This window comes from Streptomyces sp. NPDC059201, from assembly GCF_042754585.1.
Taxonomy (GTDB): Bacteria; Actinomycetota; Actinomycetes; order Streptomycetales; family Streptomycetaceae; genus Streptomyces.
Genome location: NZ_JBHZBB010000003.1, coordinates 53,883 through 109,416, shown reverse-complemented (window position 1 = coordinate 109,416; position 55,534 = coordinate 53,883). Strand labels below are relative to the sequence as shown.

The 55,534-nt window shown below is 70.5% G+C and carries 52 protein-coding genes and 5 pseudogenes (2 of these 57 only partly in view); 37 read left to right on the top strand and 20 right to left on the bottom strand.

What is annotated here, in order from left to right; all coding sequences use genetic code 11:
* Positions 1–1,013: the 5' portion of a hypothetical protein gene (locus tag ACFXMG_RS10880; RefSeq protein ID WP_383814797.1), read on the bottom strand. It extends 565 nt beyond the left edge of the window; the window shows 1,013 of its 1,578 coding nt (coding positions 1–1,013); it begins with the start codon at positions 1,011–1,013; its stop codon lies off the left edge, out of view.
* A 114-nt stretch (positions 1,014–1,127) separates the two neighbouring features.
* Here ACFXMG_RS10880 and ACFXMG_RS10875 point away from each other — a divergent pair, with 114 nt between their 5' ends.
* Both ACFXMG_RS10875 and ACFXMG_RS10870 read left to right on the top strand, forming a co-directional pair.
* Positions 1,128–2,324, top strand: coding sequence for a sensor histidine kinase (locus tag ACFXMG_RS10875; protein WP_383814799.1), 1,197 nt, complete (start codon positions 1,128–1,130; stop codon positions 2,322–2,324).
* Positions 2,321–2,995, top strand: a complete 675-nt coding sequence (locus ACFXMG_RS10870) for a response regulator transcription factor (RefSeq protein WP_383814801.1) — start codon at positions 2,321–2,323, stop codon at positions 2,993–2,995. The genes ACFXMG_RS10875 and ACFXMG_RS10870 overlap by 4 nt, the downstream gene beginning before the upstream one ends.
* A 6-nt stretch (positions 2,996–3,001) precedes the next feature.
* Here the strand turns inward: ACFXMG_RS10870 and ACFXMG_RS10865 are convergent, their stop codons facing one another.
* The gene (locus tag ACFXMG_RS10865) at positions 3,002–3,550 is read right to left on the bottom strand and encodes a DUF4262 domain-containing protein (protein ID WP_383814803.1); all 549 of its coding nucleotides are present in this window, start codon (positions 3,548–3,550) and stop codon (positions 3,002–3,004) included.
* Between the two features lie 114 nt (positions 3,551–3,664).
* Positions 3,665–4,246, bottom strand: a complete 582-nt coding sequence (locus ACFXMG_RS10860) for a hypothetical protein (RefSeq protein ID WP_383814805.1) — start codon at positions 4,244–4,246, stop codon at positions 3,665–3,667.
* 56 nt (positions 4,247–4,302) lie between these two features.
* Here ACFXMG_RS10860 and ACFXMG_RS10855 point away from each other — a divergent pair, with 56 nt between their 5' ends.
* Positions 4,303–4,806, top strand: a complete 504-nt coding sequence (locus ACFXMG_RS10855) for a hypothetical protein (RefSeq protein WP_383814807.1) — start codon at positions 4,303–4,305, stop codon at positions 4,804–4,806.
* A 143-nt stretch (positions 4,807–4,949) separates the two neighbouring features.
* Positions 4,950–5,822: a tetratricopeptide repeat protein gene (locus tag ACFXMG_RS10850; RefSeq protein ID WP_383814809.1), complete on the top strand. Its 873-nt coding sequence runs from the start codon at positions 4,950–4,952 to the stop codon at positions 5,820–5,822.
* Between the two features lie 108 nt (positions 5,823–5,930).
* Here ACFXMG_RS10850 and ACFXMG_RS10845 read toward each other — a convergent pair whose 3' ends face one another.
* Complete coding sequence (locus ACFXMG_RS10845; RefSeq protein WP_383814811.1) at positions 5,931–6,266, bottom strand: antibiotic biosynthesis monooxygenase family protein; 336 nt, start codon at positions 6,264–6,266, stop codon at positions 5,931–5,933.
* Positions 6,267–6,568: 302 nt separating this feature from the next.
* Here ACFXMG_RS10845 and ACFXMG_RS10840 point away from each other — a divergent pair, with 302 nt between their 5' ends.
* Both ACFXMG_RS10840 and ACFXMG_RS10835 read left to right on the top strand, forming a co-directional pair.
* A complete protein-coding gene (locus ACFXMG_RS10840) occupies positions 6,569–6,871 on the top strand; it encodes a hypothetical protein (protein ID WP_383814813.1) in 303 nt (100 codons plus the stop codon).
* Between the two features lie 226 nt (positions 6,872–7,097).
* On the top strand, positions 7,098–8,258 hold the full coding sequence (locus ACFXMG_RS10835) for a magnesium and cobalt transport protein CorA (RefSeq protein ID WP_383814815.1): 1,161 nt from the start codon (positions 7,098–7,100) through the stop codon (positions 8,256–8,258).
* A 34-nt stretch (positions 8,259–8,292) separates the two neighbouring features.
* Here ACFXMG_RS10835 and eno read toward each other — a convergent pair whose 3' ends face one another.
* Positions 8,293–9,609, bottom strand: a complete 1,317-nt coding sequence (gene eno / locus ACFXMG_RS10830) for a phosphopyruvate hydratase (RefSeq protein ID WP_383814817.1) — start codon at positions 9,607–9,609, stop codon at positions 8,293–8,295.
* Between the two features lie 218 nt (positions 9,610–9,827).
* On the opposite strand from eno, the gene ACFXMG_RS10825 reads away from it, so the two are divergent.
* Positions 9,828–10,250, top strand: a complete 423-nt coding sequence (locus ACFXMG_RS10825) for a MarR family winged helix-turn-helix transcriptional regulator (protein WP_383814819.1) — start codon at positions 9,828–9,830, stop codon at positions 10,248–10,250.
* A gap of 60 nt (positions 10,251–10,310) precedes the next feature.
* On the opposite strand, the gene ACFXMG_RS10820 is transcribed toward ACFXMG_RS10825, so the two are convergent.
* Positions 10,311–11,072: an AraC family transcriptional regulator gene (locus ACFXMG_RS10820; protein ID WP_383814821.1), complete on the bottom strand. Its 762-nt coding sequence runs from the start codon at positions 11,070–11,072 to the stop codon at positions 10,311–10,313.
* Positions 11,073–11,155: 83 nt separating this feature from the next.
* On the opposite strand from ACFXMG_RS10820, the gene ACFXMG_RS10815 reads away from it, so the two are divergent.
* Entirely contained in the window at positions 11,156–11,980 is an 825-nt protein-coding gene (locus ACFXMG_RS10815; protein ID WP_383814823.1) for a TSUP family transporter, read from the top strand.
* Between the two features lie 44 nt (positions 11,981–12,024).
* Here ACFXMG_RS10815 and ACFXMG_RS10810 read toward each other — a convergent pair whose 3' ends face one another.
* On the bottom strand, positions 12,025–13,560 hold the full coding sequence (locus ACFXMG_RS10810; RefSeq protein WP_383814825.1) for a PucR family transcriptional regulator: 1,536 nt from the start codon (positions 13,558–13,560) through the stop codon (positions 12,025–12,027).
* Between the two features lie 226 nt (positions 13,561–13,786).
* Between ACFXMG_RS10810 and ACFXMG_RS10805 the strand changes: the two genes are divergently transcribed.
* The 5 genes from ACFXMG_RS10805 (at position 13,787) to ACFXMG_RS10785 (ending at position 19,757) form a co-directional block, all read left to right on the top strand.
* The gene (locus ACFXMG_RS10805; RefSeq protein WP_383814827.1) at positions 13,787–14,659 is read left to right on the top strand and encodes an FAD binding domain-containing protein; all 873 of its coding nucleotides are present in this window, start codon (positions 13,787–13,789) and stop codon (positions 14,657–14,659) included.
* Positions 14,656–17,439 carry a molybdopterin-dependent oxidoreductase gene (locus ACFXMG_RS10800; protein ID WP_383814829.1) on the top strand — a complete coding sequence of 928 codons (2,784 nt, stop codon included), beginning with the start codon at positions 14,656–14,658 and terminating at the stop codon, positions 17,437–17,439. The genes ACFXMG_RS10805 and ACFXMG_RS10800 overlap by 4 nt, the downstream gene beginning before the upstream one ends.
* Before the next feature lie 156 nt (positions 17,440–17,595).
* Entirely contained in the window at positions 17,596–17,985 is a 390-nt protein-coding gene (locus tag ACFXMG_RS10795; RefSeq protein ID WP_383814831.1) for a molybdopterin-binding protein, read from the top strand.
* A 141-nt stretch (positions 17,986–18,126) separates the two neighbouring features.
* Entirely contained in the window at positions 18,127–18,957 is an 831-nt protein-coding gene (gene modA, locus ACFXMG_RS10790; protein WP_383814832.1) for a molybdate ABC transporter substrate-binding protein, read from the top strand.
* 131 nt (positions 18,958–19,088) lie between these two features.
* Positions 19,089–19,757, top strand: a complete 669-nt coding sequence (locus ACFXMG_RS10785; protein ID WP_383814834.1) for a pyridoxal 5'-phosphate synthase — start codon at positions 19,089–19,091, stop codon at positions 19,755–19,757.
* A 17-nt stretch (positions 19,758–19,774) separates the two neighbouring features.
* Here ACFXMG_RS10785 and ACFXMG_RS10780 read toward each other — a convergent pair whose 3' ends face one another.
* From ACFXMG_RS10780 to ACFXMG_RS10765, 4 genes and pseudogenes are all read right to left on the bottom strand, one after another.
* Positions 19,775–20,806: a molybdopterin molybdotransferase MoeA gene (locus ACFXMG_RS10780; RefSeq protein ID WP_383814993.1), complete on the bottom strand. Its 1,032-nt coding sequence runs from the start codon at positions 20,804–20,806 to the stop codon at positions 19,775–19,777.
* 212 nt (positions 20,807–21,018) lie between these two features.
* Complete coding sequence (locus tag ACFXMG_RS10775; RefSeq protein WP_383814836.1) at positions 21,019–21,438, bottom strand: molybdopterin-binding protein; 420 nt, start codon at positions 21,436–21,438, stop codon at positions 21,019–21,021.
* Positions 21,439–21,668: 230 nt separating this feature from the next.
* Positions 21,669–21,968, bottom strand: a pseudogene (locus ACFXMG_RS10770) (Dyp-type peroxidase domain-containing protein); the annotation flags it as partial.
* A gap of 351 nt (positions 21,969–22,319) precedes the next feature.
* Positions 22,320–22,592, bottom strand: coding sequence for a hypothetical protein (locus ACFXMG_RS10765; RefSeq protein WP_383814838.1), 273 nt, complete (start codon positions 22,590–22,592; stop codon positions 22,320–22,322).
* 480 nt (positions 22,593–23,072) lie between these two features.
* Here ACFXMG_RS10765 and ACFXMG_RS10760 point away from each other — a divergent pair, with 480 nt between their 5' ends.
* Entirely contained in the window at positions 23,073–23,828 is a 756-nt protein-coding gene (locus ACFXMG_RS10760; RefSeq protein ID WP_383814840.1) for a class I SAM-dependent methyltransferase, read from the top strand.
* An 87-nt stretch (positions 23,829–23,915) separates the two neighbouring features.
* The gene (merB, locus tag ACFXMG_RS10755) at positions 23,916–24,902 is read left to right on the top strand and encodes an organomercurial lyase (protein ID WP_383814842.1); all 987 of its coding nucleotides are present in this window, start codon (positions 23,916–23,918) and stop codon (positions 24,900–24,902) included.
* A 75-nt stretch (positions 24,903–24,977) separates the two neighbouring features.
* On the opposite strand, the gene ACFXMG_RS10750 is transcribed toward merB, so the two are convergent.
* Positions 24,978–28,862, bottom strand: coding sequence for a protein kinase (locus ACFXMG_RS10750; RefSeq protein ID WP_383814844.1), 3,885 nt, complete (start codon positions 28,860–28,862; stop codon positions 24,978–24,980).
* A gap of 703 nt (positions 28,863–29,565) precedes the next feature.
* The gene (locus ACFXMG_RS10745) at positions 29,566–30,621 is read right to left on the bottom strand and encodes a LuxR C-terminal-related transcriptional regulator (RefSeq protein ID WP_383814845.1); all 1,056 of its coding nucleotides are present in this window, start codon (positions 30,619–30,621) and stop codon (positions 29,566–29,568) included.
* 121 nt (positions 30,622–30,742) lie between these two features.
* Here ACFXMG_RS10745 and ACFXMG_RS10740 point away from each other — a divergent pair, with 121 nt between their 5' ends.
* From ACFXMG_RS10740 to ACFXMG_RS10715, 6 genes are all read left to right on the top strand, one after another.
* Positions 30,743–31,030 (top strand): hypothetical protein, encoded by a 288-nt coding sequence (locus ACFXMG_RS10740; RefSeq protein ID WP_383814847.1) that lies wholly within the window; start codon positions 30,743–30,745, stop codon positions 31,028–31,030.
* Positions 31,031–31,157: 127 nt separating this feature from the next.
* Positions 31,158–31,904, top strand: coding sequence for a class I SAM-dependent methyltransferase (locus tag ACFXMG_RS10735; RefSeq protein ID WP_383814849.1), 747 nt, complete (start codon positions 31,158–31,160; stop codon positions 31,902–31,904).
* 2 nt (positions 31,905–31,906) lie between these two features.
* Positions 31,907–32,419: a hypothetical protein gene (locus ACFXMG_RS10730; protein WP_383814995.1), complete on the top strand. Its 513-nt coding sequence runs from the start codon at positions 31,907–31,909 to the stop codon at positions 32,417–32,419.
* A gap of 108 nt (positions 32,420–32,527) precedes the next feature.
* Complete coding sequence (locus ACFXMG_RS10725; protein ID WP_383814851.1) at positions 32,528–33,439, top strand: hypothetical protein; 912 nt, start codon at positions 32,528–32,530, stop codon at positions 33,437–33,439.
* Positions 33,440–33,538: 99 nt separating this feature from the next.
* Entirely contained in the window at positions 33,539–34,129 is a 591-nt protein-coding gene (locus tag ACFXMG_RS10720) for a hypothetical protein (protein ID WP_383814853.1), read from the top strand.
* Positions 34,126–34,614: a hypothetical protein gene (locus ACFXMG_RS10715; protein ID WP_383814855.1), complete on the top strand. Its 489-nt coding sequence runs from the start codon at positions 34,126–34,128 to the stop codon at positions 34,612–34,614. Before ACFXMG_RS10720 ends, ACFXMG_RS10715 begins: the two co-directional genes overlap by 4 nt.
* A gap of 126 nt (positions 34,615–34,740) precedes the next feature.
* Here ACFXMG_RS10715 and ACFXMG_RS10710 read toward each other — a convergent pair whose 3' ends face one another.
* From ACFXMG_RS10710 to ACFXMG_RS10700, 3 genes and pseudogenes are all read right to left on the bottom strand, one after another.
* Positions 34,741–35,487: a hypothetical protein gene (locus ACFXMG_RS10710; RefSeq protein ID WP_383814857.1), complete on the bottom strand. Its 747-nt coding sequence runs from the start codon at positions 35,485–35,487 to the stop codon at positions 34,741–34,743.
* A gap of 120 nt (positions 35,488–35,607) precedes the next feature.
* Positions 35,608–36,428 (bottom strand): annotated as a pseudogene (locus ACFXMG_RS10705) (IS5 family transposase).
* 97 nt (positions 36,429–36,525) lie between these two features.
* Complete coding sequence (locus ACFXMG_RS10700) at positions 36,526–37,014, bottom strand: hypothetical protein (protein ID WP_383814859.1); 489 nt, start codon at positions 37,012–37,014, stop codon at positions 36,526–36,528.
* Positions 37,015–37,247: 233 nt separating this feature from the next.
* On the opposite strand from ACFXMG_RS10700, the gene ACFXMG_RS10695 reads away from it, so the two are divergent.
* On the top strand, positions 37,248–37,676 hold the full coding sequence (locus tag ACFXMG_RS10695) for a hypothetical protein (protein ID WP_383814861.1): 429 nt from the start codon (positions 37,248–37,250) through the stop codon (positions 37,674–37,676).
* 247 nt (positions 37,677–37,923) lie between these two features.
* Here ACFXMG_RS10695 and ACFXMG_RS10690 read toward each other — a convergent pair whose 3' ends face one another.
* Complete coding sequence (locus ACFXMG_RS10690) at positions 37,924–38,775, bottom strand: GntR family transcriptional regulator (RefSeq protein WP_383814863.1); 852 nt, start codon at positions 38,773–38,775, stop codon at positions 37,924–37,926.
* 343 nt (positions 38,776–39,118) lie between these two features.
* On the opposite strand from ACFXMG_RS10690, the gene ACFXMG_RS10685 reads away from it, so the two are divergent.
* From ACFXMG_RS10685 to ACFXMG_RS10645, 9 genes are all read left to right on the top strand, one after another.
* On the top strand, positions 39,119–40,351 hold the full coding sequence (locus ACFXMG_RS10685; RefSeq protein ID WP_383814865.1) for an extracellular solute-binding protein: 1,233 nt from the start codon (positions 39,119–39,121) through the stop codon (positions 40,349–40,351).
* 3 nt (positions 40,352–40,354) lie between these two features.
* Complete coding sequence (locus tag ACFXMG_RS10680; RefSeq protein WP_383814867.1) at positions 40,355–41,317, top strand: carbohydrate ABC transporter permease; 963 nt, start codon at positions 40,355–40,357, stop codon at positions 41,315–41,317.
* Positions 41,318–41,391: 74 nt separating this feature from the next.
* Entirely contained in the window at positions 41,392–42,219 is an 828-nt protein-coding gene (locus tag ACFXMG_RS10675) for a carbohydrate ABC transporter permease (RefSeq protein WP_383814997.1), read from the top strand.
* Between the two features lie 161 nt (positions 42,220–42,380).
* Positions 42,381–43,913, top strand: a complete 1,533-nt coding sequence (locus ACFXMG_RS10670; RefSeq protein WP_383814999.1) for a beta-N-acetylhexosaminidase — start codon at positions 42,381–42,383, stop codon at positions 43,911–43,913.
* 76 nt (positions 43,914–43,989) lie between these two features.
* Positions 43,990–45,435: a cellulose binding domain-containing protein gene (locus ACFXMG_RS10665; protein ID WP_383814869.1), complete on the top strand. Its 1,446-nt coding sequence runs from the start codon at positions 43,990–43,992 to the stop codon at positions 45,433–45,435.
* A gap of 53 nt (positions 45,436–45,488) precedes the next feature.
* The gene (locus ACFXMG_RS10660; protein WP_384900721.1) at positions 45,489–45,758 is read left to right on the top strand and encodes a hypothetical protein; all 270 of its coding nucleotides are present in this window, start codon (positions 45,489–45,491) and stop codon (positions 45,756–45,758) included.
* Between the two features lie 145 nt (positions 45,759–45,903).
* Entirely contained in the window at positions 45,904–47,319 is a 1,416-nt protein-coding gene (locus ACFXMG_RS10655; RefSeq protein WP_384900719.1) for a sugar efflux transporter, read from the top strand.
* A gap of 189 nt (positions 47,320–47,508) precedes the next feature.
* Positions 47,509–47,892 (top strand): hypothetical protein, encoded by a 384-nt coding sequence (locus ACFXMG_RS10650; protein WP_383814873.1) that lies wholly within the window; start codon positions 47,509–47,511, stop codon positions 47,890–47,892.
* A gap of 211 nt (positions 47,893–48,103) precedes the next feature.
* Positions 48,104–48,499 carry a hypothetical protein gene (locus ACFXMG_RS10645; RefSeq protein ID WP_383814875.1) on the top strand — a complete coding sequence of 132 codons (396 nt, stop codon included), beginning with the start codon at positions 48,104–48,106 and terminating at the stop codon, positions 48,497–48,499.
* A 10-nt stretch (positions 48,500–48,509) separates the two neighbouring features.
* On the opposite strand, the pseudogene ACFXMG_RS10640 reads toward ACFXMG_RS10645, so the two are convergent.
* Positions 48,510–48,869, bottom strand: a pseudogene (locus ACFXMG_RS10640) (transposase); the annotation flags it as partial.
* A gap of 120 nt (positions 48,870–48,989) precedes the next feature.
* On the bottom strand, positions 48,990–49,676 hold the full coding sequence (locus ACFXMG_RS10635) for a class I SAM-dependent methyltransferase (protein ID WP_383814877.1): 687 nt from the start codon (positions 49,674–49,676) through the stop codon (positions 48,990–48,992).
* Between the two features lie 402 nt (positions 49,677–50,078).
* Here ACFXMG_RS10635 and ACFXMG_RS10630 point away from each other — a divergent pair, with 402 nt between their 5' ends.
* The 6 genes and pseudogenes from ACFXMG_RS10630 to ACFXMG_RS10605 all read left to right on the top strand — a co-directional run bounded on the left by ACFXMG_RS10630 (position 50,079) and on the right by ACFXMG_RS10605 (position 54,779).
* Positions 50,079–50,573, top strand: a complete 495-nt coding sequence (locus ACFXMG_RS10630; RefSeq protein WP_383814879.1) for an NUDIX domain-containing protein — start codon at positions 50,079–50,081, stop codon at positions 50,571–50,573.
* A 223-nt stretch (positions 50,574–50,796) separates the two neighbouring features.
* A complete protein-coding gene (locus ACFXMG_RS10625; RefSeq protein WP_383814881.1) occupies positions 50,797–51,210 on the top strand; it encodes a hypothetical protein in 414 nt (137 codons plus the stop codon).
* A gap of 237 nt (positions 51,211–51,447) precedes the next feature.
* Positions 51,448–52,258 (top strand): annotated as a pseudogene (locus ACFXMG_RS10620) (IS5 family transposase).
* Positions 52,259–52,345: 87 nt separating this feature from the next.
* Positions 52,346–52,942, top strand: a complete 597-nt coding sequence (locus ACFXMG_RS10615; protein ID WP_383814883.1) for a hypothetical protein — start codon at positions 52,346–52,348, stop codon at positions 52,940–52,942.
* A gap of 1,114 nt (positions 52,943–54,056) precedes the next feature.
* Entirely contained in the window at positions 54,057–54,242 is a 186-nt protein-coding gene (locus ACFXMG_RS10610; protein ID WP_383814885.1) for a hypothetical protein, read from the top strand.
* 75 nt (positions 54,243–54,317) lie between these two features.
* Positions 54,318–54,779, top strand: a complete 462-nt coding sequence (locus ACFXMG_RS10605) for a hypothetical protein (protein ID WP_383814887.1) — start codon at positions 54,318–54,320, stop codon at positions 54,777–54,779.
* 88 nt (positions 54,780–54,867) lie between these two features.
* Here the strand turns inward: ACFXMG_RS10605 and ACFXMG_RS10600 are convergent.
* A pseudogene (locus ACFXMG_RS10600) lies at positions 54,868–55,534 on the bottom strand (IS5 family transposase); it runs 221 nt beyond the window's last position.

Here is a 55,534-nt window from a genome sequence, read left to right as displayed (position 1 = left end):
CTCCCGGACCGGCGCGCGGAGGTGGCGAAACGTACCGCGACCACGAGGACGACGAGCAGCGCGAGGCCCAGGCCGCCCAGGGTGCGTTCCACCGGGCGGGCGCCGTCCTCGGCACCCGCCGGGCCGATGTCGCCGTTGCCGGTGACGGTGATCGTGCCGTTTTTCTCCACCGCCCCGGACGCCAGGTGGTACTTCTCCCAGTCCGAACGGTTCCGCTCACCGACGCCGTCGTCGGTCCAGCCCCCGGAGGCCGTACCCCGCAGGGTGACGTGGTCGAAGGTGCCGCCGGCCTGCGTCCAGCGCACCTGCTCCGTGGCGCCGCCCAGGCCCGTCCTCCGTAGCGTCAGGTCCCCGGGGGAGGCGGCGAACAGGCCGACCTGCGCGGTCTCGGGAAGCCCGGGCAGCCGCACGGTCCCGACCTTCGTCCAGGTCGTGCCGTCGGCGGACTCATGGCCGGTGACCGTGTCGCCCGACCGCGTCAGCCGCAGCCAGCGCGGCGCGCCACCACCCTTGCCTCCCCTGCCACTTACTTCGCCGCCACTGCCTCCGCTGCCACCGACTCGCGTGTCACTGCCGGCGATGTCATGGCGGTAGTCGTACTGCATCCGCACGCCGTGGCTGCCCGTGACCATCAGTGCGGCGTAGGAGGATCCAGGGCGGAGACCGTCCTTGATGATGATCCCGGCCTTCGCCCACGGCACCAGGCCCGGGACGATCCGATCGTGGTCCGGTGGCGGGTAGGTGATCGTCCCCGTCATGGACGTCATCCGGACCGTGATGCTGCCGTCGGCGCCCATGTCACGGTGCAGGAAGGAGAATTGGTCGTTGACGAGGGAGCCGTCGGGCCCGATCGGCTTGGCAGGGCAAGGGCCGTCGCACGAGGCGTGGTTGCCGAACGCGTAGAGCAGACCGAGGGCGACGACGGACAGGGCCGCGACCACCATCGCGATCACCCGCCCCAGACGCCGGAACTCGGTCCACTCCCGCCGGAGTTGTTCGCTGGTCGGAAACATGGCTCTGGTCTACGGACCCGGCCATAACGTGGTCCGAACGGTTGCTGTCACCTCGCTGTTAGGTGCGGTCGGGCATGCTGGGCCCCGCCGGGAAGCGAAAGAGGTGAGGGGCCCATGGGCAAGCCGAAGGGCGGGGGCGGGACCGTACGCAGACGATTCACGATCCTGTACGCCGGGGGATTCCTGGTGTCCGGAATGGTGCTGCTCGCCCTCACTTACCTGATGTCCGGAGCCAGGGTCGCCCATCGCGCCCCCGAACAGACTCCGGGCGAGGTCCCGCCGGGCCGGTCCGACCTCGCCCTCGCCCTCGCTGAGCAGCGGATACATGACCTGAGCAGCCGGCTCTCCGACGTGCACGCCCAGCAGAACCACCAGTTGCTGGTCGGCTCGCTGATCGCGCTGGCGGTGATGGTGGGCCTCTCGCTCCTCCTCGGCCGGATCCTCGCCGGTCGAGTCCTGCGCCCGCTGCGCCTGATCACCGCGGCGACACGCCGCATCTCCGCGGAGAACCTGCACCAGCGGCTCGCCGTGGCCGGTCCCGCCGATGAGGTCAAGGAGCTCGCCGACACGGTCGACGGCCTTCTGGAACGCCTCGAAGCCTCGTTCGTCGCACAGCGCCGTTTCGTCGGCAACGCCTCGCACGAACTGCGTACACCGCTGGCGACGATGAGGGCGTCACTGGACGTCGCCATCGCCAAACCGGAGCCGGCGGCACAGACCCTCGCCCTCGCCGGCCGGATCCGTACCGAGCTCGACCGCGTCGACCACCTGCTGGACGGCTTCCTCGTCCTCGCACGGGCGCAGCACGGCCCCCCTGCGGACCGGACCCCCGTACCGCTCGGCGACCTGGCACGAACGGCACTGACGGCCCGGACCGCCGACATCGCCGCGAAAGCGCTGACCGTCGAGGACGACGTCCGGGCGCGTGCCTGGACGGAGGGCAGCGAGGCGCTGCTGTCCCGGATGGTGGAGAACGTGATCGACAACGCGATCGTGCACAACGAGGCGAACGGCTGGATCCGGATCTCCACCGAACGCACCGCTACGGAAGCGTGCCTGGTCGTCGAGACCGGCGGGCGCGTCCTCGACCAGGAGCAGGTGGACCGGCTGGTGCAGCCGTTCGAGCGGCTCGGCGCCGACCGGACGGGGCCGGAGGGGAGTACGGGCCTGGGGCTGTCGATCGTCGCGGCGATCGTCGCCGCGCACGGCGGCCGCCTTGCCCTGCTGGCGAGGCCGGAGGGCGGCCTGCGCGTCGCGGTGGCGCTGCCGTCGGCAGCCGGAGCGGAAAGCGGAGAGGTGACGGCGCGATGAGGATCCTGGTCGTGGAGGACGCGCGGTCGCTCGCCGAGGTCGTCGCCGAGGGGCTGCGGGACCAGGGGATGGCCGTGGACGTCGCGCACGACGGCCTGGAGGCCGCCGCGAAGCTCGATGTGAACACGTACGACGTGGTGGTCCTCGACCGCGACCTACCGGGCATCCACGGCGACACGCTCTGCCAGATGATCACCGAGCGGGACGACCGCGCGATGGTGCTGATGCTGACCGCGGCCGGAACCCCCGGCGACCGGGTCAGCGGCCTCACCCTCGGCGCCGACGACTACCTCGGCAAGCCCTTCCACTTCCCCGAGCTGATCCTGCGCATCCGCTCCCTGGCCCGCCGCAGACCGACCGCCCGAGCCCGCACTCTGCGCGCCGCCGGCCTGGAGCTGGACCCGGCACGCCACACCGCCCTCCGCGACGGCCGCCCGCTCGACCTGTCGGCCAAGGAGTTCGCCCTCCTGGAAGCCCTGCTGCGCGCCAGCCCCGGCTTCCTGAGCGCCGAGGACCTCCTGGAACAGGTCTGGGACGAGAACGCCGACCCCTTCACCAACACAGTCACCGTCACCATCGGCCGCCTCCGCCGCAAACTCGGCACCCCACCAGCCATCACGACAACCCCCGGGGTGGGCTACCGCATCACCGACACAGCCCCGCCGCCCTGAAGGGAGTCAGAGTTCGGCCGTCCACACTCCGACAGGGTGCTCACTCGGCGGCAGCCACAACTGAGGCTGCGACTCACGATGCCCCACCCCGGCCTCCTCATCCCAGTGGAACCGGCCCTCCACATCAGGCCACGCGACCTGAAGCACGGGAAGCGGAGGCCGCCGGTAGAACCCGATGGCCCGCCCGAAGAAGGTCCGGCACCAGCGAGGATCGACGCGCCTGAGGGCGACTCGATGACCGTCGACGACATCGGGATGGGTCTGGCCATCCGCCAGCGCCTCGCCTGCGGCGGCCAACTCTCCGAGAGTGTTGAGTATGCGGTGCATGACGTGGACATCGAGCCCGAACATGGCGAGTTCAGGTCCACCGTGGGTGTGCGCGAGGCCGATCGTGTAGGCGAATCCAGGACCGATCTCGTCTTCGGGAACCATCACGACGTGCCATCCGTGCTGCTGCACATGCTCGATGACCGTCCGTTCCACGCGGTCCGCTTCGTCCCGGTCGCCATAGTCGTGGCAGAGGACGCAGCGGCACGGAAACAGAGCATCGGTCATGAGCGGAGAGTACGAGGCAAGCGTGCAAGCCGGGCGACCGGGGTTCGCCCCCCTCGATCGCAGGCTCCATCAGCAGGAGTGCCGCGCCGGCTCCCCGTCCTGCGCGGCCTTCGGTCAGCGGTTCAGGCGCTGCTGGCCGGAGCCCGCGCAGTACGAGCAGTCCATGCCGAGACCGCATTCGAGACACTGCCGGCCGTCCACGAAGCCCAGCCCCTCGCATTCGATGCAGGTGCCCCAGCCGTCACACATGCGGCACAACCCGTAGCCGGGCATCAAGGTCTCTGGCGTTGCCGCGCGCGGTGGACGTATCCAGTGGCTGTGGAACCAGACAGTCGGGGCCTGGCCCCACACGCTGACACCGCCGAACGGCCGGAGGAAGACGCCGGCTTGGAACCCGCCCTGCTGCCCCTTCAGTCGAGTCCCTGATGCGTCCTCGCTGGTCTCGACGGACCAGCCGGCCGCGGTCATCACAGCGGAGGCGGCCGCGGCCGCATCGGGAGCGGCGTCGGGCAGAGTCATACGCATCATGAACTGGCGACCCATGGCGCCGCGGGTGGTGCGCCGTTCCTGGTTCCACTCCTCGACCTCCGGCTCCGCCCCGTGCGTGAGGGCAGCCGCGATTCCCCTCAGCTCGCCGCGCAGCCAGTTCGCCGCGCGCTCGAACTCGGCCGCCGCATCGGCGACTTCATCACTCAAAACAGACCCCCACCCTCTCTCGACCCCTCCCAGACCCCGCTGGATACGATGCTCACATGGCCCACACCATGTGCGCTCTCGTCGTAGCCGGGCAGTTGGACACCCAACGTGCCCTGTCGGTCGGGCTGCGCGCCAGGCTCACGCACGAGGGCATCAGTGTCTTCCCGATCGATCACTACTTCTCGGCCTATTGGGCTGCGGTACGAGGCAACTCCGCGCAGCTCGATCTGCCGGACGGGATCGCCTCGGAGTGCGTGACGTTCCCGAGCGAGGCGGTCCTGCACGACCTGGCCCGCGAGGTGACCGACGAGGAGAGACCCAGGTTCGCGATCATCCAGACCGACTACTTCGCCGGCGCGGGCGGACAGTGGGCGGCTGCGTTCCACGGCCAGGAACGAGTGACACCTGATCAAGCATCAATCAACCATGCGTTGGCGGTACTTGGGGTACGGTCGACCACCACCGCGGACGAGTTCGACACGATCGGCCTGGGCGAGTTCCGCAGCAACCCCGACTACCTTCACGCGTACGTCGACCTGTGCGAAGAACGCGGGGCGTAGGACAGAGGCAGACCGAAGCGCAAGTGACCTGAAAGGGGACCTCCGTGCGGTGGGGTTCGAGGAACGAGCGACGCGGCGACGAGATCGGCCGCCTTCGAGAGTCCGCAGAGGCCGGCGATGCCACGGCGGCGTTCCGGTACGGCTTGCATCTCAGTACGCACGACGACCGCGCAGGCGGCGAACGGTGGCTGCGCCGCGCGGCCGAGCTGGGCCACCCCGACGCCACCGTCACCCTCGGCGTACTCCTCCACGAGTGGGGACGGCACGAGGAGGCCGAGCCGCTCCTCCGTGAGGCCGCCGGGGCGGGGCATGTGCGCGCGATGGAGATCGTCGGGTACCTCCTCCGGCAGCGCGGGGAGCATGCCGAGGCGGTCCGCTGGTATCGGCGTTCGGCCGAGGGCGGCAACCCGCAAGCCATGGCCGTCCTCGGGTCCCTGTGTCGCGAACAAGGCGACACCGAAGAGGCCGAGGGCTGGTTCCGCCGTGCCGCCGAGGCGGGCCTCGCCGACGCCGCGTACACCCTCGGGCAACTGCTCCACCGACGCGGTGAGGCCGCCGAGGCCGAACAGTGGGCCCGCCGCGCGGCGGCCGGAGGCTCCACCGCCGCGATGAACGCCCTCGGGGACCTCGCCCTGGAGCAGGGAGACCAGGAGACCGCGAAGTCCTGGTACCGCACATCGGCCGCCGCCGGAGACGACGCGGCCGGGCGCCGCCTCGCCTCCCTCCTCAGCGGCCCCGAAATGCTCGCCGAACTCGAGAACTGGCTGACCGAACGCGCCCGGAAGGGTGACGTCAAGGCATACCTGGCCCTGGGCCGGTCCAAAGAGCTCCGCGGTGACCTGTACGCGGCACAAGGCTGGTACGAGAAGGCCGCCAAGGCCGGTCACGTAGGAGCGATGACCCAACTGGCGGAAATCTCCCAACGACAGGGCCTCACCCGCCAGGCAAGAGCCTGGCGCCGCAAGGCAGCGGAAGCGACACGGCGACCGGAGGGGGAGGAGGGAAACGGCCGGTAGGCGACACCCCGGCCGGGGCCCTCAGCATGGCGGCGGCGAGTGACACGCGGTACGACGTGTGCTGCCAGTCGAGGTGCGCGGGGAACGGTGGTGGCGGCCGGATGGCCGCTATGCCCGGGGGTGGTGGGAGGCGACGGTGAAGAGGCCCGGCTGGACGTCGGTGGCGATGGTGGCGGCCTGGTCCATGTGGACCTGGGCCTCGGGGTTGGCGCGCATGGCCCAGTAGTGGTCCTCGCTCTCCCACTGGGCGTAGTTGACGACGCGCTGCCCGTCCTGGCTGGCGTGGAAGTTGGCGCAGATGAAGCCTGGTTGGTGTTTCATGGTCGTCTCGGTGGCGTGGGCCAGGAGGGCGAGCAGTTCCCGCTGGCGCGCGGGCGGGACGGTGAAGACGTTGATCAGGGTGGCTACGGGGCGGCTGCTGTCGATGCTGGCGTATGCGGTCATGTGCAGATCGTTGCCCTTGGCCCGTCGCCGCCGCGCATGCGGACGGTCGGCTTCGCTCGATCCGGTGCCGTCCACCTGGCGGCTGTGTCCAGACGGGCGGGACCCTGCCTTCCGCTCAGGGACCTCCACCCGGAGCTCGGGGTGAACCGGAAGAACTGTAGGCCCGAGCCCTCGTCCTGGAGCTGCACCAAGTCGTCGCCCGTCGCACCGGCGCCGCCCTCGAAGCGGACCGCCGCATGCAGCGTGCGCCGCAGCTGCCGTAGAAGAAGGTGCCGGGCTTCGGCCGGATGTGGCTGACCCCCTTGGCGCGCTCCCAGGCCCCGGTCACCGCAGACCTCACCTCGGCGGGGACCGCCAGGTTCTCGCACGCGCCGCGGTGTGCCTCGACCGAGGGGCTGGCAGTCGTACTCGGGCTGGTCGGGCCGCTCGGGGCGACGGTCGCCGTGACCTCTGGCCAGTCCGTCGGTGCGGGCGATGCCGAGGGCGTCGCCGATCCCGCCGTGATCCGGATAGCCGTCGGGGCGGCGTCCGCGCTCCCGGAATTCCGCCGCAGACTACAGCTGGCGCCGGCCGCGCCCACGGTGCGCCCCTGGCTCACCGCCTAAGGCGAGAAGGACGCACCGCACGTACCTCACCCACGACCTGAACCGACCCGAGCCGACCGGTACCGCCCCACATCCCCATCCACCACCACGACACTCAAGGCCCGCCCCCCGACAGCTCTCGCCTTGCCGGGGGCCGCTCGCTGGCTGACGATCGTCTCGGTGAACCGGGAGCGTGCCTCGCGCGGTCGCCGAGGTACGCCCTGACGCCCAGCTGGGAGGTTTCGTCATGTCGGACTGGCGCGCGCGAGCATCCCGTGCGGACAAGTGGCCCCTGCGTCCCGGCCACGCGAACGCGAACGCGACCGAGCCGGCACCCGAGCACTCGATGGACCCCCGGGCCGAGCCCGGCCCGCCTCCCGTGCCCCTGGAGCGCAGCGTGGTGGACGCGGCGCTCTACCAGGACGGACGGCGGATCGACACGCCCTCGTCGCTGGCGGAGATCTACCGGCAGCTTCCCCGGCCCGGCACGATGGCCTGGATCGGTCTGTACCGGCCGTCGCCCGCGCAGCTGTGGGAGGCCGCCGAGCAGTTCGGGCTGCACGAGCTGGCCGTGGAGGACGCGATCGTCGCGCACCAGCGGCCCAAGCTGGAGCGGTACGGCGACACCCTCTTCGTGGTCCTGCGCTCGGCCCGGTATATCGACGAGGCGGAGGAGGTCGACTTCGGCGAGATCCACGTCTTCATCGGCCCCGACTTCGTCCTCACGGTCCGGCACAGCCAGGCCCCCGACCTCGCCGTCGTCCGCAAGCGCGTCGAAGACGACCCGGATCTGGTCGCCCGGGGGCCCGAAGCGGTGCTGTACGCGATCCTCGACGCGGTCGTCGACGGATACGCGCCGGTCGTCGCCGGGCTCCAGCACGACATCGACGAGATCGAGACCGAGGTCTTCGGCGGCGACCCCAACGTCTCCCGGCGCATCTACGAGCTGTCCAGGGAGGTCGTGGACTTCCAGCGGGCCACCCGCCCCCTCCTGACCATCATGCGCGGCCTCCAGGGCGGGTTCCAGAAGTACCGCACCGACGAGGAGCTCCAGCGCTACCTCCGCGACGTCGCCGACCACGCCACCACCGTGGCCGAGCGGGTGGACAGCTTCCGGCAGGCGCTCGGCGACATCCTCACCGTGAACGCCACCCTCGTCACCCAGGCGCAGAACGAGGAGATGAAGATGCTCGCCGAGGCGGGCCACGCGCAGAACAACGAGATCAAGAAGATCTCCAGCTGGGCCGCCATCCTCTTCGCGCCCACCCTCATCGGCACGGTCTACGGGATGAACTTCGACCACATGCCCGAGCTCCACTGGACCCTCGGCTACCCCTTCGCCATCGCCCTCATGGGCATCGTCTGCGGCGGCCTCTACCTGGTCTTCAAGCGCCGCGACTGGCTGTAGAGGCGGACGCTGCCCCCACCCAGGCCCGCGTCGTTCACGCCCTGCGGAGGGCCGAGCGGCCGGCGTAGCGGGCGGCCGCGCCCAGCTCCTCCTCGATGCGGATGAGCTGGTTGTACTTCGCCGTGCGGTCGGAGCGGGAGAGTGAGCCGGTCTTGATCTGGCCGCAGCCGGTCGCCACCGCGAGGTCCGCGATGGTGGTGTCCTCCGTCTCGCCCGAGCGGTGCGACATCACGGCCGTCCAGCCCGCCCGGTGGGCCGTGGCCACCGTGGCCAGCGCCTCGGTCAGGGTGCCGATCTGGTTGACCTTGACCAGGATCGAGTTACCGACGCCGGTGCTGATGCCCTCCCGCAGCAGGCTCTCGTTGGTGCAGAACACGTCGTCGCCCGTGAGCTGGCAGCGGTCGCCGACGCGGGCGGTCAGCTCGCGCCAGCCGTCCAGGTCGTCCTCCGCCATCGGGTCCTCGATGGAGACGATCGGGTAGGAGTCGATGAGCTTGGCCAGGTAGTCGACGTTCTCGGAGGGCGTACGGCGGACGCCCTCGCCGGCGTAGTCGTACACCCCGTCACGGAAGAACTCCGACGACGCCGGGTCCATGATCAGGCCGATGTCGGTGCCGGGGCGGTAGCCGGTGCGCTCGACGGCGGCCATGACGAAGTCGAGCGCCTCCTCGGCGGTGCGCAGGGCGGGTGCGAAGCCGCCCTCGTCGCCGACGCCGGTGGAGTGGCCGGCGGCCAGCAGGTCGCGGCGCAGGGTGTGGAAGACCTCGCTGCCCATGCGTACCGCTTCGGCGAAGGTGTCCGCGCCGAGCGGTGCGATCATGAACTCCTGGAAGTCGAGTGGATTGTCGGCGTGGGCGCCGCCGTTGACGATGTTCATCATCGGCAGGGGCAGGAGGTGGGCCTCGGGGCCGCCGAGGTAGCGGTAGAGAGGCAGGCGGTGGGCCGCCGCGGCAGCCTTGGCGGTGGCGAGGGAGACACCGAGGATCGCGTTGGCGCCGAGCCGGGACTTCGTGGCGGTGCCGTCGAGGGCGACCAGTACGGCGTCGAGCCCCTCCTGGTCCGCCGCGTCGCGACCGCGTACGGACGCCGCGATCTCACCGTTCACGTGGGCCACCGCGCGGTCGACGCCCTTGCCGTGCCAGCGCGCCGCGTCCCCGTCCCGCAGTTCGACGGCCTCCCGGGCGCCGGTGGAGGCGCCGGAGGGCACGGCCGCGCGTCCCAGGGAGCCGTCCGCCAGGACGACGTCGACCTCGACCGTGGGGTTGCCCCGGCTGTCGATGATCCGGCGGGCGGTGACGGTCTCGATGGTGGTGGCTGCGGAGTCCAGGGGTGTGACTGCCTGTGCGGACATGGGGAGGTCCTTCCCGTTGTCGTGTGCCGTGGCCCCGGCTGCGACAGCGTTGGCGCTGGGCCCGACGAAGCGAAACACTACAGCAATGCTGAACACTTTTGCTGTGTAGTTTGGCTGCGTAGTTTGGCTGCGCAGTTTTGCCGTGCAGCGGAAGGGGATGGCATTTCCGTGCAGGTCGGGGCGCTCGGCCGCACCGGGGCGGCGCGGTAAAGTGCGCTATGCCCTCCACGGAAGCCGCCGCCATCGCCACCGACCTGCGCACCGCCATGGGCAAGCTCACCCGGCGCGTCAAGCACGAGGACCGCATCCCGCTCGGCCAGGCCGCCGTGCTCGGCGCCCTCGACCGCAACGGGCCCATGACCACCAGTGACCTCGCCGCCGATCAGCGCGTACGCCCCCAGTCGATGGCGCGGGCGGTCGGGCTGCTGATGGAACAGGACCTGATCACGCGCCGGCCGCACCCCACGGACGGCCGCAAGTCGCTCGTCGAGCTGACGGACGCGGGCCGCACCGCGCTCGAAGCCGAGCGCGGCCGCAGGGCCGGATGGCTCGCGCAGGCCATCGAGGCCGAACTGACGGACGAGGAGCGGATCCTGTTGGCGCGCACCACGGCACTGCTGGATCGGCTCGCCACCCGCTGAGGCCCCGCCCACGACCCGCCCACGACCCGCCCACGCCCCGCTCACCGCCCCAGCCGCGCGTCAGCGCTGCCTCAGGGAGGACGGCGGGATGCCGAGGGTGCGGGTGAAGGCGTACGAGAAGGAGGCCGGGGAGGCGTACCCGAGCAGGGTCGCGACCTCGGTGACGCTCTTGTGGCGCAGGAGCGGGATCGAGCCGAGCAGTCCGGCCCGGGACCGCCAGGCCGCGGGGCTCATCCCCGTCAGGTCCCGGAAGCGGCGGGTCAGCATGCGCTCGCTCATGGCCGCGGCGCGCGCCCAGTCGGCGTTGGTCACCGTCACGTCGGGGCGGGCGAGGTAGCCGCGACACAGCGCGGCGAACGGCGGCTCGTGGGGGAGGGGGACGTGCAGGGGGACCTCGGAGAGGGCGGCGACCTCCAGCAGGATCAACGAGATCACCGCGCTGTCGCGGCGGTCGGCGGCGTACTCCGGTCCCAACTCGGCAGCGGAGAGCAGCAGTTCCCGCAGCAGCGGCGGCACCTCCACGGCCCGGCAGACGGCGGGCCACCACGGGACGGCGGCCGGCTCGATGTAGAGGCTTGAGGTCTGGGTGTCCAGCATGCGCACCTGATGGCGGACGCGCGGCGGAATGAGCACCGCCCGTTCGCCCGGCACGGTCCACGCCCCGTCGTCGGTCTCCACGAGCATCGTGCCGGTCGCGGCGTACAGGAACTGCGCCCGGCGGTGCTCGTGCCAGGCGAGCAGGGTGTCCGGCGGGTAGTCGGTCGCGATCGGCAGCACCTCGACGGGGAGGCGGTCGACGCGCGCGAGGGGCACGTTGCGCACGCCGGAAGCTTAGGGCCGAAACTCGAAAGGACCGGACCGTCTGTCGATCGTCGGCGCGCGCCGTCTCGGATGGACTGGGGCGCATGAGTGCTGTCGTTCTCGTGGTCATCGGCGTCCTGACCGGACTGACCACCGTGCTGTTCGGGTTCGGAGGGGGCTTCGTCACCGTCCCCGTCATCCTCTGGGTGGACGCCGCCGCGGGACCGGCGGCGGCGACCGTCGCGGTGGCGACCTCGTCGCTGGTCATGGTCGTGAGCGCGGTCGTGGCGACCGCCGCCACGCCTCGGTCCGTCCTTGGCCGGCTACGGGGCTCCGCCTCGCTCCTCGTCCTCCTCGGCGCCGGGGGACTCGGCGGCGCGTTCGCCGCGAGCTTCGCGCCGGGCTGGCTGATCCACTGGGGTTTCGTGGCCTATTTGGCCCTCACCGTCCTCGACGTGCTCGTCCGCCCGGGGTTCCTGCACCTGGACGACCCCGGCGGCGCAGGGCGGCGCGAAGCGGCGATCCCCGTCTGGCTCGGGATGCCCATCGGCGGAATCGCCGCGTTCCTCGGCGTCGGAGGCAGCGTCATGACCGTTCCCCTGCTGCGGCGTTCGGGACTCCCGATGCGCAGCGCGGCGACGCTGGCCAACCCCCTCACCGCCTGCATCGGCGCCCCCGCGTGCGCGGTCTTCCTCGCCCTCACCCACGGGACCGGCACCGGCAGCGGAACCGGGACGGACACCGGAGCGCTGGGCCTGACCGTCGGGTTCGTGGACCTCGGCGCCGCCGCCCTGCTTCTCCTCGGATCCCTCCCGATCGTCGTCCTCCTGCGCCGCAGACCCCCGCGGATCGCGGACCGCCTCCACGCCCGCGCGTACGTCGCCCTGCTGTGCCTGGTGCTGATCGTCATGCTGGCCCGTACCCCCTGAGGCCGTACCCCTGAGGCCGTTCCATCTGACGCCGGAGGTCCGCCTCAGCGGCTCAGCAGAGCGGCGCGCAAGTCCACCCGGTCGTCGAGGCGGGACAGGTCGCGCCCCGTGAGGGCCTCGATGCGTTCGACGCGGTAGTGGACCGTGTTGACGTGGACGTGGAGGGCCTCGGCGGTGCGCGTCCAGGAGCAGTCGTGCGCGAGGAAGACCTCCAGGGTCTCCAGGAGCATGGCGCTCGACCCGCGGCCGACCTTCGACAGGGGGCCCAGGACGGTCTCGCGGTAGATGTCACGCACCGAGGCGGGGACACCGGCCAGGAGCATGGCCAGCCCGTCGAGATCGCGGAGTTGGGCCACCCGTGGCGCTGCCGATGAGGTGGCGCGCGCACCGGCGAGGGCGTAACGGGCCTGCGTCAGAGCGGTGTTCAGGCCGGACGCGTCGACAGGGTCGCTCAGTCCGACGTGCCAGGTCCCCTCCGGCCGGCAGGACTGGATCAACTCCGCGACCTCGCGCAGACGCCCGACCACCGTGGTCCTCGCCTCGCCCTCGCCCTCGTGCGCGAGCACGGCCGCCGCCCCGTCGCCGTCGCCCAGGGCGACGGCGAACGTCGCCGACGGCAGGTGCCTGAGCGCCTCGGTGAGCGCGGCGACGCCGTCGGCACCGGTGTCCCCGCTCGGCACCAGCGCCGCGGCGACGACCGTGTAGGAGAGCCGGTCGGCCAACCCGCAGGAGGCCAGGGCGCGTTCCAGTCGCCCGGGGTCGACGCGCAGGGTGCTGATCGCCTCCAACAGCCGGGCGGCGGCGGGGTCGCGCTCGGCCCGGGCCCGGTCCTCGCGGCGCCGGTGGCGGCCCAGGAGCTCGGCTATCTCCTGAAGGACCCTCGGCGGCACCTGTCCCTCCTCGGGCAGGTGCAGGTACCAGGTGTCGAAATCGGTGCCCTCGGCCTCGATCCGCAGCGTCGTTCCCTCCGCCCCGGCCAGGGCCTCCATGGCCTTCCGCGCGGGAAGCTCCACGGAATCGCCGGTACGGGCCACGGTCCGGCCCGCGGCGCTGAGGAGGTGGCACGCGGGCGCGCCGAGGTGGGCGAAGGCCCGGTCGAGGAGTTCGCCGGCCGTCGCGCCGCGCTCCAGCGCCCGGTCGAGGTCCAGGCGGACGTTCTCCGGCAGGGCGTGGTGACCGGCGGGATGGCGGTTGAGCTCGCCCCACTGGCGCAGGTAGACGGCCTCGGTGATGGCCCGGAAGCTGGTGTGCGGAGGCACGGAGACGAGCGCGACGCGGTGTCTGCGGCACGCGTCGACGAGTTCCCTCGGCACGTGCCCGTGGGTCTCCTCGCCGGCCAGCAGCGCCACGGCCCCCGCCTGCCGCAGGGCGGAGACGAAGCGGTCGGTCTTGGCCGCGGCGCCGTCGCGGCTCCACCAGACGAGGCCGCTCAGGACGACCTCGCCGGGCTGGAGGAAGCGCGCCGGGTCCTCCAGGTCCGTCGCGGTGACTCCGGCGATCTCCTGGCCGAGCAGCGCCTCGTCGCCCCAGACGAGCGAGAGGTCCAGACGGTCGAGTCGGAGGAGGTGGTCGACGTGCATGCGGTGCTCCTTGCGCGGTCGCGGGTCGGCCCCGCGCTCACATTCACGAGGCGAATGCGAGTCGATGCATCGTAGATGCCCATCCGCAGAGGGAAAACAGCTCTTGGTTGATCATCCAGGGAGCAGCGCCGCCCGATGGAGGATTTCCGGCGTCCCATCCAGTCGTGCCGGGGGTCCGTGACGGGCTTCACTGGCCTGAAGGCACCGGTCGGGAGGCAGGGGTGGGATGGATCTGAACACGATCACGGACGTGAGGGACGCGCGGCGCCGCGAGCCCTGGCGCCCCGGGGACGCGTGGCTGGGCGGCGGGACGTACCTGTTCTCCGAACCCCAGCCGCACCTGCGGCGGCTGGTCGATCTGAGCCGGATGGACTGGGAGCCGCTCACGCGCTACCCGGACGGCTCGCTGGAGATCGCCGCGACGTGCACGATCGCCCAACTCTCGCGCTACGGACGGCGGTTCCTCGAAGCGACCGCGGCACCCCTCTTCGAGCAGTGCTGCCGGGCGTTCCTCGCCTCGTTCAAGATCTGGAACATGGCGACGGTCGGCGGGAACCTCTGCAACGGCCTCCCCGCCGGCCCGATGATCTCGCTGACCGCCGCCCTCGACGGCAGCTGCCTCCTCCAGGCGCAGGACGGCTCCACACGCGAGGTGAAGGTGGCCGATTTCATCCGGGGCGCGGGCGTCAAGGACCTCGCGGAGGGCGAGCTGCTGCGCTCGGTCACCCTGCCCGGGCGCGCGCTGGAATTCCGTACGGCCTTCCGGCAGGCATCGCTGTACGGGCTCGGCCGGTCCGGCGCCCTCGTGATCGGGGCGCTCGACCCCGTGGACGGCTCGCTGACGGTCACCGTGACGGCGGCCACCACCCGCCCGTTCCGGTTCTGGTTCCCGCTGCCGCCGACCGCCGGACGCCTCCGGGCGGCGATCGACTCCACGGTGACCGCGGAGGAGTGGTTCGACGACATCCACGGACTCCCCGAGTGGCGGCGGCACATGGCACTGCGCCTCGCCGAAGAGGTCCGCCGCGAACTGACCACCGGACTGGCCACGGGACTGAAGGCCGAAGCGACCACCGCCCCCGGGAAGGACGACCGATGAGTTACGAAGTGCACGTCAACGGAAGGGCGTTCGACGCCGAGCCGCGCGGCGGCCAGTGTCTGCGGACCTATCTGCGCGAGCGGGGCTGGTTCGGCGTGAAGAAGGGGTGCGACGCCGGCGACTGCGGGGCCTGCACGGTCCACGTCGACGGGGAGCCCGTACACAGCTGCATCTACCCGGCCGTACGGGCCGAGGGCCGGTCCGTCACCACGGTCGAGGGGCTGTCCTCCCCGGACGGTGAACTCCACCCCGTACAGCAGAAGTTCCTGGACGCGCAGGGCTATCAGTGCGGCATGTGCACCGCCGGCTTCCTGATGACGACGGCCGCCCTGGAGGCCGAGCGCGGCACCCCGCACGACGACGGCAAGCTCGACGACCTCCCGCGCGCCTTCAAGGGCAACATCTGCCGCTGCACGGGCTATCGGGCGATCGAGGACGCCGTCCGAGGTGTCAAGCACGTCGAACGGCCCTGCGCGGGGCAGGCGGTGGGCCGGAACGTCGCGGCACCCGCCGGCCCGCAGGTCGTCACCGGCACCGCCCGCTACACCTTCGACGTCGAGGTCCCGGGCCTGCTGCACATGAAGCTGCTGCGCTCGCCGCACCCGCACGCGCGGATCGTGGCGATCGACACCTCCGACGCGCTGCGCGTGCCCGGCGTGGTCGCGGTCCTCACCCACGAGGACGCACCCGAGACCCTGTACTCCTCCGCCCGGCACGAGCACCCGACCGAGGACCCCGACGACACCCGGGTCCTGGACAACGTGGTCCGCTACGTGGGGCAGCGGGTCGCGGCCGTCGTCGCCGACAGCGAGGGCGCGGCCGAGGAGGGCTGCCGCCGGATCGAGGTGACGTACGAGCAACTCCCTTACGTCACCGACCCGGAGGAGGCCATGCGCCCGGGCGCGCCCGTCATCCACGCGGGCAAGGGGCCGGAGGTGCGTATCGCCCGGGTCGAGAACAACGTGGCGGGCGAGGTGCACGGCGAGATCGGCTCCGTCGAGGACGGCTTCGCCGAGGCGGACGTCGTGTACGAGGAGACCTTCCGCACCCAGCGGGTGCAGCACGCGAGCCTGGAGACCCACGGCTGCGTCGCGTACTTCGAGCCGAAGGAGGACGGCACCGGCGAGCGCCTGACCGTCCGCTCCTCCACCCAGACGCCGTTCCTCACCCGACGGGCCCTGTGCGCGCTGTACGGCCTGCCGGAGGACGAGGTGCGCGTGGTCGCGGGCCGGGTGGGCGGCGGCTTCGGCGGCAAGCAGGAGATGCTCACCGAGGACATCGTCACCCTCGCCGCGCTGAAGCTGCGGCGGCCCGTGAAGCTGGAGTACACCCGCGCCGAGCAGTTCTACGGAGCGACCACCCGGCACCCGTTCACCATCGGCATCAAAGTGGGCGCGCGGAGGAACGGGACGCTGACCGCCGTGCAGATGCGGGTGGTGTCCAACACCGGCGCGTACGGCAACCACGGCCCGGCGGTGATGTTCCACAGCGTCGGCGAGTCCTTCGCCGTCTACCGCGCGCCGCACAAGAAGGTCGACGCCTACTCCGTCTACACCAACGTCGTCCCGGCGGGCGCCTTCCGGGGCTACGGGCTCGGGCAGGTCACCTTCGCCGTCGAGTCGGTCATGGACGAGCTGGCCCGGCAGCTGGGGATGGACCCGCTGGTCTTCCGCGAGAAGAACATCATCGGGCCCGGTGAGGGCATGCACAGCCCCATCGGCGAGGAGGAGGACCTGTTCATCGCCTCGTACGGCCTCGACCAGTGCCTCTCCGTCGTGCGGAACGCCCTCGCCGAGGACCGCAGCGCCGAGGACGCCCCCGAGGGCTGGCTGGTCGGGCAGGGCACCGGCATGGCGATGATCGCCACGGGCCCGCCCGGCGGCCACTACGCGGACGCCCGCGTGTCGCTGCTGGAGGACGGCACGTACGACATCGCGGTCGGCACCGCCGAGTTCGGCAACGGCACCACCACCGTCCACAAGCAGATCACCGCCGGCGCCCTGAACACCACCGAGGACCGCCTCACCGTCCGCCAGTCCGACACCGACGTCGTCCGCCACGACACCGGCGCCTTCGGCTCCGCAGGCACCGTCGTCGCCGGCAAGGCCGTCCTCCTCGCCGCCACCTCCCTCGCCGAACGCCTCCGCACGCTCGCCGCCCGCCACACCGGCGTGGCGCGGCACCTGTGCGTCCTCGGCGCCGAGGCCGTCGACTGCGCCGGGCGGACGGTCACCCTCAAGGAGCTGTACGAGGCCGGGCACGCGCTCGGCGCGGCGGAGGAGCTGGCGGCGGACGGGCACTGGGGCGGGTCGCCGCGCTCGGTCGCCTTCAACGCGCAGTGGTTCCGGCTCGCCGTCGACCCCGGCTCCGGAGAGATCCGCATCCTGCGGAGCGTCCACGCGGCCGACGCCGGAAAGGTCATGAACCCCATGCAGTGCCGGGGCCAGGTCGAGGGCGGCGTCGCCCAGGCACTCGGCGCGACCCTCTTCGAGACCGTACGGATCGACGAGCGCGGCGAGGTCACCACGGCCGCCTTCCGCCGCTACCGGCTCCCGCAGTACGCGGACGTGCCCCGCACCGAGGTCCACTTCACGGAGACGTCCGACGCGATCGGCCCGCTCGGCGCCAAGTCGATGAGCGAGAGCCCCTTCAACCCCGTCGCCCCCGCCTTCGCCAACGCGCTGCGCGACGCCACCGGCATCCGCTTCACCGAGCTGCCGGTGACCCGCGACCGCGTCTGGCTCGCCCTCGACCGGCACGCCAGGAGCGCCGGGCGATAGCCCGGCCGGCCACCGCCTCGTCCACGGCCTCGTCCACGGCCTCGTCCACCGCCAAGGCCACCGCCTTGTCGATTCCTCTAAGTGCCCTCTCATTCGCGATGGAGGGTCCCACCACATTGTTGCAAGTGAGATCGAAAGCGGCCTACGGTGTCGCATATGCAGTCCTACAGCATCGGGCAGGCCGCACGTCTGCTCGGCGTCAGCCCCGACACGGCGCGGCGCTGGGCGGACGCGGGCCGGGTCGAGACCCACCGCGACGAGAGCGGGCGGAGGGTCATCGACGGCACGTCGCTCGCGGCGTTCTCCGTCGAGATCGCGCAGAGCGAGGACGACGACGCGTCGTGCACCTCGGCGCGCAACGCGTTCCCGGGCATCGTCACCGCGATCAAGCTCGGCGACATCGCGGCCCAGGTCACCATCCAGGCCGGGCCGCACCGCCTGGTCTCCCTCCTCACCCGGGAGGCCGTGGAGGAGCTGGGACTGGAAGTCGGCATGCAGGCCACCGCCCGCGTGAAGTCGACCAGCGTGCACATCGACCGCACCTGACCACCTCTCACGCAGGAGCGCGTCACCGCACCACCGCAACACAGCGTCACCGCATCACCGATTCACCGCATCGCCTTCGGCCGTCGGCGCGGCCGGCCTGTTCTCTCATCTTCCGTTCGCTTTCAAGGAGTTCCGACCCTCATGGCCCTCACCGTCACCCCCGCCAGACGCCGTACCGCCGCCGCCGTGCTCACCGCCGCCCTGCTCGTGCCGCTGGCGGCCTGTTCGAGCGACGACACCAAGAAGGACACCGCCGGCTCCACCGCCTCCGGCTCCCCGGCCTCGGGCTCCGCGAGCGGCGCGCCCGCGGCGAACCTGACCGTCCTCGCCGCCGCCTCCCTCACCGACGTCTTCAGGACGGCCGGTGCCGCGTACGAGAAGGCGCACCCGGGCACGAAGGTCACCTTCTCCTTCGCTGGCTCGCAGGAGCTGGTCGCGCAGGTGTCCCAGGGCTCGCCCGCCGATGTGCTGGTCACTGCCGACACCAAGAGCATGGACAAGGTGAAGGCCGACACGAGCACGCCCGCGATCATCGCGAAGAACCGGCTGGTCATCGCCACCGGCGAGGGTAACCCGCACAAGATCGACGACCTGAAGGACCTGGCCGACACCAAGCTGAAGGTGGTCCTGGCGGCGCCCGAGGTCCCGGCGGGCAAGTACAGCCAGAAGATCCTCGACGCGCAGAAGATCACCGTGAAGGCGGTCTCCCAGGAGCCCAACGTCCGCGCGGTGCTCAGCAAGGTCGAGCTGGGTGAGGCCGACGCCGGGCTCGTCTACAAGACGGACGCCGCGAGCGCCGCCGACAAGGTCGACGCGGTCGAGATCCCGGACGCCCAGAACGCCGTCGCGCAGTACCCGGCCGCCACCCTGAAGGACTCCAAGAACGCCGAGGCCGCCACCGCGTTCGTCACCTGGCTCTCCTCGCCCGAGGGCCAGAAGATCCTCCAGGACGCGGGCTTCCAGAAGCCGTAACCGTCCGGGATCACCCGGGCAAGACGTTGCGGGGGCTGTCCGCATCGGGGGACCGGACAGCTCCCGTAACGTTCGGCCCGGCAGCAGAACGACAGCCGTCCCGCTCCGACCTCCTGGGAGAGAACCTCGCCATGCCGGAGAAAGCCCCCTCGGACGTGCGCGGCTGGCTGCGCGGCATCGAGGTCTTCGCCCGCCCGCTGCCCGTGTTCGACGCGGAGCGGGCGCCGGCCGAGCCGACGGCCCTGTTCCTGGAGTGGCTGACGGATGCGGTGGAGGCTGGTGTCCCCGACCCGCACGCCATGACGCTGTCCACCGTGGACGAGGCCGGGGACCCGGACGCGCGCGTGCTGATCCTCAAGAACGCGGACGCGGCGGGCTTCCAGTTCGCGACGCACGCCGCCAGCCCCAAGGGCGTGCAGCTCGCGGGTACGCCGAGGGCCGCGCTCACCTTCTACTGGGCCGAGTTCGGCCGTCAGGTCCGGGTCCGGGGCGCGGTGACGCCCGACAGCCCGGAGCGTTCGGCCGCCGACTTCCTCGCCCGTGGGGCGACCGCGCGGGCGGAGGCCCTCCTCGGCCGCCAGAGCCGCTACCTCACCGACCCGGAGGCGCGTGATCGCGCCCTCCGGGAGAGTCTGGCCCGGGTGGAGGCCGCCCCGGACCTGGTCGATCCCGCGTGGACGCTCTCGACCGTCGTCCCCGACGTCGTCGAGTTCTGGCAGGCGACGGCGAGCCGCGTCCACGTACGTCTGCGCTACGAGCGCGAGCCCACCGGCTGGCAGTGGCGACAGCTCTGGTCCTGAACCCGACCGGGACCGCCTCACGCCTGGGGCAGCAGCACCGGTGCGAGACCTCCGTCCTCCCAGTCGGGCCCGAGCGCGGCCAGGGCGTCCCCGATCGCGGCACCGCGCAGAAAGGCGGCGCGATGCCCCGCGCCGATCCGGCATCCGTCGTCGGTCCACGAGACGGGTACGAGGCGGGTGTGGCCCGGTGAGACCTTCGCCCTGCCGTACACGGGCACGCGGGGCAGCCGGGGGAGCGCGCGGCCGCAGAGGCCGGCGAGGAGCGGGCCGAGGAGAGTACGGGCGGAGACCAGAGCCGCGTACGGATGGCCAGGCAGCCCCACCACCCAGCGGCGTCCGGGGAGTTCCGCGAGCAGCATGGGGTGGCCGGGCCGGCAGGCCACCGTGTCGACGACCATCCGGGCCGCGCTGTCCGCGAGGAGGCCGCGCAGTTGATCGGTGGCGCCGACCGACGTGGAGCCGGTGACCACGATGACCTCGGCCCCGTCCCGCGCGCGGACCTCGCGGGCCAGACCGCCGTGAGGATGGTCGAGTACGTGGCACAACGCGACCGTCTCACCGCCGAGTTCGGCGACGAGGCCGGGGAGGAGCGGTCCGAGCGCGTCGCGGACCCGCCCGGGTTCCGGGGCGCCCGCGTGGTCCAGTTCGTCGCCGGTGACCAGCACGGCGACGCGCGGCCGGGGCCGTACCGCCACCGTGTCGTGGCCCGCGGCGGCGGCCAGACCGACGAGCGCCGGCCCGATGCGCGTCCCGGCCGGGGCCAGGCACTCCCCGGCTGCCGCGTCCTCTCCGGTACGCCGGATGTGACGGCCCTCCGAGGGCACGGCGCCGAACACCTGGCCGCCGGTGGCCGTCGCGACTTCGAGCGGGACGACCGCGTCCGCGCCGGGCGGGACGAGGGCGCCCGTGGAGATGCGGGCGCACGCGCCGGGTCGGAGGACCCCCTGCCACGCCGTGCCCGCGCGAGCCGTTCCGCGGATCCGCCAGAGCGGAGCTCCGGATACGGCGTACCCGTCCATGGCCGCCGTGTCGAAGGCGGGCTCGCGGATGCGGCGGCGGGGACGGTTCGGTCACTGAGGCGGTGGCGGTGGAGGCGGGCGCGGGAGGCATGGTCTCCACATTCCGTCGCCGGTGTTTCCGGCTGCGGCCGACCTCATGTCTCCGGCGCGCCGATCGGCTCACAGGCCGGGTGCGCCGCAGGTGAGGCGCCCCTCGCTCCCACGGTGAGGACCGTGGGAGGGGACGGTCAGGCGGCGGAGCGTCAGGCGGCGGAGAGGGAGATCTCCGTGGACTTGATCAGCGCCACGACGGAGGTGCCGGCGGCCAGGCCGAGGTCCTCGACGGCGTCCTTCGTGATGGCGGCGGTCAGCTCGCCGCCCTCGACGGAGACCTTCACCGAGCCCATGGCACCGCCGGTCGCGACCTCGGTGACGGAGCCCGCGAGCTGGTTGCGGATGGACAGGCCGTCGACAGGACCGGTCGCGAGGGCGACCTCGGTGGACTTGACCAGCGCCTTGACGGCGGTGCCCTCGGCGAGGCCCAGGTCCTTGACGGCGTCCGCGGTGATCGCGGCGGTGATGTCCTGGCCGCCGGCCAGACGGACCTTCACCGAGGCCATGGCCTCGCCGGTGGTGACGGCGGTGACGGTGCCGGGGAGCTGGTTACGGATGGACAGGGTCATGGAACACGCCTCACAAAGCCGGAAAGCGCAGATGTCACTTCTGTGATCTGCTTCGTCTTCTTCGACGCTACCGGAACGGGAAATGCGTGAGGCGACCCGCGTCTCATCCACCAGCCGAACGGACGCATGGACCTTGCTAATTCGATAAACGGGCAAGAAGGCGTGTCTCTGTCAGCCGTCACCGTCCTGACCAGTGGATATCTCTTTCAAGTGAAGCGACTGTTCCTATTTCAAGCGTTCGTTGGTTTCGAGGGAGTCCGGAGTCCGGTCATTCCTCCAACAGGGTTTGGGCGATGTACCCACCGGGGCTTACGCCTCCGGGAACGACGAACACCACCGACGTCTCGTGCACCACGTACCGCGCCAGCGCGTCGCCCCTCGGCGGCGATGAACCCGGCCACCGTCCAGCGCAGCCGGGCCTCGCCGTGCGCGAGGCGCTGGAGGGTGCGCAGTGCGTGGACGGTGACAAGGGCGTCGTCGGAGCCGATGTGGACGAGGAGGTGGCCGCCGCCGCGCGCGGGGTCCAGCTCGTCGCCGGGGGTCCGGCGCCTCCCCCGGGGTCAGCCGCTCGGCGGCGCACGTCCAGCGCAGCATCAGCGCCGCCGCCAGGCCGCGGCCGGTGGCGGTACGGAGGCCGAAGGCAGCAAGGCGTACATGCTGCCGACGGGGCGTCAGGACCCCGGCCTGGTGCGGCCCGTGGAACGGGACCGGTACGGCCGGACCGACGGGGTTCCCTTCGCCACCCCGTACCGAACAGCGCGCGGCGCGAGACGCCGCGGTGGCTGGGGGCCGCAGCGTCATCGGGAGATGCGCCGCCATCAGGGGACGTACCGCTTCGGGGTCGGTCGCCCCGGCCGGAGTCCGCCGCGCCCGCGTCGGTGTCAGCTCCCGGCACGCGCGGGTTCGGAGTCGGCGTCGACGAGTGTGTCCACGGTGCCGACCCAGAGCTGGTTGAGCTCGGAGACCTCCGCCGCCTCGAACGGCTTGTCATCCTCCGACACCGCCAGCAGGACACGGGACTTGGCGAAGCCGGGGTCGAGCTCGGCCCAGCCGAAGTCGGCCCTGTAGCCGCCGCCTCCGGTCGCCGCGACGATCCCGGGCAGCTTCCCGTTCTTCTTCGACGCGCCAGACGCAATCGCACACTCACCTTGCATATGGGCCCCTAGAAGGCCATTCCCCCTCTTAGATGATCCACTGTACGGATGCCGTGCGAGAGGGCCATTTTCTGTGTCTGGGTCCAATCGCCTCGGCAGGGCGCAGGCTGCTTGACTGGGCTGCGTCGCCGCCGAGGCGGAGGAGTGGCTCTCGCCGTCCTCGGCCGGCCGACCGGAAGGGCCCTGCGCGCTGTTCGCGGTGTTCTGCGCGCAGGGGCCCTTTACAACCTCCGTCCGACGAGTGCACGTACGGCCCGGATGGCCCGCCCCGCCCGACCCCTCCGTCGACACCTCCAAATCCCAGATGCAGACCCACACGGGCATTCATCCAGGCATTCATGAGCGCATTGTGCGGATGCCCTCGCAGATGCAAGATAGTGACGCGGGCAGCGCCGCGGAGCACCCGCATGCGCCGTCCCGGGGCGGGCCCACCCCTCCCTCCGCATCCGCTGTTCCTGCTCACGAGGCGAGGTCGGACAGATGACGACACGTACCTACGACGGCATCGCCGGCCACTCCACCTACCGCCGCCCGGACGGACGCGTCGCCCGCTTCATCGCGAGAGCCCTGGGGGACGGCCGGACCGTCCTCAACGTCGGTGCCGGCGCGGGCTCGTACGAGAACATCGGCGGTACGGTGACGGCGGTCGAGCCGTCGGCCTTCATGCGGGCCCGACGCCCGAACGGACTCAACCCGGCCGTGGACGCCGTCGCCGAGCACCTGCCCTTCGCCGACGGCTCCTTCGACGCGGCGATGACCCTGTTCAGCGTCCACCAGTGGAGCGACGTCACGGCCGGTCTGCGGGAGATGCGCCGCGTGACCAGCGGCCCCGTCGTGATCCTCACCTGCGACCCCACGCTCGTCCGGGACTTCTGGCTGTACGCGTACGCCCCCGCGGTCCTCGACACCGAAGCCCTCCGCTACCCGCCCGTCGACCGGATCGCGGCAGCGCTGGGCGGCACCGTCTCCATCGAGGCCGTACCGATCCCGCTCGACTGCACCGACGGCTTCAACGAGGCGTACTACGGCCGCCCCGAGATGCTTCTCGACCCGGCCGCCCGGCAGGCATGCTCCGCCTGGAGCTTCGTCGACGACGACGCCCGCGAGCACTTCGACCGCACCCTCCGCCGCGACCTCGCCTCAGGAGCCTGGGACACACGCTTCGGCCACCTCCGCACCCGCCCGACCTACGAGGGCTCACTGATCGTCATCCGCGCCACGGAGGCTACGCCTTGACCTTCCAGCACACTGGAAGGTCTAGCCTCCGCATCAGGACGACGAGATGAACGGCGTCGAACGGCGATGACCTGGGAGGACAGCAGGATGCGGATCACGGTGCTGACGGTTCCGGGGTGCCCGAACGCCCCGCTCGCGGTGGAGCGGGTCAACGCCGCGTTGGCGGGCCGAGAGGCAGAGGTGGAGCTGCTGGAGGTCCACGACGAGGCGCAGGCCGCCGCGTACGGGATGAGCGGCTCTCCGACGATCCTGCTGGACGGGGTCGACCCCTTCGCACCGGAGGGGGCGGAGCCGAGCGTGTCGTGCCGCCTCTACCGGGACGGCAGCGACGGATCCGTATCCGGCGCCCCGAGCGTGACCGCGCTGCGCGAGGCGCTCGACGGCGGTACCCGCCGCTCGCAGCCGTCCGCGCAGGGCGACTGCTGCACGGCGGAGGATCCGCTCGACATGGTCGGCCGAGGCGGCCGGGGCCGCCGCGCGCCCGCCGAACGGGGCCTGCGGGCGGTGCACCAGGCCGTGCTCCGGCATTTCGCCGCCACCGGCACCGCCCCCGCGCCGGCCGAACTGGAAGAGGCCGCCGGCCCGGCCGGACGCACGGCCGGGGAGGTGCTGACCGAGCTCGCCCGCGAGGACTTCCTGACCCTGGACGAGACCGGACGGATCCGCGCGGCGTACCCCTTCTCCGCCGTACCCACCCGCCACCATGTGCGCCTCGCCGGCGGCGTGGAAGTGTGGTCGATGTGCGCGATCGACGCGCTCGGCATCGCCGCCATGCTGGACACGGACGTCGTGATCGCCTCCACCGACCCGGTGACCGGCGAGCCCGTCACCGTCACCACCACCCGGGACGGGCGGACCGCGTGGGAGCCGCGGAGCGCGGTGGTGTTCATCGGGCAGCGGCCCGGCGGCGGACCCGCCGCCACCACCTGCTGCGACGCGCTGAACTTCTTCACCAGCGACGCCACCGCCGCGACCTGGATCGCCGAACACCCGGGCATCCCCGGCCGCGTCGTCGACCAGACCCAGGCCGAACAGATCGGGGTACGGACCTTCGGCCCCCTGCTCACCCCCTGACCACCCGACACGTGGACACGGCCGGCCAGGACATGGGCTTCGGTCGTCTGATTCGTCTGATGGGTCTGACGGTTCTCAGAACTGGCACAGCTTCCTATAGGGCGCGGTGAGGATGTAGGTGCGCCATTCCTCCGGAGTGATGTCCCGCCCCGCGCGCTTGCACACGGCCGCGGCGGCCGACTCGGGCAGGAGGCTGAGGGGGACCGCGGCGGCCCCTTGGAGGACGCGGAGGGTGCCGTCGGCGCCGAAGGCGAGCGCGTCGATGTCGCGGCCGCCCGCGTCCAGGGGCTCCCCGAGTGCGGCGCGGGCCTCGACGTCCCAGAGCTGTACGCGTGCCGCCCCGTTCGTGACCGCTGCCAGGAGCTTGCCGTCCTGGGAGAAGACGGGCTCGTCCGCGGTATCGACCAACCCGCTCCGCGGACGGGGAGCCGCTCCCGGCAGGTGGGCGAGGCGCTGCCGGGCCGCTCCGTCCCAGAGTTCGACGGCGCCGGTGTCGAGGGCGAGGGCCAGCAGTTCGCCGTCGGGGGAGAAGGCCAGAGCCGTCACGGCTTTGCCCCACGCGGCGGTACGCACCTGACGGGTGCGCAGGTCGAGGACGTCGCCGGAGGTCAGGACGAGCAGGTGGCCGTCCGGGCTGAACCGTCCGTAGGACGTGACGTTCGGGAACCGGTGGACCTCCTTGCGTTCGCGGATGTCCCACACCTGCACCGTGCCGCCCATGCCCTCGCTGACCCCACCGGGCAGGACGTAGACGGAGGCGTACCGTCCGTCGGGGGAGAGCGTGAGGCGGCGGACGGTGTCGTCGGCCGGCGTGAACCGGTGGATCTCCCTGTTCCGTCGGGTGTCCCACACGACGATGTGCTGCCGGTTCGCGCTGTCGTAGTCCGTGAACGCCAGGACGCCGCCGTCGTGATCGAGCGCGTTGCTCACGTACCGGGTGGCGACCTCTTCCCACCGCTGCGGCACGGTGTGCAGGACGCGTCCGGAGCGGAGGTCCACGATCTTCTGACGCATGTCCGTCACGCCTTCGCGGACGACGGCGGTGCTGCCGTCGGTGGACACCGCGGCCGTGACCACCTCGGTATCGGAGTCCTGAGGGTCGGGGGCGGAGCCGATGACGGCCGAGATGTCGGTCCGGCGCAGCACCCTGTTGTCGCGATCCATCACCAGCAGGCTCTGGGTCGGCTCGTGCAGGGCGAAGTCGACCTCGTAGAGGCTCTTGGCTTCCTTCGCCGATGAGGCGACGGTGCCGACATGGGTGCCGGTCGCCGTCGTCCAGATCTCGATGTCGCCGCCGCTGGTCGCCCCGAGGAAGAAGCGGCCTCCGGAGCTGAACCGTCCCTCCAGGATGCCCATGTCCGGAAGGGTGATGGTGGCGGGGATGTCCGTGCTCCAGATCCGGACCTCCCCGTACGCGACCGGATGGGACACATCGCTCGTCTCCGGTGCGTTCTGCATGCGGGCGACCATGCTTCCGTCCGGGCTGAAGACCGTCGTGCGATGGCAGTCGGGTGAGCGGGGGACGAAGAGCCGCGTAGCCTCGGAGCTCCCGGCCGTGCGGAGGATGTCGACGCCGTCGGCGTCGCACTCGAGCGCGTGGAGGCCGGTGGGAGAGATGTCGCCGCGCACTAGGGACGTCCCCCGGTCCGGGACGGATCCCAGGGGGAGGGAGACGGCCCGCCCTGCGGGGTCCCGGACCCGGGACGTGCCGTCGGAGCTTCGCTCCACGAGATGCCCGGTGTTGGTCAGAGACAGCTCTGTCACGTCCCTGAGGCCATCCAGGGGCAGAAGGTAGGAGTCCGCCACCGGCCGACCGGTGGTGGTCGAGACGACCTGGGCGCGGTTCTCGCCCGTCCGGCGGAGGAGCAGAGCCCCGTCGGGGCTGACCGGCGCGGGAATGCCCTCCGACCAGTCGTACCGTCCCGACAGGACGCGCACGGTGCGAGGGGCGCGCGGGGACGTCGGCGGCCGTGTCAGGTCGATGAAGGTCGTCCGGACAGGTGAGAACGCCATGAGTCCGGTCCCGGACTGGGTGAGGAACATGCCGGACCGTAGTCCGCCGTCGTCGACGGACGGCAGCGGGATCGTCTCGGTGGTCTGCTGCGTGAGGGAGCCGTACAGCGCGCCGAGGGCCTCGGGGACCGGCGCGATCCGGTACGCGGCGAGCCCCAGGAGCATCGCCGTGTCGGGCTCTGCGCCCCGCAGGTGGTGAGCGGTCTGGGCCACGGTACGGGCCTGCGCCTCGGCCTGCCGCCGCTCCGCCTCGGCCTGCCGCGCCTCGGCCTCCCGGTTCTGCACGTAGGCCACCGCGCCGGCCAGCAGCGCGAGTACGGTCGCACCGGCGAGACCGGACAGGAGCCGCCGCCGGCGGCGGACCGCACGGGCGGCGGCCTTGCGGGCGGCCGCGAGGAACTGGAGCTCGGCGGGGTTCGGACGAAGGTCGGAGGGGACGGTCGCGAACCAGTCGAGCAGCGCCCGCAGTTCCGACCCGGTGGGCAGGTCGTCGTCCCGCCTGCCGTGGGCGATCCACCGCTCCGTGGCACGCGCGAGGCGCTGCAACTGCGCGACGGAACCGCGCCGATGGTCGACCCACCCGCGCAGGCGAGGCCAGGCGGGAAGGAGGGCGGCACTCACCGGGCGCGTACCGCCGTCGGCGTCGACGACGAGCGCGCCCGCCGCGGCCAGACCCTCGACAGCGAGGGCCATGGCCCGCTGCTCGGAATCGGGACGTCCGTCGAACAGCTCGCTCCGCGCCGCCGTCCGCACGCCGTCCTGGGACCCGTCGCCCGCGCTGCCCGGCACCACCAGCCGCAGCAGCAGCTCGACGGCGGCGCCCTGGGCGGGAGCGGACAGCCCCTCGTACGCGACCTCGGCGCGCTCGCCCAGCGGCGCGACGGCCAGAGTCGGCGTGCGGGGAAGACCACCGCCGGCGGCCTGCTCGGCCCCCGCCCGCAGCAGACTGAGTCCACTCCCGGCAGGGACCGCATCCGCGTCGGGCTCGGCGTCGGTGTCGGCGTCGGTGACAGCATCATGGGCGGCGGCCTGGACGAGTCGGATCAGGAGGGCATGAGTATCGGGCCGGTGTACGGGATCCTTCGCGAGCGCGGCGGCCAACAGGGGCCGCAGACGCGGATCGACGCCGGACAGGTCAGGGTCGACGGCGGCCGTGCGATGGGCGACCTCGGCGATGTTCGCGCCACGGAACGGCTCGGTACCGGTGGCGGCGTACAGGACGACCGCTCCCCAGGCGAAGACGTCGGAGGCCGGCGTCGCCCGCTTCCCGGCGAGCGTCTCCGGAGCCATGTAGCCGAAGGTCCCCATCAGTGCCCCGGTGGCCGTCAGCGACATGTCCGTGGCCCGGGCGATCCCGAAGTCGATGATGCGGGGGCCGTCGGGGCCGAGCAGCACGTTGCCGGGCTTGAGGTCGCGGTGGACGACACCGGCGGAGTGGATGGCGGCCAGCGCGGTGGCCGCTCCCGTGGCCAGCCGCCACGTCGCGTCCTCGTCGAGCGGCCCTCCGGTACGTACGGCCTCGGCCAGCGTCGGCCCGGGTATGTACTCGCTGACGAGATACGGCACATCGCCGTCCACGGCGGCCTCCAGCACACGCGCCGTACAGAAGGGCGCGACCCGCCGAGCCGCCTCCGCCTCCCGCCCGAACCGGTCCCGCGCGAACGCCTCCACATCCCGGTGCAGCACCTTCACCGCCACCCGGGCCCCCTCGGCGTCATACGCCTCGTAGACCACCCCCTGCCCACCGGCCCCCAACCTGGCCGCGAGCCAATACCCCCCAACCCGCTCCGGATCCTCCGGAACCAGCGGTAACCCGCTCACCCTGACACCCCCTGTCGGACACGCCCCGCAACCCACACCGAACCACCCTCCGGCCCCCCCGAGGCAGCACACCACCACCCCAGACACCGCCAGGCATCCACCCCGCGGGCACCCATGGCCGAACATCCTGTCGCACCCACCGACACCTCACCAGAGCCAATCCCCCCCCGAGCACAGCTCGTACGGGGCGTGACTTGGCGGAGCGCCGCCAGCCGGGGGTCCGGAACGGTGGCGTCGCTTCGGCCCATGCGGCGACGCATGCCCCCGCCGACGGGCGGGCGGCAGCCGAGCCGTACTCGAGGCCGTTCAATCCAACCGTGCCCGGGCAGGCGCCGAGAAGCCGGCCGACGAGCCCGGCGGTGAGCATCGCGGCGACGCCGATGCCGGTCGGCATCATGGCCCCGGAGGCCACCTCGTACCCGGCATGGCCGGAGTGCGCGATGGCCGGTCCACCGATGAGCAGGCTCGCGTCGCCGTCGAGAGACCAGAGCCGGCCGCTGAGCGCGAGCTGCCAAGATCTCGACTCGGGTCCCGTGCCGTCAGCTACCCGGTTCGACCTGGTGATCGTGGGCAACGGAGACGCTGCGACCAAGTACGGAGGCGCCGCGTACACGAGTCTCGTTACCGTCGTGGGCGGCAGCGCGGCATCTACCGCCCGTGGCAGGACGCCCTGATGCCCAACATCAACAAGCCCGCTCAGCCCAGCCGCCATCAGCACCCGAATCGGCTGACCGCCCCGCCATCGCTGGCACCCGTGGCCCGAGAACACGCCCGAGCCGCGCCGAGCGCAGCCGTGTACACGTACCGTTCTGCTCGTGGTGACACCCGATCAGGAGCCCAGTGCCCGCGCCAGGAGCTCGCGGCGGTGGTGGGTGTCGGTCTTCGCGAAGACCGACTTGAGGTGGTCCTGGACCGTGTGCGCGGACAGGGACATCGCGTGGGCCGCCGTGGCGGTGTCGGCGCCTTCGGAGAGGAGCACGAGGAGTTCCGTCTCGCGTGCTGTCAGACCGTGGGCCCGGCAGAACACGTCCAGGCGGTCGGTGGGGGTGGTCTCCTCGATCGTCACGGCGATCTGCTGCTCGGACCGTGGCACCCCAGAGTCACGGCTGTCGTCGATCCGGGCCGCGCGCAGCGTCAGCCACAGCCCCTCGGCGAGGTGTACGCGCGCGCGTGCCGGGTTCGGGTCGATCCCGGCCTCGCCGGCGAGGAGCTGTGCGGCCACGTTGTACGCGGCCGCAGGAATCGGCGCCCGGCCCTCCTCCGGCGGGATCAGGCTCGCCAGATAGGCGGGGGCCTCGGGCGTCAGGCCGCGGACCCGCAGGTCGGGCCCGAGCAGCAGCACCAACGGCCCCGGACGCCTGGCACCCGGCGCACGGACCGGAAAGGCCGCGGCCTGGGAGCGCCGCAGGGCCCCGGTGACCGCCCCGGTGACCGCGTCCAGATAGGCCAGGTCCGTGACGTCGAACTCCGCGCCGTACCGCCACAGATCCAGGAATCCCCAGCATCCGAAGCGGTCGCGGAAGACGGCCGACGCCACGTCCCGTACCCCGGCCGGGCGCAGCAGCTCCGCCCACAGCGGCCCCCTGTCACCTTCCGGGAGCCCGCTCAGCGCCGCGGCACCCGAGAGGGAGGTCCAGCGGTCGGCGGAGGTGAGGTACTTGAGACGGATCAGCCGGGGCAGCTCCGGCAGGAAGGGGACCCGCGCCACCGGCGCACACCCCACCGAGGTCACCGGATCGGTCAGCAGGAACGCGAAGGCGTCGACGCCCAGCAGCCCCCGGAACTCGCGCAGCAGACGCACCCGGAGCGCATGGGCGTCCCCGCCGGCCGCGCAGATCCGCAGGACGCGCTCGCGGGAGCGCGCGTGGGAGGCGGGCAGAGCCATGGACGGAGCGTACGGCCCGATACCCCAGAGATCTGGGATGTACGCGACCGGGCGCCGTCACTCACTCTGGAAACGGCCCCGGACATCGCTCCCGGACCCCCGCCGAGGGGAAGGAGGAGCCATGATCACCCTGCACATCGAGCACGCGATCACCGACTACACCGTATGGAAGCAAGCATTCGACCGCTTCGCCGAAGCCCGCCGCGACGCCGGAGTCCTCCGGCACCGGCTGAGCCGCCCCGTAGACGACCCCGCCTACATCCTCGTCGACCTGACCTTCGCCGACGCCGAGCGAGCCGAGACCTTCCTGAACTTCCTCCACACCCACGTATGGCCGAGCCCCGCGAAGGCACCCGCCCTGATCGGCACACCGGTCACGCGTCTGCTCGCCACAGAGGAGGAAACCTGACGCCGCCCCCTGGGCCTCACAGCAGGCAGCCATCACCTACTCACACGACACCCGTGAACCGGTGAACCTGCCCGGCCGCAGCACAATCGTGTTGACCCTGCGCAACAGCCAGTGCTTGAGTCGGCGCGTGGACAGCACTTCCGCCAACCGGCGGTTCTGGAACCAGATCAGCAGCGGCTACCAGGACAAGCACGACCCGCAGATCGGCGCAGCGCCCCGGCTGTGGGGCACGTACGCCATCCCCGACGCGCGCCTGCACGCGCTGGGTGACGTCACCGGCAAGCGCGTCCTCGAACTCGGCTGCGGCGCCGGGCAGTGGTCGAGGGCGCTCGCCGCCGAGGGCGCCACCGTGATCGGGCTCGACCTTTCCGAAGCCCAGCTCGCCGCGGCAGCCCGCGCGATGGGGGCGGCCCGCTACCCGCTGGTGCAAGGCGCCGCCGAACACCTCCCGTTCGCCGCCGAAAGCTTCGACCTGGTGTTCTGTGACTACGGCGGGCTCAGCTGGGCGCCCCCGCACCTGGCCGTTCCGCAGGCCGCACGCGTCCTGCGCCGCGGTGGGCGCCTGGTGTTCAACGTCGCCAGCCCATGGTTCGAAGCCTGCTACGACGAAGCCGCCGGCCGCGTGACCACGACGCTGCACCAGGACTACTTCGGGCTGGACACCATCGCCGAAGGCCAGGGCGCGGTCAGCTATCAGCTCACCTACGGCGACTGGATCAAGGTCCTGCGCAGCGCGGGTCTCGTCATCGACGACCTCATCGAGCCACGGCCCGACCCCGGAACAGCCAACGGCTACAACCGAACCGATCCGCCGGACTGGGCCCACCGCTGGCCGGCAGAGATGCTCTGGGTCACCCACAAACCGTTGCTGTGAACATGGGGATCTCTGGTTTCAAGCCGTCTTTCCTGGTCGGCGTCGATGCGGTTCGGAGGGCCCACGGGCCGCGTCTGGCGGCGTTGGCCGGCAGGAGGCTGACGGGGTTCGCGCTGGTGCGGTTCGCCGAGGACGGGGACTGGTTCGCCGATTGCCCCGTGGTGCTGGACTTCGAAGGTGTCCAGGTCGAGGTCTGCCACGGGAAGCTCGACGAACTCTCGATCGGCTGGGACACGATCGACATCACGTCGGACATTGCCGGGTGGGATGAGGCCGAGTTCACCCCGCAGTGGTCCGACAGAGATGAGCGCCTGGAGCCTTTCGTCGGCCGGCAGTTGGGAGAGGTGGCGCTCCTTGAGTGGCGGCCGACGGGACCTGACCTGGCGGCCGGAACGGTGGCGGTGGAGTTCGCCTTCGCCGGTGGCTCCCTGCGGATCGTCAACGGCCTCGACGAGAACCGTATCGAGGTAGGTGCGGCCCACCCGGAGTATGTCCGGTACGCGCTGGGGCGCTGACAACGACGCCACGGCCTCCCTCCACCCCCGTGCCCGCCGCTGACGGGGAATCAGCGACTGTTCGTCGGTGGGGTTCCGTCGCGCCGGGCCGAGCGGGATTCTGGGGGCATGAAGACTACGGGGCGGGTCCTCAGAAGGCTGTTGGGCGTGACGGGCGGCGTGTGGGTGGCCGTCGAGGTCGTGGACGGGTTACGGATCGGCGGCACGGAAGTCGAGCGGGTGGGAACCGCGGTGGTTCTCGCCGCCGTGTTCACCGCCGTCGTCATGCTCGTGCCCCTGCCCCTCACCCGCATGCTCGGGCGGGCGATGGTGCGGAATCAGCGGCGCATGGCGGAGGAGCCCGACTGGTCCACCTCCGACTGGGAGTTCTTCGCGCCGATGCGCCGGCACTTCCTCTACGTCGGGCTGGGCATGGTGCTGGCGGCCGTGATGCTGACGGTGGTGGGGCCGGCCGGGCTGTGGGCCGGAGCGGAGCTCGGCTCCTGGCTCGGGCTGGACGTCGAGCTCGACGGCGGACTCAAGGACATCGTCGCCGTCAGCCTCGTCGTCTCCGCCGTGGAGACGGTGCTGCTGCTCGTGCTCGCCGTGCCGGTGAAGCGCCGCCGCGCCGGAGCCCTGCGTTCGCTGGCCGGCTTCCTCCTGTGCCTCGGGGGCCTGGCGCTCGCGGCGGCGTGGCTGGACACGGTGGAGGCGACCGGAACACCGTGGCTGACGCTCGCCGTCGTCGCCGCCCTCTTCCATCTGCGGTTCCGGCTGACACTGACGCTGCCCGTGCCGGGCGTCGCGTCGCTGATCCTGGTGTCGATCAACGCGCTCGTGCTCTGGCTCATCGTGTGGACCACGGGTCTGCTGTACGTCGACGGCTTCTGGCCCCTGATGGGAACGGTCGCTGTGATGTGGGTGGCGGAATGGCCCAGCCGCCTAGCGAACGCCGCCGAGGAAGCCCGCAACAACCCACCCCAGCCCCCGCCCGACCCCTTCTGGCCGGACCACCACCTGCCCCAGCACCCGATGTACTGACCGAAACCCCCTCACGCAACGGGCGGCTCAGGGCGGGAAGGCCAGGGTTCGAGGGGATGACCCCACGCGATGGTCACGGAACGCTATATTCCGGTTACTATGAGGACGAACACCTTAGCCCTGGCGGCGGCCTCGGCCGCCGCCGTTCTGCTGTCGCTCCCCGCCCCGGCGCATGGAGCGCGGACAGCCGCCCCGCACACGTGCGAGAAGGGCGAGTCCGACTCGCGCGGCCGGTCATCCGTGGACGGCACCGAGATCGCGTGGGACGACGAGTCCAGGTTCGATGACGCGCGCACGCACGCGGTGAAGGTCTGGACGGCGGGGACCCTCAACTGGGTGAAGATCGTGCTGGACGGGGCGTCGACGTACGCCGACGTGGAGTGGCGGGACGCCAACAGCGCGACCGGTGAATGGCTCGACGTCTACGGCAAGTGGGCGGCGCGCCACGGCACGGACCACTTGCTGCTCAACAGGGCCTATCTGGACGCCGGGAAGAGGTACGGCAAGGACGAGCACCGCAGGCGGGTCGCCGCTCACGAACTGGGCCACGCGCTCGGTTTCTGCCACAAGGAGTATGGATACGGGATGTATCCGTCCCTCCTGTGGGCCGACTACCGCCACATCTCGGGCAAGAAGATCAACGGCCCGACCGAGTCCGACGTCAAGGCGTATCACGCACTGTGGGGATGACCATGAAGAAGAAGACGACGGCCCTGGCGGCAGCTGCCCTGGCCGCCGGAGTGCTGGTAGTGGGCGGCTGGTTCGGCTACCACCAGTGGACGGAACCACTAGGAGGCCACGTGCTCCGCGGCTACGACGCCACCAACCCGGAGAGCACCGCACCTCGTACCGAGAACGTGTTCACCGGACGAGTGAAGGCGTTCGAGGAGCAGCGAGACGTAGAGGGATGGACGCAGGACGTCTACCAGGTCGAAGTCGCCTCAGTCCTGAGGGGAACCGTACGCGGGACGGTACGCGTCACGTACGGCCTGGACGCCGGCACCACCGCCCGCCTCAAGGAAGGAACCACATACGTATTCGCCACACACGCCTGGGCGGACGTGACGAAGAACGGCCACGCGCATCTGTACGAGGGCGAGATGAACCCCGTGGACGACGCGGAACTCGCGGTCTGGAGAAAGGCGGCCGCACTGCCGATGGTGTCGGCCCGGTAGAGATGAAGGAAGGGGAACCCGGCTCGGCTACCAGCACCTGGAGGGGGAGGTCAGCCCGGCGGTGCAACTGATCGTTTCAGAGTGACGAGGCTGCTGAGCGGAGCCGAGTTCAGCTCTGTGTATCGGTTAGGAGAGGCTGGGTGCTTTGGTCCAGACGTCGCCGCCATTGGCCCAGGTCGACAACCATTGCCGCAATGACGCGGTCGCGTGGCGCAGGCCGTCATGGGGGCCCTCGCCCCAGCTTGGCACCCAGCCGTCTGCGTCATAGAGCAGCACCGGGTTGCCGGCTGCGAGCAAGGACAGATGCCACTGCATCGTGCAGCCGCCCGACGCCAGGTACAGCCATGATCCGGGCAGCCCCGCCGCGCAGTCGTGTTCGTGCCTGGTGATCGAACAGGGCCAGTCGATCAGGTCCCCTGGCGCACGTCGGCCGTCGGTGAGCGAGGCCAGACCGCCGCCGGGCCCGAAGCCGCCGTCGCCGACCTCTGTGTAGACCCTCCGGAGGAGTGTCGGCAGAGGACGTCCGATGATGTCCTCGGCGGCTTCGACTTCAGGTGGCGTGACCGGCGGAAACAACGGTCCGCGCGGAACGTCAGCGAAGTAGGCCGCCACCTCCTCGGCTTGCGACTGGAGCACGATCATCCCATTACTACTGGAACCGACCGCCCGGCTCCGAATGTGCTCCAGATGCTCCGGGCCGAAGTGTTCCTCGATCCACGAGCGTGGGACCGGTGCCGTGTCGAACCGTCGGCCCGGGTCCCACGCGCGAGTACACAGCATGTCGATCAGCGCGTCGTCGCCCTCGGCAGCACCGGGTCCGGCAGGAAGTTCTTGACGGGACGACGCGGAGTCGCCGTGCACAGGGGACGTCATGCGCCGGGATCCTACTGCTGGGGGCGGATCAGCACGCACCTGGGACACCCTGCCGACCAAGATCGGCACGTGCGAAGCCCGCAGTTCAACTCATTCTGAAACAATCAGTAACTGATCGTTTCAGAATGAGTTCCGGCGGCGGCGAAGGCATATGAGGATGCAGGCCAGTTCGAGCAGGCCCTGGTGGAGATCGGCGCGCCGTTCGTAGCGGGTCCGGAGCCGTTCGAACTGGTGCAGCCAGGCGAAAGTACGCTCGACCACCCAGCGTAACCACCCAGCGTACCTTGCCCAGTCCGGAGCCGTGGGCGACGCCGCGCCGGGCGATCATCGGCTTGATGCCGCGCTTCCACAGCAGGCGGCGGTACTTGTCGAAGTCGTAGCCCCGGTCCGCATACAGATGCCGGGGCTTGCGTCGGGGGCGTCCCCGTAGTCCCCGGACGGGCGGAATGGCGTCGAGCAGCGGCAGGAGCTGGGTGACGTCGTGCCGGTTGCCGCCGGTGAGGGTGACGGCGGGCGGGGTTCCGTGACGGTCGACGATCAGGTGGTGCTTGGAGCCGGGGCGGGAGCGGTCGACGGGTGAGGGGCCGACGTGATCCCCCTTTGAGGGCCCGGACGTGCGACCCGTCCACGGAGCAGTCGTCCAGGTCCAGCAGACCCCCGCGGCGGAGTTCGGTCAGCAGGGTGGTGTGCAGGCGTGGCCAGACGCCGGCCTCGGTCCAGTCCCGCAGCCGGCGCCAGGCCGTCACGCCGGAACAGCCCAGAGTCTCCGCCGGGACGTCCCGCCAGGCGACACCTGTCCGTAGCACTAACAGGACGCCGGCGAGCGCTGTTCGGTCAGGAACACACAACCGCCCGGGATGTCGATGGCGTCGTTCGGGAGCGGGTGGCAGCAACGGGGCCACCCGCTCCCACAGGTCGGCAGGCACAAGATCGGCACGCACCCGGACACCTTGCCGACCAAGATCGTCGGGCACAAGACCCGCGGCATCTCATGGTGATTTGAGTGCAGGGTCTGGCGTCGTTCGCCGGATCGAGCGCTCAGCCTGAGGCGCCCTCCAGCGGAAGGTGGTCTCGGAGGTACTGCGACTGCAACCACTCCTCCTTCACGAAGAGCGGACGCGTCAGGCGCACTGCCCCGACCTGCTGCGAGCGCAGAAGAACCCCGAGATCAGTCAGGGAAAGCGAGTCGTCAGGCGTGTAGAGCACCCAGTTCCCATGCTCCGCAGCGTGGTCCAGCAGGAACTGCTGGCCCTGCTCCGGATCGCTTCCCGCCAGCGGGAAGCCAGACAGGAAGACCTGCGGACCGGTGACCGCATCCAGCGCAACGCAGGCGAGATGGCCCGCGTCGTAGAACGCTTTCACCCCATCCGGGAAGTCCTCCTGCGCATACGGACCGCCAACCCGTTCCTGCGGTCCAGGGACCAAAAGTGCTTGGGCGACCTCGGCTGGAGACATCCCGAACTGCAACGGACCCACGCCGGCTCCCGAGCGCAGCTCCCAGCACTCCCGCTCCGCATCCGCGCCCATCCACCCACTCCTACGTCCGACCGGTCCGGCTCTGCTTCTGTTGCTCAGGCCGTATGTACAGGGCCTTGGGCCAAGGTGCCAACACCGCTGCACAAGTGCCATGGGAGTGCTGCTTTCGGCCGGAGTCATTCTCAAACGATCAGTAAGTCGGCGGGCGGGAGGCACTTCCCGCGTGTCGGCGGCGACCAGGGCGGAGCTCGTAACCAGAAGCGGCTACGCCGAGTTTCCCGGGCATGACTCACCGATTCGACGCCCTGTTCGGCGGCATCCTGCATTCCGCGCGCGAGATCCTGCCGGAGGAGTCCGTCCTCGTCCTGGAGCGTAAACTCCGCCAGATCCATGTCGAGCGGCCTGACCTGGAGGTGTTGGAGGTCGTGAACATGGCCTTCGACGTTCTCTCGGGGGAGGCGGTTGGCGCCCGCATCGCCATGGAGGACGAGCGCACGCGGGTAGAAGAAGCGGCTGCCGCCGCGGCCGCCCGCGCTGCGTCCGAGCAACGCATCACGAAACGTGTGTACGAGCTCGATTGTCTCGAAAAGCAGTATCCCGGGAGGGCGACCATGGCCGAGGTGCTCGCTGCCGCCGGCATCTCGTGGGCTTACCTCGGCCTCACCGAAGAGGACGGCCTCCTCGTCGAAGAGATTCGCCGCAGCTTGAGGTAAGGGCAGCGCCGTGGCTGCTGCCCCGACAGCAGGGCGCGCCCATACCGGGTGTCGACGGACCCCAGTTGGTGCCGCCTGGACGACTACCCGGTCCGCCGTTGCCCCTGCCTGTACCGCCCTCACCCGGTCCGTGGCGGGCGCTCCTCTACGTCCAGGCGTACGACCGGCGGCGGGATGAGTGTCCGGGTGTACCCCTTCCTCGTGTACGAGGCGTGTTGCTGGTGAGGGGCTGATTCACCACCTTCCTTCAGGTCTGGCCGTGGTGCTGGACGACGCCGCGGGTGGAGAACGTCACCGGGTCGCCGCTCGTGAAGTCGCCGGGGGGGATGCCCGGGTGGTGGCCCTGATCCGGGGGCTGCTGCTCGTCGTGGGCGCTGAGGGTGAGGCGCGAGACGATGCGGTAGCGGTCTCCCCGGTAGAGCGAGTGCACGTACTCGACCGCGCGGCCGCGGGAGTCCGTGGTGAGCCGCTCGAAGAGGAGGGCGGGGGAGAGCTCGGGTACGTCGAGGAGGTCGGCTTCGGCGCGGGTGACGACGGTCGGTTCGATGGACTGCACCGCCTCGCTGACCTGGACGCCGTGGTGGTCCCGGAGGTGCTCGTAGAGGTCGCCCTGCTCCAGTTCCTCACTGGTCAGGCCGGGCGCGAGATCCGCGCGGACGTGCAGGTGCTCGATGGCCACGGGGGAGCCGTCCACGAGACGCAGGCGGGCGACGTAGAAGATCTCGGCGGCGGGGGAGACGCGGAGCTTGCGGCTGACGCGGGCGCCGGCCGGGAGGGTGCTGAACTCCAGCAGTCTGCTGGTCCACACGCCGCCGGCCTGCGGAAGGCTGAAGGAGTTCCGGTCGGAGATCAGCTCCTGCGTGATCTTCTCCGCGGCCACGAACATGCCCCGGCCGTGCTCGCGGACCAGCAGGCCCGCGACGACCAGCTCGTCGACCGCCGCGCGCAGGGTGGGGCGTGACACGCCGAGTCTGGCGCAGAGGGTGCGCTCGGACGGGATGGCGTCGCCGGGGCTCCGTGCCTCGATGAGTTCGAGGATCGCGTCGCGGACCCGCTCGCGTTTGAGCATGGCGCCGGAGGCTGCCGCGTCGATCTCCATACGGGCTCTCGTTCGTCGTCGGGACGTCTGCTGGTCAACTCTAACTGGTCCACTGGTCAGATCGCATCACTCGTGCAGGTCTCGGGCTTGCCGACCGCTTCGGGGCGTCCTACTGGTCAAAGTCCGTCTGCACGCCAGGGGTTGACGGCTTCATTGGTCCATGCCACCTTCATCCCGCATCAACTGGTAAACACCCGGCGGCAGATTGGTCAGGTCCGGGTTGCCCTCCCGTTCCCATGCCCCTGCTCCAGTACCCGCCTGCTCCCGTACCCCCTGCCCGCGTACCCCCCCGCTCCCCAGAGGTGAACCGTGAAGCACCGCCCCCCTCGCCCTGCTCGGCGCCATGCTGCTGAGTACCGGCCTCGTCGCCTGTTCCTCGTCCGGGGGTGCCGACCAGGAGGCCGGCGGACCCACCGTCCTCGACGTCTGGCTGATGCGCGACAGCGTCTCGGACGCCTTCCAGAAGGAGTTCGAGGCCGGTTTCGAGAAGGCGCACCCGGACATCGACGTCAAGATCCAGATCCAGGAGTGGGAGGGCATCGGCGAGAAGGTCACCGCGGCTCTGGCCAGCAACGACGCCCCCGACGTCATAGAAGTGGGCAACACCCAGGTCGCCCAGTACGCCCAGAGCGGCGGACTGACCGACTTCACCGACAAGGTCGCCGACCTCGGTGGCGAGTTCTGGCTGGACGGCCTCGCCGAGCCCGGCGCCTGGGAGGGCAAGCAGTACGGCATCCCGTACTACGCCGCCAACCGCGTCGTCATCTACCGCACCGACCTCTTCCAGAAGGCCGGTATCGACGCCACGAAGATCAAGACACGTGACCAGTGGCTCGCCGCCACGGAGAAGCTCGACCAGAACGGCGTCCAGGGAATCTACCTCCCCGGCCAGAACTGGTTCGCCCTCGCGGGCTTCATCTGGGACGAGGGCGGCGACCTCGCCCTCCAGGACGGCGGCGCGTGGAAGGGCGGACTGGACAGCCCCGAGGCGATGCGGGGCATGGACTTCTACAAGAGGCTCCAAGCGCTCGGCAAGGGACCCAAGGACTCCGACGAGTCCCGCCCCTTGCAGGCCGAGGTCGTCGCGAAGGGGCAGGTCGCCCAGGTCATCGCCACCCCCGGCGGCGCCGCCACCATCGCGCAGAAGAACCCCACGCTCAAGGGCAAGCTGGGATTCTTCCCCATCCCGGGCAAGACCGCCGACACACCGGGAGCCGTCTTCACCGGCGGTTCCGACCTGGTCGTCCCCGTCACCGCTCAGCACCAGGACCAGGCGTACACCTTCATCAAGGAGCTCACCGGCGACGCCTGGCAGACGAAGCTCGCCCTCGCGATGAGCTACGTCCCGAACAAGACCAGCCTGGCCACCGCCGTCGCCTCCGACCCCGGCGCCGCGGTCATGGCCGTCGGTGCCGCGAACGGGCACGCGACCCCCAACACCCCTCAGTGGGCCGCGGTGGAGGCGAAGAACCCCATCAAGGACTACATGACGGCCGTGCTCACCGGCCGCGACGCGAAGGCCGAGGCCGCCAAGGCATCGCAGTCCATCACGACCACGCTGAACAGCGGCTCCTGACGGATGCTCACCGTCTTCGCCCGCCCCTCCTCCCGCCCCTCCTCCCGCTCCTCCTCCCGGCGTCCGCCCCGCGTGCGCCCCCTCGCCCTCGGCCCGTACCTGCTGATCGCACCAGCCGTCCTGGGCATGCTCTACCTCCTGCTCTATCCGTTCGGCCGGGCCCTGCTCATCTCCTTCCAGGACTTCCGGCTGCGCGAACTCATCAGAGGCGACGCCGAGTTCGTGGGGTTGCGCAACTACCAGACCCTGCTGAGCGATCCGAGGTTCTGGGACGTCGTCCGCCGCACGTTCCTGTTCATGGCGATCAACGTCGTCACCATCATGATCCTCGCGACGCTGGTCGCGCTGATGATCGAACGGCTCGGCAGGATCGGCAGAACCGTGGTGCTGAGTTCGCTGGTCCTGGTGTGGGCGGTGCCCGTCGTGGCCGCCACCACCGTCTTCCAGTGGCTGTTCCACTCCCAGTTCGGCATCGTCAACGAAGCCCTCACCGGCCTCGGCCTCACCTCCTTCGAGGGCTACACCTGGTTCGCCGACGGCACCGCCGCCTTCGCGATCCTCATCGCCCTCATCGTGTGGCAGTCCGTGCCGTTCGCCGCGATCACCCTCTACTCCGCCCTCACCACCGTGCCCGAGGAGCTCTACGAGTCCGCCCGCCTCGACGGCGCCGGCGCGTGGACGATCTTCCGGTCGGTGACCTTCCCCCTCGTACGCCCGATCTTCATGCTCGTGCTCTCCCTGGAGGTGATCTGGACCTTCAAGGCGTTCGTCCAGATCTGGGTCATGACCCGCGGCGGGCCGGGTGACGCGACCACCATCCTGCCCGTGTACGCCGTGCAGACCGCACTCGCCGGCCAGCGCTACGACCTGGGATCGGCCGCCTCCATGATCACCCTCCTGCTCATGAGCGGCGTCCTCGTCCTCTACTTCCGCCAGCTGTTCCGCCAGGAAGGGGAGCACCTGTGACCACGCTCCACGCCGCCCCACGGGGACGGGTACGCGTACGGGTCAGGGCACGAGTACAGGCACGGGCACGCGCCCTGCGCCGCCTGCGCCGGGTGCCTCTCCTCGCGGCCGCCACGCTCACCGTCGTCTGCTGCCTCTTCCCCGTGTACTGGATGGTGGCGACCGCCTTCAGGCCGTCCCGCGACATCCAGTCGTACGACCCCGAGCTGATCCCCCGGGAGTGGACCCTCGACCACTTCCGTACGGCGGTGGGCGCCGACGGCTTCGCCCTGTTCTGGCGCAACAGCATCCTGGTCACCCTCGGAGCCGTACTGCTCTCCCTGGTCGTCGCGCTCGGCGCCGCGTACGCCGTGGCCCGGCTGCGCTGGCGCGGCCGCCGTCAGTTCATGCTCGCGGTGTTCATCGCGCAGATGGCGCCATGGGAGTCACTCGTCATCCCGGTCTACATCATCTCGCGCGACACGAACATGCTGGACCGGCTGCCCACCCTCACCCTCGTCTACTTCATGATCACCCTGCCCTTCACGGTCGTCGTGCTCCGCGGCTTCATCGCCGGCATCCCGCCCGAACTGGAGGAAGCGGCACAGGTCGACGGCTGCACCCGCGTCGGCGCCTTCCGCCGGATCGCGTTCCCCCTGCTCGCACCGGGACTGATGGCCACCTCGCTCTTCGGCTTCATCACCGCCTGGAACGAGTTCACCTACGCCAACTTCCTCATCATCAAGCAGCAGGACAGCCGCACCCTGCCGGTCTGGCTCTCCTCCTTCCAGACCACCTTCGGCACCGACTGGGGCGCCACCATGGCCGCCTCCACCCTCTTCGCCCTCCCCGCGCTGCTCGTCTTCCTCGCGCTCCAGCGCCACGTGACCTCGGGCCTCACCGCCGGAGGAGTCAAGGGGTAGCCGACTCGCTCGCCCCGCCCCGCCCTGTACCACCCCACCCCACTCCCGCGTCCCGCCGAACACCGGAGACACCGCCCGTGGACCAGCCGCAACCTGTACTCCTCCCACGCCCTGAACCCGCGCATCCCGCACATCCCGTACACCCACGCCCCGAACTCGCCCTGGTTCCCCGCCCCAGCCGGCTGTCTCCCCGCCCCGGCCGGTACCGCCTCGACGACACCACACGCCTCAAGGTCGCCCCCGGCGCCGAAGCCGCCGCCGAGCTCCTGCGCACCTACCTCACGCCCGCCACGGGAGCGCGCCTGGAGCACGCGGAGGACGGCACCTTCGTCCTTGCCCTCGATCCCGCGCTCACCGGACTCGGCGAAGAGGGGTACGGGCTCACGATCTCCGCCCACGGGGTACTGCTCCGGGCGGCGCGTCCCACCGGACTGCTGCGCGGAGTCCAGACAGTCCGCCAACTCCTCCCGTACGAAGCCCTGGTCGCGCCTCCGCCCGGCGGAAGTGTCGAGCTGCCCGGTGTGGAGATCACGGACGTGCCCGCCCATCCCTGGCGCGGCATGCTGCTCGACGTGGCCCGGCACTTCCAGCCCGCCTCGTACCTGCGCCGCTTCATCGATCTCCTCGCCCTGCACAAGCTCAACGTCCTGCAACTCCACCTCACCGACGACCAGGGCTGGCGGATGCCGGTGGAGGCGTACCCCAGGCTCACCGAGATCGGCGGCCGGCGGGCGCGGTCGATGGTCGGCCCGGCGGGCAGCGACCGCTTCGACGACCGCCCGCACGGCGGCTCGTACACCCGGGCCGAACTCGCCGGCGTCATCTCCTACGCGGCGGCCCAGGGCATCACGGTCGTACCGGAGATCAGCACCCCGGGACACGTGCGGTCCGCGCTCGCCGCCTACCCCGAACTCGGCAACCGCCCCGACCGGCCGCTCGACGTCTGGACCCACTGGGGCGTCTGCCCGAACGTGCTCGGTGTCGGCGACCACGTCCTCGACTTCTTCCGCACCGTCCTGGACGAGACGATGGACCTCTTCCCCTCGCCCTCCCTCCACATCGGCGGCGACGAAGTCCCCACCGGGGAATGGGAGTCCAGCCCGGCGGCGATCGCCCGAGCCGCGCGGGAAGGACTGTCAGGACCCCGCGCACTGCACGGCTGGTTCTTGGGGGAGATGGCCGCCCACGTCGTACGGGCCGGCCGCCGCCCGGTCGCCTGGGCCGAGGCCGGTACGACCCTGCCCCTGTCCTGCGCGGTGATGAGCTGGCGTACCCCCGAGCACGCCTGGGCGGCGGCGCGGCGCGGCCACGAGGTCATCCACGCCGACCACCGCTCCACCTACTTCGACTACGCGCGGGACGTCGGCCCCGACGAACCGCCCGCCCAGCCGGGCCACGCCACCGACCTGCGCACCGTGTACGGCGCCGACCTCCTGCCGCCGCACGACGAGCCGGCGCTCGGCGCGAAGTCCCTTGGCGTACAAGGGCAGGTGTGGACGGAGTTCGTCCCGACACCCGCGCACATCGAATACCTCACTTACCCCCGCCTGTGCGCCCTAGCCGAGCGGGCGTGGGCCTCCAGCGACGACTGGCGGGACTTCCGGACCCGGATGGACGGACACGGAGCGAGGCTCACCGCGCTCGGCGTCCCGCACGACACCCTCCGGAACCGGACGGCCCACGCTCCCGCGTGACGTGGTCGCAGCTCCACCGCACACCCACCGCGATCCCTCCCGCCGGCCGGCGGGAGCGAACGAAAGGAAACGTCGGATGAGTACCCGTACCACCAGCCGTGGCACCCGGGCGGCCCTCGCCCTGACCGCCCTCGTCGGCAGCGCGGCCCTGGCCACCCTTCCCCTGACCACCGCGTCCGCCGCCCCGGGCGACGGCCTGGCCGTCCAGTACCGCACCAGCGCCGGCGGGGCCACCGCCGACCAGAGCGAGCCGTGGTTCAAGGTGCGCAACACCGGCACCACCACGGTGCAGTTGAGCCAGGTCAAGCTCCGCTACTACTTCAAGGCCGACTCGCCGACCGCCCAGTACCGCTTCGCCTGCTCCTGGGCCGTCAAGGGCTGCTCGGCGATCACCGGCACCTTCGGCACCCTCGCCCACCCCACCCCCACGGCCGACCGCTACCTGGAGATCGGCTTCACCCCCGGGGCCGGCACCCTCGCCCCCGGCGCCGACACCGGCGACATGCAGCTGCGCTTCCACCAGTCGAACTGGCAGAGCCTGACCCAGAGCGACGACTACTCCTTCCAGGGCGCCCCGACCTCGTACGCCGACTGGACCAAGGTCACCGCGCAGCTGGCGGGCGTGAACGTATGGGGCACCGCCCCGGCGGGGAACGAGCCGACCGACCCGCCCACCACGCCGCCGACCACCCCGCCCACCACGCCTCCCGGCGCCGGCAAGACCCTCTTCGACGACTTCTCCTACGCCTCCCACACCGACCCGGCCCTCGCCTCCCACGGCTGGAGCGTCCGCTCCAACTCGGGCGGCCCCGGCGTGCCCGGCGCCACCTGGGACCCGTCCAAGGTCACCTTCGTCAACCAGAGCGGCAACACGGTGATGAACCTGGAGACCTCCAGCGCGGGCACTGGAGCCAGCACGACCCACACCGAAGTCCTCACCCAGGCAACCAAGTTCAGGAACGGCACGTACGCGTCCCGCGTGAAGTTCTCCGACGCGCCCAAGTACGGCCCCGACGGCGACCGGATCGTCCAGACCTTCTTCACCATCAACGACCTCAAGGCCCCGATGGCCGACGACTACGCCGAGTACGACTTCGAGTACCTGCCCAACGGAGGCTGGGGCGAGCCGGCCAACATCCTCTACACGACCTCCTGGGAGACCTACAATCCCGACCCGTGGCAGGCGGTCAACCAGCACAGCGAGAGCCGTACCAGCTTCGCCGGCTGGCACGACCTGGTCGTCACCATCGACGACAGCAAGATCACCTACTACGTCGACGGCGCCCTCTTCGGCACCCACGACGCCGCCTACCTGCCCGAACGGCCCATGTCGATCAACTTCAACCAGTGGCTGATCGACCTCAACGGGCAGACGTCCACCACCCCACGCGCCTACGACCAGCAGGTCGACTACGTCCTGCACGTCAAGGACCAGGTACTGACCCCGGCTCAGGTCGCGGCGAAGGTCTCTGCTCTGCGTGGCGCCGGTACCAGCTTCGTGGACGAGGTCCCTGCTTCCTGACACGCAAGGCCGGCGTGCGGGTCAAGGAACCGAGAACGGCAGGGCGGGGACCAGTGGACGGGGTCCTCGCCCTGACCGGGGAACCGGGATGGCTGCGCAGGGCGCTGACCTGGCCGATGAACCCGTCCTTCGCGTCGCGGTTGATGTCGGCGATGGCGGCCAGTTCGCCGGTCGATCCGGTCGAACCGCGCCTCGCGGTCTTCCCCTCGGCGGCGTCGGTGGGGAAGTGGCTAGCGACCCACGACGACCGCTGGCGCGCGCCCACCCGAGCCACGGAGGAACGGCATGAAGCCGCCACGATTCGGCAGGGCGGGCCGACCTGACGCAGCCAACAGAGCCAACAGAGCCAAGGGATCGGTCCGGCCCGCCACCACCGCCGCGACCGGAAGCCGAGGCGACACCGACCCAAGCAACGCGACCAGCGCCTCCGGCCCCGCCCCGTCCAACCGCACGGCGGACTCCCTCGGCGTGGCAGCAGGCTGCTACGGCCTCGCGATGTCGGTGTTCGGCACCACGCTGAGCCTGTTCCTCGCCGATGCCGTAGGCGCCGGGCCGGGACTCATCGGCCTGTACTTCACCGGGTGCGCCGTGATCGGCCTGGCCATCAACCTCACCGTGGGCGGGCTGTCCGACCGGCGGATAGCGCTCGCCGCGACCGCCCTCGCGGGCGTCGCCGGAGCCCTGGTCTTCACGGGCGCCAGGGACTACGCGCTGGTCTTCGCCGCGGGCGCCGTACTCCTCGGCCTCAACGAGGCGTGCATCTCCCAGCTCTTCGCTTACGTCAAGGAGTTCGCCGACGCCACGGCCCGAGAGGTCACCCCGTCCAGCTCCGCGGTGCGGTCGGTCTTCTCCGTCGGATGGGTGATCGGCCCACCGGTCGGTCTCTTCCTCCTGGCGCACGCGGGCTTCGGGCGCATGTACGCGGGCGCGGCGGCCCTGCTCCTCGTGACCGCCGTACTCGGCCGCTGGTTCCTGCCCGCCCTGCCACGCCCCACGCCAGAGGAAGGCACCGGAGGGCGCCACGGCTCCGGCATGCGCCAGATCCTCGCCATCGTGCCGCGCCGCAGTTGGCTCCTGCTCGGCAAGGTCACCGCGGGCAACGTGGCGAACCAGATGTACCTCATCGCCGTCGCCCTGTATGTGACCAAGGACCTGGGCCTCCCGGCGTCCCTGGTCGGGGTGATGGCCGGAGTCTGCGCGGCCCTGGAGATCCCGCTGATGATCATGGTGGGCCGGGTAGCCGACCGGCTCGGAAAGATGCGCGTCGTGACGGCAGCGGTGATCCTCGCCGCCGTCTTCTTCACGCTGCTGCCACTGGCCGACTCGACGCCCGCACTGATCGCCCTCCAGCTCCCCAACGCCCTGTGGATCGCGGTGATCTCGAGCAGCCCGATGGTGCAGGCGCAGCAGGAGATCCCCGGAGGCACCAGTGCCGTCTCGGCGCTCTATTCGTCCACCTTCCCGGTGGCCCAACTGTCGGCCGGCGCGCTGACCGACGTGGCCGCCGCACAGGCGGGCTACCGCAGCGTCTTCTGGATCGGCGCGGGGCCTGTGCGCGCTAGCCGCCGTCCTCCTGCTCCTCCGGAAGGTATATCCGTCAGACGAAGATTGGAAAGATCTGACGTGACGATTCGTTTCGTATCGGTCGTAGGCGGCGACACCGCCCTGCTCGACGCCGCCGCCATCCACTACCGCGATCTCGGTGTCGACCCGTTCCACATCGTCCGCCACATAGAGAGCTGGGAGGACCCCGACTTCCAGCGATCCCTGGACGTGATGGCGCGGCACGGGCTCGCCTTCGCGGCCGTGCACCAGGGCCCATGGGACGAGGACCTCAACGGCTACCTCATCCAGGCGCAGATGCGACGCCACCCCAAGGACTGATGGCTCGTCGCCGACCTCGACGAGTTCCAGGTCTACGACCGACCACTTACCGAAGTCATCGCGGCGTGCGAGAGCGGCGGATACGACTACGTCAAGGGCGCCCTGCTGGACCGTGTCGCCGCCGACGGCGGCCTGGTCGCCCTGAACCCGGACGAGTCGATCTGGACGCAGTACCCGCTCGCCGGCCTGGTGACCCTGCGCCTGCCGGGCGCCGGCTCGTCGAAGGTGACCCTGGCCCGCGGTGATGTACGCCTCCACCTGGGCCAGCACGGGGCGGACACGGGCCGCCTCATGCCCGCCGAGGATGCCTTCCACCAAGTGCACCACTTCAAGTGGAACGACTCTGTGCTCCCCAGACTCGTCCGCCGCGAACAGGCGTACTCCTCCGGCGACTGGCACCTGACCTACCCGGACACAGTCGACGAGTCCCGCCGCATGCTCCGCCACCTGGAGGCCAACGGCGGCCGCATAGACATCACCGCCCCGGAGCTCGCGCTGCACCCCTGCGGCAGCGCCTACACGGACTACGAGCCATGGCCGGAGCTGGTCCCGCAACTCAAAACCATCAGATAGGCCCCGCAAGAGCGGCCCTCGAACACGCCCCGACCAACCCGACGAAAGGAACCCAGGAACGCGTACGACGACACATGACCACGACACGGCAAGCCGTACACAGACGAGGCGACGACGCACGGGCATCCGGACCCGGCCCCCCGCTAGGGCCTGTCCGATGGGTCGTATGAGCTGTTCAGTGGCCTACGGTGCGCTGAACGAAGGGGGCCGCATGGCACGCGATATAGCTGAAGCAGAGGCGGGGATGAAGGGGATCACGTTTCCTGCCTGGCACGGAAAGCACTATGTGACGCTGGCTGAGCTACTGGTTCGCCTCGGCAGCTTCGGCCTGGACCTGACCTGGCGCGTCGGGTTCGACGAGACTGTCGATCCCCGCTGTGTCGAGATGGAGAGACGGTCCGCCGACGCCGGCATGGACACGTTGACCTTGTTGTCGCTGACGACCCCCTTCCTCCAGTTGATCGACGCCGAAGCACGTGGGTTCGCCGAGAACAGGCTGGTGCTCGTCGTGACCGAATTCGACAGTTCCTCCTGGGACGTCAGGGCTGTCGCCGAGTGCGTACTCAGCGAACTTCGCCACCACTATCCGGGTGCCGAGGATCTCTGAACGGGGCACTTCACTCCGGACGCAGCCGTAGGCGGATCGCCGCCACGGTGACCGTTCCGTGGAAGACGTACGCCCGTTTGTCGAAGCGCGTGGCGATGGCGCGGAAGCTCTTGAGCCGGTTGATGGTCCGCTCGACTTCGTTGCGGCGGCGGTAGATCGCCTTGTCGAACCCTATGGGCCGACCGCCTTGGCTGCCGCGGCGCCGGCGGTTGTCCCGATGGTTTCTCGGCTCGGGGATCGTGTGCTTGATCTGACGTCTGCGCAGGTAACGCCGGTTGCGGCGTGACGAGTACGCCTGATCGCCCCCGACATGATCGGGCCGGGTGTGCGGTCGTCCACCAGCCTGCCGGGGCACGCGGATCTCTTTCAGTCCCTGTGCGGGCGGGGATGGTCCTACCGCCACCGGATCCTGGAACCCAGCGCGCGCGAGAGGGACTCGCCCCGCTCGTTCTCCGGGAACAGCCAAAGCGGCACGGAGGGCAACCCGTCCTCAAGCCGCACGCCTGCCCGGTGGAGCCGTCCAGGACATGGCCAAGGCGAAGCCGAGGTCATCGAACCGGGCCCCAGGGAAGACACTCCCGTAGAGGTCGCGAAACTGCTCGCGCGAGAGATAGCGGTCGCTGAGAAGATGCGCCAGCCACGGACGGCTGTGCCAGAAGCGCAGCTGGAACCACGCATCCCGAAGCCCCACACGTCGGATCTCGCCGGAAAAGCCCCACAGCGCGGGCCAGGTGTACGCCTTCCGCGGCGGCGTCGGATACAGATCACACACATTGTCGACGAGCGCGACGGTGCCACCAGGCCGCACGAGCCTTTTCAGGTGCTCCAAACCCGCGCGGTAGTCCTCCAGATGGTGCAGCATCGTATGGCTGTAGACCAGGTCGAAGCCGTCCTCGTCCTCGAGTTCGAACAGATCCTCCACCAAGTAACGCACGTTGAACCGTGCCCTCTTGGCCCTCGCGATCTCGATCAGAGGCCCGCTCAAGTCCAGACCGATGACTTCCTCAAAGCTGTCCGCCAACGCCTCGACCGCACGCCCCGAGCCGCAGCCGGCATCCAGAGCACGTTCCCCCGTCAAGTCAAGACCGAGCAACCAGGCAGTGTTCTGCCCCGGAAGCAGGCTCACGAAGCGGTGGTAGTCGAGGGCGAACCGGTCGAAGGACTGGGGGTCAGCCATCTGCGTCATACCTCTCCCGTACAGCCCTGTGCATCGTCAACTCCCTACATACCATGGTCGCGGCCGACGGCCCCGAGACGATCGCGGCAGCCCTCGGCTGCACAGAGAAGGCGAGCCCTGACGGTCAGGCGGTGGCGCCTGGTCCACCCGTACGAGGCAGCGGAACCCTGCCCATGCCTCCAGCTGCCCGCCTACGGAGTTCCCCTCTCTGAACAGCTGGGACAGATGCCGACGGGGGAAGAGGCCCGCCCAGCAGCGCAACGCCCAGACGCGTTAGACCGTCTACCCGGAAACCGATACGACGCGAGCGCGGACGCGCTAGCCTCCGGCGCACCCAGCCGTGGCGCCGCCCATGAGGCACCGCCGCCGAGACCCCCGTACGTCCAGCCGAAAGGACAGGCCATGAGCCAGCAGGAACGTGTCGTCCTTCCCCACAAGGAGTGGCTCGCCACCCTCACCCGTGCCTACGCCGGCACCTCCGTGCTGGTCACCGACACGGAGAACCGAGTCCTCATCGTCAAGCCGACGTACCGCACCGGGTGGCAGTTCCCCGGCGGAGTCGTGGACAAGGACGAGTCCCCCGACGAGTGCGCCCACCGCGAGCTCCTGGAGGAAACCGGCCTCGACCGCCCCATGCGCGGCATCGTCGCCGTCACCTGGTCACCGCCCGGCAAGCGCCTCGACCTCCCCGCCATCAACCTCGTCTTCGACGCGGGAACCGTCCCCGCCGCAACCGCCGTGACGCTCCAGGAAGACGAGCTGGAGGCATACAAGTGGGCAACACCCGAGGAAGCCGACTCACTGCTTCTGCCCTCAGCAGCCTCCCGGATGCACGCCGCGCTGACCGCCCGCGAGACCGGCATCGTCCCGTTCCTCCCCAGCGGCAACGACTGCTGACCACGTCATGGAGCGGGGAAAGCCGGCCGGTAGAACGGTCCAAGACCTTGACGACATCACCGAGCGGATCGGAGCCCCGCTGGGTTCGGCGGACTGGGGGCAGGGCGTTGTGTAAAACCCTTCGCATACGGCCTGGTGGTCAAGAGTACGCGTACTCATGACCACCAGGCGGCCCTCTCGCGATGCTGCCATCTCCGTACTGGTTGACCGAGGAGCAGATGTCATGCGCGTGAGGAAGACCATGGCTGCGGCCATGCTGGCAGCATGTGCGCTGACGGCCATCAGCCTGACGCCCGCCGGCGCGGCAACGGGAGACGGCCTCCTCCCGCACCCCGGGCCTGAAGGTCTCGTGTGGGTCGAGGAGATGACCGGGGACGGAGGAGTCGCTTCAGGCGGAGCGTGGGAGGCCCTGCCCACCGTGCTCACCGTGGCCTGCGAAGGCGGCGGCAACGTGCAGGTGACGATGCAGCAGCAGACGCAACTCGCAGCCTTGACAGTGGACTGCCCCGTCGGCACGGCCGGTGTGGGCTCAGTGACGCTGGAGGCAGGCACCGTACAGTCGGGCTCCTTCACCGTAGGGGTCGACGCCTCCAACGACGACGTTCGCTGGGCCGTGACGGTCACACAGCCCGAGTAGCCCGGAGCACACCACGCTGTGCGAAGCAGGTCGCACAAGCCCCGCAGGTGCGAGGGCTCACTGCGCTGCCCCCGCGTGCGCGGGGATGGCCCCACCAGCGACGCACTGGAGAACGCGAGATTCGGCCGCTCCCTGCCCACGCGGGGATGGTACGTCGGCCCGTAGTGCCGGGCTTTCGGTCGCTTGGGTTGTTGTAAGACGTCGTTTCCTTTGGCGTGATCGCTCGCTGTTCCGTGCATGACGGATCTGGTCGAACGGTTGGTGCCGGAGGAACTATGGGTGCTGTTCCGGCGGGTGGTGCCGCCAACTGAGGTGAAGCGTCCGCAGGGCGGGGGCCGACGCCGGGCCGGTGACCGCGAGGCTCTCGCCGCGATCATCTTCGTGGCCACTTCGGGCTGCACCTGGAGGCAGCTCCCGCCGGTGTTCGGCCCGGCCTGGCCCACGGTCTACCGGCGCTTCGCCCAGTGGAGCCGGGAACGGGTCTGGGCCCGGCTCTACCGCGTGGTCCTCGACGAGCTCGGCGCGCGGGGCGAGCTGGACTGGTCGCGGTGCGCGATCGACTCGGTCAGCGTCCGGGCTGCAAAAAAGGGGGCCGCTGACGGGACCGAATCCGACCGATCGCGGCAAGTTGGGATCGAAGATCCACCGGATCACCGACCGGAACGGACTGCCGTTGTCTCTGGGCATCTCCGGTGCGAACATGCACGACAGCCAGGGCCTCGAGCCGCTCGTGCGCGGTATCCCGCCCATCCGTTCCCGCCGAGGCCCGCGCCGCCGGCGCCCGGCGAAACTGCACGCGGACAAGGGCTACGACTACGACCACCTGCGCCGATGGCTCCGCGCGCGGGGAATCCGCCACCGCATCGCCCGCAAGGGCATCGAGTCCTCGCAGCGGTTGGGCCGCCATCGCTAGGTAGTCGAGAGAACTGTGTCCTGGCTGGCCGGCTGCCGTCGCCTCCACCGCCGCTACGAGCGCAAGGCCGAGCACTTCCTCGCCTTCGTCGGCATAGCCACGACCCTCATCGGCTACCGCCGACTGATCCGGTGAGCCAGTCGGTCGGGAGCAACAGTCGGCCAACACCGGTGGTGTCAGTGACGGCTCGTAGGGTGCGCTGGTACTCGACGAGGAGGTTCCATGGGCTTTTCCGGTCATCTGGTTTTTGCATGCAGCGAGCGCCCGCTGCTGGAAGCACCCCTGTTCGGCGGAAGCGATTCAGGGCCGAGGGACGAAGTGCATGAGTGGCGGTCGCGACCGGGCGGCTGGCAGACCCTGCAGTTGGAGCAAGGCGCCTGGGAGGACGAGTACCTGTTCGCCTTGGTCGAATGGACCGGTGCGCCAGCTTGCGTCGCCGATGTCTCTGACAGCAGCGTCGCCCTCTTGACCGGTCTGGACAGCAACGGTCGGCGCTGGCAGGCATGGCTCAACCTGGACAACGCCGCGGCCCTCCTCGTCGAGGAACCCGAGGACGTGGACGATGTGAGCCTGTGGGTGGCCACCCCGGAGTTCGACGAGGCCGTCAGGCATAAGCGAGCAGAGCTCGATGCGGAGGTGCCGGCCGACGCCGAGGGCGCTCTCGTGTGGGCTTCAACGGCTGGTGTCCAGGCCGCGGCGCAGCAGTCTCGGATCGAGGAACTGCTGCGTGCACGGGAGACCTTCGTGGAGGAGCTGTTCGATGCGCTGCTGGATGAACTGGGCTTCCCTGAAGCCGCCCAGTCCTCACCGCAGCCATAAGAAACGACGTCTAAGTCGCGCTGAGCGGTGTCGAGACGCTGATTCGGTCTCCGCGGTTGCGAACCATCATGCTCGCCATGCCCTGTGAGCCGCGCCCACAGCCTCAGAGTGAGCGTCAGCGTCAGCAGATGGAGTCGAACTTGCCGCGCTCACCCGCGTACAGATTCGTCCCCATGCGGGTGAAGACGGCCTTCGTCAGGCCGGTCGACGGGTAGAAGTACGTTCCGCCTGCCCCTTACGCGATCAGCTCAGGACGGCCGTCGCCGACGACGTCGCCGACGAGCTGGGTGAAGGCGCCCCAGCCGCCGCCGATCCTCTGGAGGGTGGTGAGGGCGCACCGTCGCTAGCCAGGAGGCTTCCCGAGGCGGTCGCCAGGCCGCCGCCGCTGGTCGGTGTCGCGGTGACCTTCCAGTCGTAGGCGCCGTTCGGGGCGCTGAATCCCTTCAAGACAGCGTCCCAGGCGAAGGCGAAGGTGCTTCCCGAAGCCGGCGGGTCCAGGCGCCGTACGAGCTCCCTGCCCGTGGCCTCGGTGCGTGCGTGCGAGGTCCACTGTGGCGCCGGGGCGGGACAGAGTCCACCCGATCGCGGCGGTCGGGACCCGCCATCTCCAGGTCCACCGAGGCGGGGCCCTGGAGAGCCGATCAGCGGAGGTCCGTGATCCGGCCGGTGTGCGCAGCGAGCGTCACACCCGGATGGATGCCGCCGGTGTCGCCGGTGCCCTCACCACCAGGGAGCCATCCCGGGCTGTGCCACGCTGGAGAAGTCGTCCAGGAGCATGGACGAGGCAGAGCCGGTGGCGGTGAGATTCCGCGCGTACAGCCGTGACCGTACCCGCCGTGCCGTCCTGGACTGGCTACCACCGACACAGCTGCTGGCCGAACACCGGCACCCCCTCACCTGCTGACCCCCGCTCCATCTCGCGCTCGTCTTCGGCATCGACGAGAAGACCGCCATCCGCTACGGCGAGTTGCTCGGCAGCTTCTAGCATCAGAAGTCGAGGACGCCACGGGAGGTCATCGGCATGCGCATCTCAACCGACGACGGCCGTCTCGGGCTGATCTTAAGCCCAGCAGGTGATCCCTGAGACGCGCGTTTCATTCGTTTCCAACTCATCGTGGACTCGATCGTCATGGGCGATCCAGAGCCCTGCATCCTCGGCTCGATGATGCTGACACTGCAGAACATGGCCAGGCTCGAGGACCCGCGTCTGGCCCAGCCCGACGCTGACCCGGCCGCGACGCTGTCCGTGTTGCGCTCCGATGCCGCCCTGAACGATCGGTCGCTGCTAGGGCTGTTGTGAAAGTGCAGTTCGCCGCTGCGGTGCGGGCTCTGTGTCGGTTTCAGGTGCCCCATCCCGCCTCCCGAAAGGAGGTTCTTGAACGCGTTCAATTGGTGTGCCAGGGTGTACCCGTCGTGGTTCGTCCATACCGGTGACCCGACCGCGACGTCACGGGGAGGAATGTCGGTGAGTGGTGTGGCGAAGATCGGAGCGTTGATCGGGCGGGACGCCTACAGGTATTTGGTGGTCTTCTGTGGCGCGTGGGTCGCCTTCCTGGGCGCGCTCATGCTCCTGGAAGGGGGGCCCGTCGAGGGGTACATCGATCTCCTTGTGGGTCTCTTCGCGATTGCGGGCCTTCCCTCGGTGTCGCTGGTGGTCATCGCCCGACTCCTGGCACGGAAAGGAGATGCCGGGGTGTTCCCTGCTGTGTGTGGAACGCTGCTGCTTCTCCCCGCGCTGTTTCTCCTCTTGATGGGAGCTTGGTCCGCGTTCCTTGTTCAGGTGGCTGTCCTGATGGGCTTCTTGGTGTGGAGCGCGTGGCGCACGCGAAGCCTGTGAGGTTTCAGGCTCGGCGCATCGCGACGGGCGCGCCGGCGTCGGCGGGCGTCGAGGCTTGTTCAGTGCGGTTCTGTTGCAAGAGTGCTGGTCAAAGCCATTCGTTGATGACTGCGACCAGCACTGTTGCTTCGTAGCGAACGGCGAGCTTGCCGTACTGCGTGGCGACAGCGCGGTTCCTCTTGAGGCGGTTGATCCCGCACTCCACCGCATGATGCTCTCGGTAGTCGACCGGGTCGAGATGCGGTGGCCGGCCTCCGCGGGAACCGAGCTTCTGGCGGTTGTGCGCCTGGACGGCCTTGTCCAGGATGGTGCAGCGGATCCCGCGGCGGCGCAGGTAGGCGCGGTTCTCACGGGAGGCGTACGCCTTGTCGGCCCGCACTCGATCGGGGCGAACGCGCGGCCGGCCCGGTCCGATGCGGGGCACGCGGACCTTCTCCAGTACCGGTTCGAACTGCGGCGAGTCGCCGCGCCGTCCGCCCGTGATCACGATCGGCATGGGCTTCTGGCCCTGCTCGACAGCGAGGTGGAGCTTGGTGGTGAACCCGCCGCGCGACCTCCCCAATCCGTGGTCTCCAGGCTCGGTGAACACGCCGCCCGGTGGCTCCTTCTGCAGGTCGCCCTGCTTGCGGGCTCCGGCCGCGTGCTGGTGGGCGCGGCAGACCGTGGAGTCGATGCTCAGGTCCCAGACGATCGCGCCCTTCGCGTCGGCCAGGGACTGGAGCCGGGTGAGGATCCTGTGTCAGGTGCCGTTCCGC

Excerpts from the sequence above, each read along its gene's own strand:
- ACFXMG_RS10875 (WP_383814799.1), top strand. The coding sequence starts at position 1,128 with ATGGGCAAGCCGAAGGGCGGGGGCGGGACCGTACGCAGACGATTCACG.
- ACFXMG_RS10870 (WP_383814801.1), top strand. The coding sequence starts at position 2,321 with ATGAGGATCCTGGTCGTGGAGGACGCGCGGTCGCTCGCCGAGGTCGTC.
- ACFXMG_RS10865 (WP_383814803.1), bottom strand. The coding sequence starts at position 3,550 with ATGACCGATGCTCTGTTTCCGTGCCGCTGCGTCCTCTGCCACGACTAT.
- ACFXMG_RS10855 (WP_383814807.1), top strand. The coding sequence starts at position 4,303 with ATGGCCCACACCATGTGCGCTCTCGTCGTAGCCGGGCAGTTGGACACC.
- ACFXMG_RS10845 (WP_383814811.1), bottom strand. The coding sequence starts at position 6,266 with ATGACCGCATACGCCAGCATCGACAGCAGCCGCCCCGTAGCCACCCTG.
- ACFXMG_RS10835 (WP_383814815.1), top strand. The coding sequence starts at position 7,098 with ATGTCGGACTGGCGCGCGCGAGCATCCCGTGCGGACAAGTGGCCCCTG.
- eno (WP_383814817.1), bottom strand. The coding sequence starts at position 9,609 with ATGTCCGCACAGGCAGTCACACCCCTGGACTCCGCAGCCACCACCATC.
- ACFXMG_RS10825 (WP_383814819.1), top strand. The coding sequence starts at position 9,828 with ATGCCCTCCACGGAAGCCGCCGCCATCGCCACCGACCTGCGCACCGCC.
- ACFXMG_RS10815 (WP_383814823.1), top strand. The coding sequence starts at position 11,156 with ATGAGTGCTGTCGTTCTCGTGGTCATCGGCGTCCTGACCGGACTGACC.
- ACFXMG_RS10810 (WP_383814825.1), bottom strand. The coding sequence starts at position 13,560 with ATGCACGTCGACCACCTCCTCCGACTCGACCGTCTGGACCTCTCGCTC.
- ACFXMG_RS10805 (WP_383814827.1), top strand. The coding sequence starts at position 13,787 with ATGGATCTGAACACGATCACGGACGTGAGGGACGCGCGGCGCCGCGAG.
- ACFXMG_RS10800 (WP_383814829.1), top strand. The coding sequence starts at position 14,656 with ATGAGTTACGAAGTGCACGTCAACGGAAGGGCGTTCGACGCCGAGCCG.
- ACFXMG_RS10795 (WP_383814831.1), top strand. The coding sequence starts at position 17,596 with ATGCAGTCCTACAGCATCGGGCAGGCCGCACGTCTGCTCGGCGTCAGC.
- modA (WP_383814832.1), top strand. The coding sequence starts at position 18,127 with ATGGCCCTCACCGTCACCCCCGCCAGACGCCGTACCGCCGCCGCCGTG.
- ACFXMG_RS10785 (WP_383814834.1), top strand. The coding sequence starts at position 19,089 with ATGCCGGAGAAAGCCCCCTCGGACGTGCGCGGCTGGCTGCGCGGCATC.
- ACFXMG_RS10775 (WP_383814836.1), bottom strand. The coding sequence starts at position 21,438 with ATGACCCTGTCCATCCGTAACCAGCTCCCCGGCACCGTCACCGCCGTC.
- ACFXMG_RS10765 (WP_383814838.1), bottom strand. The coding sequence starts at position 22,592 with ATGCAAGGTGAGTGTGCGATTGCGTCTGGCGCGTCGAAGAAGAACGGG.
- ACFXMG_RS10760 (WP_383814840.1), top strand. The coding sequence starts at position 23,073 with ATGACGACACGTACCTACGACGGCATCGCCGGCCACTCCACCTACCGC.
- merB (WP_383814842.1), top strand. The coding sequence starts at position 23,916 with ATGCGGATCACGGTGCTGACGGTTCCGGGGTGCCCGAACGCCCCGCTC.
- ACFXMG_RS10750 (WP_383814844.1), bottom strand. The coding sequence starts at position 28,862 with ATGTTCGGCCATGGGTGCCCGCGGGGTGGATGCCTGGCGGTGTCTGGG.
- ACFXMG_RS10745 (WP_383814845.1), bottom strand. The coding sequence starts at position 30,621 with ATGGCTCTGCCCGCCTCCCACGCGCGCTCCCGCGAGCGCGTCCTGCGG.
- ACFXMG_RS10740 (WP_383814847.1), top strand. The coding sequence starts at position 30,743 with ATGATCACCCTGCACATCGAGCACGCGATCACCGACTACACCGTATGG.
- ACFXMG_RS10730 (WP_383814995.1), top strand. The coding sequence starts at position 31,907 with ATGGGGATCTCTGGTTTCAAGCCGTCTTTCCTGGTCGGCGTCGATGCG.
- ACFXMG_RS10725 (WP_383814851.1), top strand. The coding sequence starts at position 32,528 with ATGAAGACTACGGGGCGGGTCCTCAGAAGGCTGTTGGGCGTGACGGGC.
- ACFXMG_RS10720 (WP_383814853.1), top strand. The coding sequence starts at position 33,539 with ATGAGGACGAACACCTTAGCCCTGGCGGCGGCCTCGGCCGCCGCCGTT.
- ACFXMG_RS10715 (WP_383814855.1), top strand. The coding sequence starts at position 34,126 with ATGACCATGAAGAAGAAGACGACGGCCCTGGCGGCAGCTGCCCTGGCC.
- ACFXMG_RS10710 (WP_383814857.1), bottom strand. The coding sequence starts at position 35,487 with ATGACGTCCCCTGTGCACGGCGACTCCGCGTCGTCCCGTCAAGAACTT.
- ACFXMG_RS10700 (WP_383814859.1), bottom strand. The coding sequence starts at position 37,014 with ATGGGCGCGGATGCGGAGCGGGAGTGCTGGGAGCTGCGCTCGGGAGCC.
- ACFXMG_RS10695 (WP_383814861.1), top strand. The coding sequence starts at position 37,248 with ATGACTCACCGATTCGACGCCCTGTTCGGCGGCATCCTGCATTCCGCG.
- ACFXMG_RS10690 (WP_383814863.1), bottom strand. The coding sequence starts at position 38,775 with ATGGAGATCGACGCGGCAGCCTCCGGCGCCATGCTCAAACGCGAGCGG.
- ACFXMG_RS10685 (WP_383814865.1), top strand. The coding sequence starts at position 39,119 with ATGCTGCTGAGTACCGGCCTCGTCGCCTGTTCCTCGTCCGGGGGTGCC.
- ACFXMG_RS10680 (WP_383814867.1), top strand. The coding sequence starts at position 40,355 with ATGCTCACCGTCTTCGCCCGCCCCTCCTCCCGCCCCTCCTCCCGCTCC.
- ACFXMG_RS10665 (WP_383814869.1), top strand. The coding sequence starts at position 43,990 with ATGAGTACCCGTACCACCAGCCGTGGCACCCGGGCGGCCCTCGCCCTG.
- ACFXMG_RS10645 (WP_383814875.1), top strand. The coding sequence starts at position 48,104 with ATGGCACGCGATATAGCTGAAGCAGAGGCGGGGATGAAGGGGATCACG.
- ACFXMG_RS10635 (WP_383814877.1), bottom strand. The coding sequence starts at position 49,676 with ATGGCTGACCCCCAGTCCTTCGACCGGTTCGCCCTCGACTACCACCGC.
- ACFXMG_RS10630 (WP_383814879.1), top strand. The coding sequence starts at position 50,079 with ATGAGCCAGCAGGAACGTGTCGTCCTTCCCCACAAGGAGTGGCTCGCC.
- ACFXMG_RS10625 (WP_383814881.1), top strand. The coding sequence starts at position 50,797 with ATGCGCGTGAGGAAGACCATGGCTGCGGCCATGCTGGCAGCATGTGCG.
- ACFXMG_RS10615 (WP_383814883.1), top strand. The coding sequence starts at position 52,346 with ATGGGCTTTTCCGGTCATCTGGTTTTTGCATGCAGCGAGCGCCCGCTG.